Origin of the sequence: Paenibacillus dokdonensis, assembly GCF_004916975.1 — a bacterium.
In the GTDB taxonomy this organism is placed as follows: domain Bacteria; phylum Bacillota; class Bacilli; order Paenibacillales; family Paenibacillaceae; genus Paenibacillus_AQ; species Paenibacillus_AQ dokdonensis.
Genome location: NZ_STGQ01000001.1, coordinates 1,780,749 through 1,838,419, shown reverse-complemented (window position 1 = coordinate 1,838,419; position 57,671 = coordinate 1,780,749). Strand labels below are relative to the sequence as shown.

Here is a 57,671-nt window from a genome sequence, read left to right as displayed (position 1 = left end):
AGGCCGGTGAACCCGTCAAACTTCTGAAACTCGATTCCGTGATTATGATATCCGAAATGAATGCCATGTTCCTTGCACCGCTCCCCAATCCTATCAAACGATTCAGCTGTACGCTTGTAGCTGTCAGCGCTTTCACGCATCTCCTCAGGAAGACCCGGGCAAATAATATAGGGGCTGCCGATCTCAAGCGAGTATTCAATGGTATGATCGAGCTGAAGCAATAGATCGGATATACCGATATGACTCCCCGCGGCCCGCAGTCCAATTGAATCCAATGATTTTTTCAATTCCGCCGCAGATGTCCCGAAATACCCGGCGAATTCAACGCCGTCATATCCGATCTCTGCCACCTTTTTCAGCGTACCCAAGAAATCTGTGCTTGTCAGTTCTTTAATGGAATACAGCTGAAGCGCTATATTTTCCATATGTAAGCCTCCTCCTGTGTAACAAGTAAAGTAAGAATACCAAAATCGCCGAATAAGTAATACAATGAACCTATCCGAAAATATTAAATATTTGTCATGGTGAAAATGAGGTGCTGAAATGATGCTTGAGCCGTATTTTGAATCCAACCGGTCTGCTGCCGGATCCATCCACTTTCCTTACGAAAGCATGATCCACTACTCCAGTAAGGAATCACGCTGCATTGTACGTCCGCACTGGCATATTTATATCGAAATCTTATATTTCCTATCCGGTAAAGCCAAGGTCTTTCTAGGAGGAGAATGCCATGTTGTCGGCAAAGGCGATCTCATTCTGATCCATTCGCATGAGACGCATTCTATCTACTCCATGGGTGAGGAAATCTCCTATATTGTCGTCAAGTTTGATCCTGAGATTCTGTACTCCACTTCACGGACGATTCTTGAATCCAAATACATACTGCCCTTTACGCTCGCTGATTCCAACGGACAGAGGGTCTTTACCGAAGCGGAAATCAATGATACTCCCATACCGGCTCTGATCAGAGAAATATATGATGAATTCAGCTCCAAAGGCTTCGGATTCGAGCTTGCTGTTCGTACGCTGATCTGCCGTGTTTTTTTATGGTTTTTGCGTAAGACCCATAACCAGCATTGGAGCTGGGAGGTGGCCCATTCGCTGAATGACAGCGACTACCAGATGCTGCAGAAAGTATTTGAATACATTGACTACAACTACATGAATGATATCAACGCCCAGACGGCAGCCGGCCTGTGCAATATGAGCTACAGTTATTTTTCCAGAAAATTCAAATCGATCATGGGCAAGACATTCACCAACTATTTAAGTTATATCCGAATCACCGAAGCGGAAAAGCTCCTGCTAACGACAGAAATGAGCATGACAGATATTGCTCTTGAGGTTGGATTTTCAAGCTCCAGCTACTTCATTCAGCAGTTCAGGCAGTATAAGAATATCTCTCCACACCAGTTCCGCAAAAAAGGAAAAGCCTGATACTTGTCGTATCAGGCTTCCCATGTTATTTATTGAGATGAAACGGAAACGTTGAGATGACCACATTCTTCTGATTAAACAAGTATGCCCGCAGGAGCAGACTGGTCTGGTTATGGAGAATATGCTGCCACCAATGCTTCGTAATAAACTGCGGGATCAGAACCGTGATATGGTCTGTCGCAGAGGTTTTCCATTCCACTGTATTGATGAACTTCATGAGTGGACGTATTACGCTGCGATAGCTGGAACGGAGCACGATCAGCCGTACGCCTGGATTCCAATCATCCCACTTCTTCTCCATCCGTTCAATTTCTGCATCATTAAATCCTACATAGACGGCAACGACGTTATCCGTAACTGATTTGGCATATCCTATCGACTGCTTTACCACCTGGGTGATCCCTGCGATCGGAACCACAATGGTGTTTCCTTTAATAACAGGCTTATCTCGAATCACGTCAATACGCAGCTGTTCCGCCGTATTCCGGTAATGCCGCTCGGTCTGATAAAAGATGTAGATAACGATCGGAAGAAATATAAATACCATCCAGATATGCGTGAATTTCGTAAATACAAAGATCAACGCAATCGTCAGTGTAGTCAGCATGCCGATCGTGTTGATGATAAATTTGATTTCCCAGCCGGATGGCCTAAGCTTCGTCCAGCGGATCATCATTCCCAGCTGTGACAATGTAAAAGGAATAAATACACCCAGCGCATACAGGGGTATCAAATTTTCCGTATTACCTTGAAACACAATAACGAGCAGCGCCGACAGGACGCCCAGATTAATGATGCCATTCGAAAAACCGAGACGGTCTCCCCGTACCATAAACATCCGGGGCATAAATTTGTCTTTGGCCAGCATAAAAGCAAGCAGCGGAAAAGCCGAGTATGCCGTATTGGCTGCCAAAAACAAAATGAGTGCCGTAATGCCTTGAATAATGTAGTAAATCACTCCCCTGCCGAAAGTGGCGTTGGCAATCTGGGAAACGACCGTTTCTTTCGGATTCGGAGCAACTCCGTACCAATATGCCAGCAGGCTGATTCCGATAAACATGGCACCGAGAATCGTACCCATCATGATCAGTGTCCTTGCCGCATTTTTCTCTGAGGGCTGCTTGAAGTTCGGAATCGCGTTTGATACAGCCTCCACCCCGGTTAATGCCGAACAGCCGGAACTGAAAGCTTTGAGCAGCAGGAACAGACTAACATTGGATACCGTGGTACCAAGCGCGGGGGCAGCCGCATGAATGCCTCCGAACGCATATTTGATAACCCCTGATATGATCAATACAAAGATGGAGATGACGAACAAGTATACCGGAATGGCCAACACAGAGGCCGATTCCGTGACTCCCCTAAGATTCATGATCGTAAGGAAGAGAATCATGACCAGTGCAATGAGAACCCGGTGATCATGAAGCGACGGAAAGGCCGATGTAATGGCATCCGTACCCGCAGAGGAACTGACCGCAACCGTCAGAATATAGTCAACCAGCAGGGAGCCGCCAGCCAGCAGGCCAACCGGGACGCCTAAATTCGTTTTGGCGACAATATAAGCACCGCCCCCGCTTGGATAGGCAAAGATGGTTTGGCGGTAAGATAAAATTAATATGAATAACAGTCCCAGAACTGCGATGGATATGGGAATCGAATACCAGACCGCGGCAAAGCCGGCTGCCATCAGCACAATCAGAATTTGCTCCGTTCCGTAAGCCACTGAGGAAAGCGCATCTGAGGAGAGCACGGCAAGTGCCTTCAGCTTCGTCAACTTTTCGCCTTCGATTTCTCAGCTTTTCATCGGCCGGCCAATCAGCACCCGCTTAAACTTGTTCACCATCGAAAAGTTCCTCTCTTAGTAAAAATCATCCTATTTGCGTTTAAGCGGTGCATTCTGTTTTAAGTTTCCTTATTTTATTTTTTTTTAACACTGTTTTGTATGAATAAACAGATGATAATATTAAATTTTCGGCAAAAAAATAACCATTCTCTCTCTAAGGAGTATGGTTATTTTCAAACTCGATATATAAAAAAACTGCCGGGAAGTCCCGACAGTTTCTTTCCGTTATTTCACATGAACTCGTTTGATGAACAGTGCACTCACAAAACCGATCAAAGCGACAATCATTCCGAACATAAATGCATCTTGAACACCTGTCGTCAAAGCATCGAGCATATTCGGGTTCGCCGCATGGCTCATATATCGCGTCTGCCCTGCTGTCATAATGCTGACCGCAACCGCGGTACCAATCGCACCGGCAACCTGCTGCAAAGTGTTCATGATGGCCGTTCCATCCGGATAATACTGCTGCGGAAGCTGATTCAAACCATTGGTTTGCGCTGGCATCATAATCATCGAGATTCCGATCATCAGACAGGTATGAAGTACAATGACTAGAAAAATCGCTGAAGTCGGAGTGACACTGGCGAAGAACCAAAGCATCACTGCAGCCACCAGGAAGCCGGGAAATACCAGCCATCTTGGTCCGTACTTATCAAAAAGACGCCCCATAATCGGTGACATGATACCGTTGATAATTCCTCCCGGAAGCATAATCAGACCTGCATAAAATGCTGTTTTGCCGAATCCTCTCTGCAGGAACATCGGCAGTACTAACATGGACGATAGAATAATCATCATACTGATGAATACCATCAGGACACCGAGTGTAAACATCGGATATTTGAATGCCCGCAAATTGATCATCGGCTGTTTCATCCGCAGTTGACGAAGAGCAAACAGCACAAGTGCTACCACACCAACAGCAAGGGCCACGATAACCTTGGTGCTTGACCAGCCTCCGCTTCCTTCACCTGCACTGCTGAAGCCGTACACAATACCGCCAAAACCCAGTGAAGACAATAGGATGGATAAAAAATCAATTTTCGGTTTCGTAATCTTCGAGACATTCTGCATAAAGAAGATACCGCAGACCAGTGACAATACCAGGAATGGCAGCGACAGCCAGAAGATCCAGTGCCAGCTTAAATGCTCGATAAGCAGTCCGGCAATGGTTGGTCCGATCGCCGGTGCAAACATAATTACCAAACCGATAATGCCCATGGCAGCTCCCCTTTTTTCAGGAGGGAAAATCACCAGGATGGTATTGAACATCAAGGGCAGCATAATACCTGTACCGATAGCCTGAACGACGCGTGCGAGCATCAGCATCTCAAAATTCGGTGCAAGCGCCGCAATCAGTGTACCCAAAATGGAAAAGATGATCGCTGTGACGAAAAGCTGTCTCGTCGTAAACCATTGTAAAAGCAGACCTGAGACAGGTACAAGAATACCGAGAGTAAGCAGGTACCCCGTCGTCAGCCACTGCACGGTAGCAGGTTCTATATGCAGCAATGTCATTAAATCACTTAATGCGACATTCAGCGCTGTTTCACTGAACATCCCAATGAATCCGCTGATCAACAGCGCAATCATGATAGGTATAACTTTAAACTTCTTTTGCTCATGTTGTTCATTCTTTTGATGTATGGTTGCTTCCAAAATCTCATCCTCCGTTATGTCTATCTAAGTTTGTGTTCTTCCAAGCATCTCGTTCAACAATAAACCGGCGTACTTGGAAATCAATAAGATATGGCTCGTATCTCTGTTGGTTTGAGCCAATATCAATGAGCCTTCCAGCATAGACAGAAGAACCTCGGCGGTTTCATCCGCCTGCTGCTTCTCCAGTCCCTCCTTCAAAAGCCTGCTGGATATAATAAATTGCCAGTCAGCAAGCACGGATTGACATGCCTCCCGCAATGAATTGCTAATTGCAGAGGTTTCGACCGCCATCCAAAAGCTGAATGGGATAAACCCTTCAAAATTGGATTTCAGCGCTTCATCCGCCATATTCTCAATAAACTGCCGCACGGCCTGAACCGGGTCGGGAACCTTCTCAAATACATCATTCCATTTATCCGCTACGATCAATTTTGTGCGGTGTATGCATTCGAGTGCTAGCTCCTCCTTCCCTTCGGGAAAGTAATAATAGAGAGATCCCTTGGGACAGCAGCTTTCTTTAACAATCTGGTTTAAACCCGTTCCATGATAACCCTGCTTGAAAAACAGCTTGGAAGCTGTATCCACGATGGATTCACGCGAATTGGGCTTGCCTGCCATTATTGTTCACCTCCCAATTATAACGATCGGTCTATATATTATAAAGGATTTTAGAGGTCAGTTGTCAACTATTTTTAATTGACAGTCATGCTGGTAAATGATGAAAAAAAAAGCCCATGCAGCGCATGGACGATATTAATCAAACTATTTAATAAGCGTATGTACCATTGTTATCAAGCCCTTTAGCATGGTTTCATGGGACAGCGAAGGCAGATTCGGCTTACTCGCGGCCATCTCTTCCGATGCCGGGAAATGGACAAATCCGCCTGCGATTGGAAGCTGATGAATTCGGATGTAATCAAGAAGAGCATACATCGTATTGTTGCATATGAATGTCCCCGCCGAATAGGAGATGGAGGCTGGAATACCTTGCTCTCTCATGGTTTCAATCATCTCGCGGACCGGTAAACGGGTAAACAAACCATCCGGGCCTTCCGGGTTTACATATTCGTTATCAGGACGAACACCTTTATTATCTGAAACCGTGGATTCCTTTGGTACTTCTTTGAGATTGATGGCTATTTGCTCCGGAGTAATTGAAGTCCGGCCTGAGGCTAATCCACAGCAAATGACAGCATCCGGTTGTATGGATTCGATCGAATGAATCAGATTCTCCGAACATTCATCGAAAACTACCGGCAGCATCAGGGTATAAATTTCTGCACCCTCAAAAGATTGCTTTTCCATGTCTTCGATCAATCTTTGCGTCGGGTTAATCGTATCGCCGCCAAAGGGTTCGAATGCCGTGATCAGAATTTTCATATAAATCCCCCCTTATTTTGTTTACAAAGCTTGAACCAATACCTGCTCTTGGTTGAGTGCAGCCCGCAGCATTTGGGCAAAAGAAAGAGCCTGTGTTCCATCTCCATGGATGCACACCGTATTCGCCTCGATAGCCACTTTTTTGCCGCTTACTGTGGTGACGCATCCTTCTTTCACCATTTGCAGCACCTGCTTCACCGCCAGTTCCGGATTCTCAATTAATGAACCCGCCATGCTTCTTGGCGTCAGTGTTCCATCATCCTGATAGGTCCGGTCCGCAAATACTTCCTGAGCCGTTTGCAGGCCGGTTGTTCTGCCCGCTTGAATCATCTCGCTTCCCGCGAGACCGAATAAAATGAGGGTGGGATCAATAGCATAGACGGCTTCTGCAATGGCTTCCGCGACCGTTCTATCCACCGCTGCCATATTATACAGCGCCCCATGTGCCTTGACATGCCGCATATTACCGCCTTCCTGCCTTACAAATGCCTGCAGCGCCCCAATTTGGTAGGTTACCATGTCAAAGACATCTTCCGGAGACACGTCCATCCGGCGCCTTCCGAATCCGGCCAAGTCCGGGAGTCCCGGATGAGCCCCCACTGCGATCCCTTTGCTGACAGCCAGACGCACTGTTTTTCTCATAACAGAAGGATCTCCCGCATGGAAGCCGCATGCTATATTGGCCGACGTAATCTCATTCATCATGTCCGCATCCGTCCCCAGGACATATCGTCCAAAGCTTTCGCCCATATCACAATTCAAATCCAGCCGCAGCATGGAACCCCTCCCTTAACCGGTAATCAATCATGCTTTTCATCAGCTTCATCTTACGGGCCTGTTCAAAATAGAGCCCTTCCGATTCGGACTGCGAAATTTCATGAAAGCGGATGCTCCCCCCGGGAGGCAGCTGGGCAACCCTTGACAGATCCACCGAAGCAACCTGCGCTATTTTCGGATAGCCTCCCAGCGTCTGTCTGTCTGCCATAAGAATAATAGGCTGCCCATCAGCAGGAACCTGCACGGTGCCTACAGCTACCCCCTCGGAAACATACTCGCGCGGCGTCACAAGCTGTAACTGCGGCCCTTTTAACCGATATCCCATCCGGTCTGATTCCGGTTTGACGATATACTCATCTTGAAATAATCGCTCTTGCGCCAAGCTGCTGAAATCACCATATTCGCGTCCTCTCGTTACTCTAACGATTTGATGAGGATGGCCGTAAGTGTAACGGGGAGATGCTGACCAATCCACGGATTGGAACGGATACTCCGCATTCCATACGGATGACCACATGCACCGGGTTTCAAACGCAGTGTGTTTCACCTGAAGAACATCCCCAGATTGCAACGCTCTCCCTTTCAAGCCTCCGATTCCGGCGCGCATATACGTGCTGCGACTTCCCATGACTTCAGGCACATCGATTCCGCCTAAGACGGCTACATACGAACGGCAGCCGGAAACCGGGCGTTTAAATGTAAGCTCGCTTCCTTTACGGAAGATCACCGGCCGCCACATCGGCACAGAGATACCACTACTTTCAGGAGCCAAATCCGCTCCAGTTATGGAGGCTAGCGTATCCCGAAGGAATCTTATTGAAAAACCGGACCATGTTATTTCCAGCAGCGCTTCTCCTCCATCATTTCCCGCCAGCCAATTGGCAAGGCTGCACGCATAGCTATCCATAGCTCCTGAGCTGCTGATCCCATATTTTCCGTAGCCCTTCCTCCCCAGATCCTGAACAGTTGCAAGCAAGCCGCGCTTCAATACTTCCAGGCTCATTTTCGTCCACCTGCCAAACGGGTATATTCAGAAAAACTAACGGCTTTGAAACGAATCCACTGACCACTCTTTAGAAGAACCGGCGGGTCCTGATCCGGCCGGAATAAAGCAAGTGGCGTTCGTCCGATGATCTGCCATCCCCCCGGCGTTTCCAGCGGATAAATACCCGTTTGCGTGCCGGCTATTCCGATGGATCCTGCCGGTATACGGAGTCTTGGGGTCGTCTTTCTTGGAGCAGCTATACTTTCCGGTATACCTCCAAGATAAGGAAAACCCGGTGCAAAACCTAGTGCGTAGACCAGAAGATCCTGCCCTGTATGAATCTTGATGACGTCCTCTTCATCCAGTCCATTCGCTTCGGCAACATAGGCAAGGTCCGGCCCGTACTCACCACCATAACAAACCGGAATTTCGATAGTCTCCCGCTCCGTTGCGGGGACCGTTTCCATGTTCTGCAGCAGCCCAGCCACTATTGTACGGACGAATTCAAAAGCTGTCCCGCCGTCAGCAGGTTGGTTTAGATGAAGCGGGTCATAATAGACGGTTAGCGTTGTAAAGGAAGGCACACACTCCTGAAAACCGGGAAACGGATGCTGCTCCAGACGGAAGGCTGCTGCCTGGACCAACGAATTCGTGCTTTCATCTATGTTCTCGCCGAATTGTATCAACAATGCCGAATCCCCCATGGCATCAATGATAAGCTGCTTCATCTCGGACCCTCGCTTTCTGTAACCGCATTTTGAAATATCCTTGCGTACATGTCTATTCTTCTATTTTAGGGTTGTTCTGCGGATTATGGCAATCCTTTGACGCAAATATAGGAGTAACAAGAATTATCCTGAACAAAAAAGACTGCCAGCAGGCAGCCTTTTCAGGGATAGTCCAATCATATATAGGAACAAAAAAGTCTGATGCTTATCAGGCTTTGCGTTCGAGACGTTGTCACTTGTTATTTTGCTAAATCAATAAATCCTTCACCAAAAACATCTCTCACATCATGGATCGTGATGAATGCTTCCTTGTCCACTGATTTCACGATTTTTTTAAGTGTCGGCACTTCCTGTTTGTTAATGACAACGTAAAGTACTTCTTTAGGTGCTTTTGTGTAATATCCATAACCCGGAAAAACGGTCACGCCGCGTTCCATCACGCAGTTAATCTCCTTGGCAATATGGTCGTATTCCTTGGATATAATCGTCACGGCTTTACGCGGATTAAGACCCTCGATAATAAATTCCATCACCTTCGTACCGATAAACAACATGATGATGGTCAGCATAAGGCTTTGAGCTCCGATGATGAAGAACGACGAGAACGCCACGATCAGATCAAAAAAGAGCAGTGCATAGCTGATATTCCAGTCCCAATATTTATGGGCAATCCGCGCCAATATCACGCTTCCCGCAGTGGTTCCGCCTGCCCGTACGATGAGACCAATGCCTACACCGGCAAAAACCCCACCGAATATGGCATTCAGCAGCAGCTCGTTTGATGCGAGTGTCCATCCTTCAGTCAGATGCAGGAACAGAGAATTGAACACAATGGCAATGACCGTGTATAAGGTCGTCTGTTTATCCAGAAACTTATAACCCACAAGCAGCAGGATTGCGTTCAGAATCAGATTCACCAGACCCGGCGACCATTGGAACAGATAGTAGAGAATAATGGTAATCCCTGTGACCCCACCCTCGGACAGATCATGCGGAATCACGAACAGATTGATGTCGAGCGCAAAAATAAATGAACCGGCAATAATTAAAAAGATATCTGCAATAATTTTTCTATTCATAGGATGCCTTCCCAACAGTTGATATTCTTATCTTAAAAGACGCAACCTTCATATTTTATAAGGTTTGTCCGAGTTTCGTCAATATGAAAGATATATAATAGATAAAAAAAATCCGCGGTAGCCGCGGATAACAGGATGAGTCCTCTATATTATTTTGGAGACGTGATTGATACGGTATTCGAAGTACCGTCCCATTGAACGGAATAACCTGAAAGCTCCGAGAAGTTTCTCAACGGGAGCATCAATGAATTTTCACGATTTTTTGAAGCCGTAATTTTCACATTTTTGCCGTTAACTGTTGCCTGTTCGGATAATGCTTTATGGACAATGGTTCGGGTTCCAATCTTTATGGTGGCTGTTTTTGTCTGGTCGTTCCACAGCACCTCCCCGCCCAGTAATTCAATGCATGCTCGTAAAGGAATATAAATCCGGGAATCGTACAGGACTATATCATTTCGCAATGCCGCTTCCCTGTTGTCGATCAACAGCCTCCCCTCAAATTTCTGCTCACCTATACGATAGCCAGATTTTTGAGCGATATCTTCAAATGAAAGCTTAGACGATGTAATAATGGCAGTAGTATGAACCTTTACCTGTGCAAAAAGCCAATGAATATCATCGTTATACATGCGGATACATCCGGCGCTGACATACTTCCCAATGGAATTTTTATTGCTGTTTCCATGGATTGCATATGTCGTTCCATTCGTTCCGTTTACATCCAGCCCGATCCAGCGGTCGCCGAGCGGATTTCTTGGATCTCCTCCCGGAATTTTTTCTTTGTAATACGGACGGTTTTTAATCTTATTGACAATCTCAAAGCTGCCTTCCGGCGTGAGTGACGGGGTTTTGCCGGTGGCTACGGGAAATTCCCTGATTAGGGATCCATTTTGAAAAAAAGCCAGTTTATTCGTTTTTTTGTTGACGATAATGAGATCACTGCCCACACGTTGTGTGTCCGCATGCACAGGCGCGGGGATGATCCAGCCCAATAGCAAAATGAGTAGCATGGCTGCGAATGGGCGAAGACGAGTATGCAGAGTGAGAGAGCCTCCTTTCTTCGTTCGGTTAATAGCCATTATATGGGGGACTAAGGGTGTCCTATCACTCATTCATGTGTAATGATGTGGAATTGTTTAAGACAGGAAAATTCTATGAGGAAAATGTAGTTTTCATGAAATGAAAGTAGTTTTTCTTGTGTTTATTCATATCGAGTACTAAAATATATACTTGTTCATTTATTAAGGAGGAAAAAGAATGTCACCTGTCCATTCAACTACCAGCCGTCCTCCAACTAAAAAAACATTTTGGTTGGCGATGCTGTTCGTTCTTATCGCGATCATCGGCCTGCTCTATGTCAAATGGTGGCCCTATTACCATAAAGCATTTTCGGCAGCTTCCAAGCATTCGATCGGCTCATCCATATTGGGTATGGAACAGGATGGACCATCCTGGCACTCCGCCCTGCAATATGCAAAGGCATACTTCAAATCCGTGTGGAAAGCCGCTGTACTCGGTATCTTGCTCGGGTCTTTAGTGCAGGTCCTTTTGCCAGTGCAATGGCTGTATCAAAAGCTCGGCAAAGCCGGCTTCAAGAGCACTCTGATCGGGGGCGTCTCCTCATTGCCTGGCATGATGTGCACATGCTGCGCAGCTCCTATTGCAAGCGGACTCCGCAAACGCAATGTTTCCATCGGGGCTGCTCTGGCCTTCTGGCTCGGCAATCCCCTGCTCAACCCGGCAACACTAATCTTCATGGCATTTGTATTGTCCTGGAAGTTTACGCTGATGCGGATTGTGTTTGGTCTTGTAGTTACGTTTGGCGTCAGCTATTTTGCCAATCGTTTTGCAGGAAAAACTGAGGTTAACGGATCCATCGCAAATATTCCTGATGAAACAGGAGAACAAGCTCCCTTTTTGACCCGCTGGCTTAAAAGTCTGGGAACGATGATTATTAGTGTCGTACCTGCTTATCTGATTGCGGTATTGCTGCTCGGAGCATTCCAATCTAACATGTTTCCAGTGTGGGTCAGCGGAGGTATTGCAGCCATTATTGTGTTCGCGATTGTCGGCACGTTGTTCGTCATACCGACAGCTGCAGAGATTCCAATTATCCAATCCTTCCTCATGCTTGGCATAGGGACAGGCCCGGCTGCAGCTTTACTCGTAACTCTGCCTGCAATCAGTCTCCCGTCCGTACTCATCGTCGGCAGGGCTTTCCCGAAAAAAGTACTGGCGTTTGTTATTGGCTCCGTCGTCGTTGCGGGGTTCGTTAGTGGTTTGATCGGGGCATGGATCTTATAGAATGTTGCCAGTCAGAAAAAAGGCATCTGCAGCGTCTGCCGCAGATGCCTTTTTAATTTTATAGTGAAATATTTATGGATAGTGTTGAGTTGGTAACCGTTACTTAAGTACTTCCTGCAGCTTTTGAAGTTCTGATAACATATTTGTCAATTCTACAAGTGATAAATTCGCATGATACTTTTCCGAAACTTGTTTATTAAATGCTTCCATTTCTTTTTTATAAAGCAGCCCTTTTTCGCCTAATTCAATTGAAAATATGCGCTTATCTTCTGCATGTTGTTTTCTAATTATATAGCCTTCCTTTTCAAGTTTTGCTAACTGTTGACTTACAGCACTTTTTGTAACATCCATTTTTTCAGCTAACTCTGAAGGAGAGGAGAAAGGATGCCGAATTGCTAATGTTAATAGCACATATTGCTGATTATTTAATTTAAAATTCGTATAGGCTCTTTCTTTCTTTTCAAGCGTCATCCATATATTTTCCAATGTTTGATTAATTTGCTCAGCTATATTTTTATCTTTCATGCTTTTGTCCCTCACCTTATTTTCGCCATTTTTTGGGGTTTAAATAGCTTTTAAATTTGGCTGCCACTTCCTTCCCAACAAGTAAGGCGCCTACCCAAAACATGATTTCCGACATTATTATGCTTCCTGTAATAACACCTGCTTTTATTTGAGTTGAAAGTGAGGTAAATGGTGTGGTCACTGGTATCAACCAAAGCAATAGAGAGATCATAAGAAGCCCTATTCCAAGTTTATAAAATAATGATTTTTTTTGCTTCTTTTCGACTGAAACCATCTCTTTTTCCAATTCTAAGCCCCCGCATTAAAATTACTATAGTTTAGTTAACTAAACTATATATCGATAGTAGTTTGAATGCAAGGGTTCTGAAATTTATCTTCAAACAAATACATTTAGCGGAATATGAAAAAAGCCAAGATCCCGCATGCCCCCGAAGCACGGAATCTTGGCTTCTTCCTATGAAGATTGAACCGGGGAATAATCTCCAGCTTTAGGCCGGGATTCAGAAGGATTGTCCTCCTCAATTGGAGTGGTATATTCCGCCGTTGCATCCAGTTTCGATTTGCCCATGAACAATGACGCCGCGAAAGCCAGCAATACAGGAAGTAATGCCCAAGCGAATGTTTGTGCAATGGAGGAAGACAAGGCTCCAGAAATACTTCTCAGCACATCTTCAGGTATGGATGATCGTGCCTGCTCGGTTAAAAGCACATGCGGATCATCGATCTGAAAAGACTGCGGTAAAGCTGCTCCACTGCTGAAAATTCGCTCCATCTGACCCGAAAATGCATGTTTCTGAATCATGCCGAACATCGTAATGCCGAGGGTCATCCCGAGTGAGCGCAAAAAGTTAAAGGTCGCGCTCGCCGTTCCCCGCTGCCGGTATGACAAACCGTGAATACATGCATTGCCCAGTACCGAAAAGGAAGCACCGATTCCGAGCCCGACCAGAGTCATGTACAGCGTAATGATGAGACGTGAGGAATCAGGGTTCAGTGTCGACAAAAGCAGGATTCCTGCTGTTAAAACCACCAAAGAACCACTCATAATGGATCGGTATGACAAACGATTCATCAGGCTGCCGCCCAGTGTCGCGGTGATGACCGATGCAACCATCATAGGGAGCAATACCATGCCGGAGTTTGTTGCCGAACCGCCCAGGACTCCTTGGATATATATCGGGATGTACACCGACGCCGCAATAAATGCCGCCCCGCTAAAAAAGCCCATGATTACACTGGAGGAGTAAATCCTGTTTTTGAATAGTGCAAACGTAATAATCGGTTCCTTGGCTTTGGTTTCACGGTACAGAAATGCTGCTGCCAGAAGCACAAAGCCTCCAAGCAGGCTTAGTATTTCCGCCGAATTCCAGGCAAGCTGCTTGCCGCCCAATTCCAAGGCAAACATCAAGCAAACGACGGCACCAAGCAGAGTCACAGCCCCCGCCCAATCGATCGGCTGCCTTGAATGCTCATGAGATTCCTTGTAATAAGCTGCAATCATGCAGAGTGCCACGAGTCCGATCGGCAGGTTGATATAGAATATCCACTGCCACGCGATATAGTCTGTAATATATGCACCCAACAGCGGACCGAAGATGCTGGAGATACCGAACACAGCCCCAAACAATCCGCCGAGCTTCCCTCGCTTTTCAAGCGGCACCGTATCGAACATAATCGTAAACGCAATCGGTACAAGCGCCCCACCGCCGATTCCCTGGACCGCACGATACAGTGCCAGCTGGGTTATCGATTGAGCCGTTCCACATAAGGCTGATCCGATCATGAACATAATGATCCCGAATATAAAAAATCTTTTTCTGCCATACATATCCGACAGCTTGCCGAATATCGGCATTCCTGCCATTTCCGCAACCATGTATGCCGAGGTGACCCAGACGAATTTATCCATGCCTCCGATCTCGCCAACAATATTACCCATTGCCGTAGCGACGATCGAATTATCCATAGACGCCATCAGAATCCCCAATAACAATGCTGCGATGACTAACGGTAACCGGCTTTGCTGCTGTTTCATTTACAGACCCACTCCTCTTCTCACATTCACTTTTTCTTGGCCTATAAGTATCTTAAAAAAAGAAGTATGACAACTGAATGTCATACTTCCCGATATTTTTCGATAGTTTTTTGCAGCATGATCTTGATCTCTTTTCTTAATTCCAAAGGCTCCAGAACTACTGCTCCATCTCCGAAACTGAGAATAATCGGCATTAGCCACTTCAATTCTTTTATATTTTGGTTCTGCAAATAAATATTCAAAGAACCATCCTCGTTGAACTGCCTCTCAACTCCAACAAAGAAGTCCAGTGCTCTTGCCATGCAATCCGAAGAAAATTTCAATACAATATTTCTGTCGCCGTCCTCTGAATTCGTTTTTCTAACATAGGTTCTAGCCGGCTTGGGTTCGTGCTGATGATGCTGAAAATGCTCTCCGGTGACCAAAAGCGACATCATTCTCGGAAGCTTGAATTCCCGGTATCCGTTTCTCAATCTGCAGTAAGCATACAAATACCATGTATCGTATTTATACAGCAAATTTACAGGCTCTACATAGCGTTTCACTCGCTCGCCTTTGGCGCTTACATATTCAAACTGCAGCACAAGCTGGTTGGCAATGGCATCCTTGATCAACCGGAGCATCTCATTATAGGGTCGCCAGCTGCCGATATCCAGCGACATAGCATGAGTCCGCGATTCTTTATGTACGGTTTGCAGCTTATGTATGGTTTCTTCGGCTTTTTCGTCCTCGAAAATTGCTGACATGCTCCGCAGCAGAGTCACAATGGAATTCACATCATGCGATCCGAGCAGGCTTTTGTCCATTTTATATTCTTCCATGATTCCGTAGCCGCCATTAACCCCTTGATAAGAGACGACCGGTATCCCGGCAGCACAAATGGCCTCAATATCACGGTAAATCGTCCGCTGCGAAACATTATATTTCTCGGCCAAGACCGATGCTGACAAAACCTCGTGATTTAGCAGCATGTAGATCATGGAAATGATCCGTTCAAGCTTCATGAATACCCGTCCTCACTAAATGAAATTCATAACCTAAAAGATAGAAATAATTACTTTAATAAAGATATCATATATGAAAGAATACAAAAGCTATTGTTGTGTCCAAACATATCATTCCTTCGGATAACTGGTGAAAAAGGAGCCCGCACAGACGATATTTATCGTACTGCTTCGGCTCCTCTTTTTTGGCAATCAATATGTTTACATTATGATCAAGTCGTGTATTCGAGTCCGGTTCTGATCCATTTTTCGATCACGTCCTGATTCAGGAACGGAGCAATCGGCCTTAAGGCCCCGAAACCGTTGGCTTCGAACGCTTTTTTGGCACATTCCTCAATCGCTTCATCGCTCATGAACGGAGCTAACGATTTCAACGATTCTATGCCCTCTGCTTCGAAAGACTTTCTGGCGCATTCGTCAATCGCTTCATCGCTCATGAACGGTGCCAGGGATTTCAACGATTCTATGCCCTCTGCTTCAAAAGTCTTTCTGGCGCACTCGTCAATCGCTTCATCGCTCATGAACGGTGCCAGGGATTTCAGCGATTCTACGCCCTCTGCTTCAAAAGTCTTTCTGGCGCACTCGTCAATCGCTTCATCGCTCATGAACGGAGCTAACGATTTCAGCGATCCTATGCCCTCTGCTTCATAAGACTTTCTGGCATATTCGTCAATGATCTCGGTACTGACAAACGGGGCAATCGAAATTATATCTTGGATTTCAATGTTCATTTTTAATTGCCCAAATACCTCATCAGCCTGCTCTGTTTTCAGGATCGGGGCAATGGTGGAGAAATCTTCGATCGAAACTTCGTTGTTTTTCAAAAACTCTGATGTATTATGGTTGACGAAGGTATGGATGATTTTGGTACTATGGTGGTTGTCGAGAATTTGATCTATGCTTACTTCAAACGTTGCTGCAAGTTCAGGAAGTTTGGAGATGTCAGGCATCGTTTCTCCCCGTTCCCAATTGCTGATCGCCTGATAGCTGACTCCCATTTTATCCGCGACCTCCATCTGCGTCATCCCTTTTTCTTTTCTTAGCTTGGCAATGTTCCTGCCGATTTTGACCATATCAAACATTTCAATCACTCCTTATTGGTTGATGCGTTTAGTGTATCGATGAAAGTAAATTCTGTATATCAAGCGGCGCTTGAGTATGTATAAAAAATGCATTTTATGAAACCTGATTCACAGTATCTATCTTCTCATTTTAAGGGTTATATGGATAACAAAAATTAAAATGAGCCGAATTCGTTAATTACGAATTCGGCTCTTTAAACGGATTGCACTACAGGCGACTCAAGCCCTGCTTGAGCCCCTCTACATCCAGGCCATCCACGGCAAAAGCCTGCCGAACAAGCTCCGGCGCGACAAATTCATCATACTTCCCGAGATAAGGTGCCTCATCCGGTCCAAGCAGCGATGAAGGATCGGTGCAATCTGCAGTTTCCTGCATAATTTGCTCTAGCAGCACTTGGCTGTCGGCTTTACCCGCAACGACAAAATAATAAGGCTCCATCGGTACAATGGAACGTAGCGACAGCCGCTGCGAAAGATTATTCTTGAGCATCCGTTCCAGCGTCCTGAACTGCTTGCTCCCCACCCACGGTAAAATGAACATCGAATCTCCGCCTGCGGGAATAACGACCGATTTTAAAAGCCCGCTTTCTCTGGCCAATCTGCGAGCCCGCTCCAACCGGTTAACGGCTTGAGGAGAGAGGTATGAGTAAATGGTATGCTCAGCGAGAACTTCGCGCATTTTCCGAACCACCAGCGTATGAACATCTCCGCCTGCACCAAGCCACAGCGTATCAACCTTCCCCAGCGCTGCTTTGACATAAACCGCCTTATGCTTGGTATCTACTTCCGTAACCTTCCACAGCTTTCCGGCCAATGAAAAGCAATATCCCGGCGGAGGAACCGTGGTGATCGACCCGATTTCTTCCGAGCCGTTGTATACGGCATGCTCTTCATCATCCTTGAAAACGGCATAAAAGCGGAAGTTGTTCACGATCTTCTCGCCTGTTAAGCCGATAATGAGACTTTGCTGCTCCGTCCACTGAACATGGTCCGTTTGCAGCAGATAATTCAGGAAAACCTTGTACGTGTCCGAAGAGATTTCACTGAAAGAAGGTAATGACAGCACATCGGATGCCAGCTCCGCAGGCGTTGCTTCACCCCTACTCTTCAGAATGCTCATCGTCTGGTGATATAACAGACCGATTGGCATCTGCCTGATATCCAGCGGCTCCACCCAACGGTCCCGCACATACAGCTCGATGACCGCGATCGCCCGCAGCAGCGTCCAGGGCATGCGTGCCGGCAGCATGGCATCTTCGTCCTCTTCTTCCGGACAGACAAACAGCATTTCCGAAGGAGCATCATTCCGTCTGCCCGATCGGCCAAGCCTCTGCACGAAACTGGATGCGCTATAGGGTGCTCCAAGTTGAACGACGCGTTCTAATTCCCCGAGATCGATACCCAGCTCCAGCGTTAACGTTGCAGCGGCAACGGCCGGGCCAGGGCCGTTCTTCAGAGCTGCTTCCGCTTCTTCGCGCAGCATCGCCGAAATACTGCCGTGATGCACATGAAACACATCCGGCTGATGCCGGTGCGCCGCTACTCTACGCAGTTCAAGCGTCGTCAGTTCCGCATCGGAACGGCTGTTGGTGAAGACTAGCGCTTTCTTGAGATGCGTACTGTCGTATACGAAGTCATAATAAGCCTTGCGCGCATTTTGCAAATGTTCTGCCTGCTCTTCATCTCGTGCATCCGGAAATGAAAAATGCTCCACGCGCAGCCGCAGCTTACGTCCACCTGGCACAGATATATCTTCAACCGGCTGCTTGCTTCCTGCACCAAGCCATGCCTTGGCTGCGCCATAGTCACTTAATGTCGCTGATAATCCCACACGCCTTGGAGAGCAGCCTGTCATACGTTCAATCCGGGCGATTTGACTCAGCACTTGGATCCCCCGGTCTGCCCCCATGAAAGCATGAACTTCATCAATAATGATATATCTGAGATCATGAAATAGCGCTGGAATCGCATTGGGGCGGTTCATTAGCAGGCCTTCCAGGGATTCAGGCGTAATTTGGAGCACTCCTGAAGGATTCCGCATCAGCTTGTTTTTTTCGGTTTGCGATACATCCCCATGCCAATGCCACACTGGAATATTTCCATCCTTAAGCAGCTCTTTAATCCGTTCAAACTGATCGTTAATCAGCGCCTTAAGCGGACCGATGTATAGAATTCCCACCGTTGCGGAGGGACGTTCGTGCAGCTCCGTCAAGGCAGGGAAAAATGCGGCTTCCGTTTTACCGGATGCGGTTCCCGCAGCAATGAGCATATGATGGGGAGAATCCATGCAGATTTTGAGAGCTTCCACCTGGGCAGGACGCAGGGCATCCCATCTTTTCCGGTAAATGAATTCTTGAATAAACGGAGCCAGACGGTAAAAAAGCTGATTGTCAGCGCTGCTCATAATTCAAACTCCGCCAGAAAATCATCCACATCATCCTGCTCCTTGCCGGCTGACGCCGGTGAAGCCATACGCTCACCCAGCAGCTGGCTGAAGGATGCTTCCGGATTCTGATGCAGCGTATGCAGCAAATCCATAAAATCCCTTACGATCTCACGAGGGGTAAGCAGTTCATCCGCTCCCATCCGTCCGACAGCCGTTTCCATAAACTGAATCAAATCCTCATCGTTCAATGATGGCGTATAGCCAAAATGGAGCCCGTGAATCTGCAGCAGCTTTTGCAGCAGAATCAGTATCTCTTCATGTGACAGCATCTCCAGCTTTAAAATGGGCCCCGTGTAATTACGATATCCATTCCCAGCATAACGCCCCTCCACGAGCCGTGAGCGCAATGCCTCGTAGCTGAATAATCCGCGCCGTTCATCTTCGACGAATTGGGGCGTACCTCCTAAGAATATTCCTAAATGCTCCGCTTTTCCCTGCATGGTATCATTAAACATTGTAAGCAGCTTCTCGTAATTGCTTGTCCGGGATATACTGTTTGATATTTTATATAAATTGACACCTTCATCAATAAAGAGAAGCAGACCCTTGTATCCGATCTTCGCCACAAATTCCGACCACAGCTTCATGTAGTCGTACCAATTATCATCATCAATGATGACTCCGACATCCAGCTCTTTTCTCGCTTCCGTCTTGTTCGGGAACTCTCCCCGCAGCCAGCGCAAAGCTGCCTGTTTCTTATCGTCTTCCCCAAGCTTGTAACCGTTCCAATACGCTGCCAGCACCCGCGCAAAATCAAAACCGTGCACCAAATTCTGCATCTCGGAAGTGACCGCAAAGATCCGCTGCTCCACTTCCTGACTTAATGCGGGGTCGCCCGCGCGCAAATCACATTCCTTCATAGCTTCCTGCTGAATCGTGGATATCCACTTTTGCAAAATAGCCTCAAGGGCCCCACCATCCGGACGGGTACGTGTAGATAAATGGGTCATGAGCTCACGATAGGTTCCCAATCCCTGCCCCTTGGTCCCGACCAGCCTGCGTTCAGGCGATAAGTCCGCGTCAGCCGTAACAAAATCACGGTCCAGCGCGTAGTTGCGAATCGTTTGCAGCAGGAAGCTCTTACCGCTGCCATACCGTCCTGTAATAAGCTTCATAGCCGCTCCGCCTTCAGCGATATTCTCCATATCACGCAGAATTGCCTCAACTTCCGGCTTCCGGCCGACGGCAATGTGCTCTAATCCGATTCGCGGCACAACGCCTGCCGTCAAAGAATTGACAAGTGCCGTCGTCAGGCGCTTTGGAATTTTCAGATCCGTCAAACCTCTCACCTCTTCAGTGTTTCAAAATAATCGATATATTCTTCCGTTATGCTCTCTCCATCGATCACCAGGTCACCAATCGTTTCCATAGCGGCCTGGTTAATCTCATCCAGCAGCAGCGCTGGCATGGTTCCATATTGTTCAGCGATCAGATCAAGCTCTGTGGATGATAACTGAGTTTTTAATGCAAATAGCGTATCCAAATGAGCTTGTTTCAGCTGCCCGGCGAACTGGATCCAATCTTCATCCATATCTGCCGTATCCCAAACTACAGTCTGACCTGCTGCCTGAATTTCAATTTCATGGGGCACTACAGAATGGGTTGTATCTTGTATATCTGCGAGCGGAGCATCAGATGTTGTGCCTACGATGCCTTCCAGGTCCTGAACAGGTGCCTCGGAACGCAATTCCACATCTTGTTCAGACTCATCCCATTCCTCCAGCGTAAGCATGCTTCGCACATCTTCACTATCCCTTTGCAGCTCAGCCAATCGGTCAGGATTAATAGATATCACGGGCTTGGAAGACTTTTCGGGTGCAAACTCTTTTTCCAAAAACCGTTGAATCAGTGTTTCCGTCTCGCTTTTCAGCGTCACGCCCCGTAAGCGGCCTTTAAAATGCTGAAGCTCTCTCAGCTTGTTTTCTGTGCAGCGCAAAAGCTGCGTGATGTAATAACGAAGCGGCGGACATTTCCGCAGGTGTGAAATTTGCAGGGTATATGTTCTCCCATACAACGAAGCATCATAGATGGCATTGCGGAATAAGTACCGCTGGGTAGCTTTACCATTCCCCTTGTAAAAGGTATTAACCAGCTTTTTACCGGTTGTTTTTTGTAAAAAAGAGTCAACGAGAGCTACAACTTTGGGTACATACTCCTCCAAAAGCGTACTCCCGCCTTCCAAATAAAACTTACTCCGCTGCATATCGTAATCAGAGAGTGTTAGAATCATCTCAAAGCTAAGTGAGGTTGGATGATCCGAGAATAATCTCATCAGCTCCATATCGAACAACTCGCCTGTCTGGGAAGCCGAGGAACGCGAGAGGATATCGATCATCGGGATGTCGAGCTGGTGGACAAGTACAAAATCGCAAATCCAATCCGCCATATATCCGTTCAGCTTTGGATACCTTTTCGCATACCCGTCCCAGATCCGTATCATCAGGTCGTATCCCTGCTTGGGATGCTCCCAGCCGACGCCATGAATCAGCTCATACAGATAAACGAAAATATAGGACAGGTCCGTAAAAAGATACTGCCCGCCTCTGACTTCACTTCTCCAATAAAAATACCAGCTGAGCTGCGATTCATTCATTTGCTCATAGATTGGCCAATAGCTCATGAACGGAACAAAGGATACTTGCTCACCTGTCCGATTCGCCAGAACCTTAGCCTGCTGCATAAACTGCTGTTCTCTCGTCAGGGCATTCACAAATGGAATGGATGCCTCAGCAGGACGCTCTTTCCGCTCCGGAATGCTCATTTCCTGTAAGGAACAGCTGCTATGCTCCGTATCATCACTTATATCAATTTCCGCAAAGTCCAGAGACTTATTATACGAATTCATGGAACTATGCATCACCATTTCATAGAATATTTGTTCTGTTTTTTCATTATAATACAAATCGCCTGCAGGTGTAATTGTTTCAGGCTGATCCTGCTCCACAAGATGAGAAAACCGCGCAGGGTGCGGCATTCTCTCATCATATCTTCGGCTTATCATAATCATCTGTTCCATAAAAAGGTAAAACCACTCCTGTGGAGTGGTTTTACCTCTCTAATCTAATGGCTGCTCTAGACAGCTCTTATAAAAATATACCAGGTTGGCCTTGAGCTCCTGTTCCCTCTCAAACCCGAGTTTCTCCATCAAGCGAATGGACCTTATGTTCTCCGGCTCCACAGTAGCATCGATTTTCGTCAAATCCATCTTTTCAAATCCAAAACGGATGATTGCTTGAATCGCTTCCAGCATATATCCTTTTGCACTGTCCATCTACTTCACCTGCACGGTAAACTCAAGCTCAGGGATGTAATTTTTCTGCCGTGTTTTTGTTACATAAACATAGGGTTTAACCGTAACGAACTTAGGTATGGCAGCAAAAGGCTCATAACTGGTTGTGTATGAATAATGATCTTCCTCTCCAGAACCACTGGCTCCAATACTCTTCTGCAGAACACCTTGATCGTCTGTTAGATCATAGTCAATTTGAATAAAATCCGTTATTTTATACTTTTCCGGAATCGCATTTGCTATGTCTCTAAGGTTCTGACCCTTTTCACCTGTAATCTCCATATCCAGTCTCGTGGTTACCGGTGTTATTTCCAGCTTAGCAACTTTCATGTGGATATAGTCAAATATCTTCATTTCCGCAGGAGTAATGACTACATTCCCGTCCTTTACTTTCTTTACCGGAAGTTTAAACTCGAATGGCTCCGGTACATCATCAAGTTTAACAAGCATCTTCAGTTCAAATTCGTCCGGAATATGCAGATTAGGAGAATTCAGAGCCGTGACAATGATTGCATTCGGTGCTTCCCCACCTCCGGACGCTAAGGACATTCCTGTATTTACCCATGAACCATTAACATAAAATTCGATGTTGTTTAAACCAAGCGTTGAACTCCGAATCCAATCCCTTCCAGAACCGGATGTTTTTTTAACCGGAAGCTTATCACGGTTCAGCACCAGATTTAATCGGCTTCCATCGTACATCACTTCTGACAAACTGATGGTAACTCCATTATGGGTTATATTTTGATTCGCATTTGTCGTAAATCCTTCCTCACTGGCTTTTTGCAATCCGCGGTCCCCGGCCTGCTTAAACACACTTTCAATAAAAGGAATTTGCTTCAGAGCCTGCGCCATAACCGGCGATACAAATCCGGATCCGATTAAAAGTACTCCAGCGGCCGCTGCTCCCAACGTAATCAGAAGTGACCTCCGAACCCAGCGCTTTCTTCTCCGTTCTTCCGCTTTCATCGGTTGAATGTCATCCAGCATCAAAAAAGTCTCGTCCAAACGCATGCGAATGGTGTGCGGCAGCTCTTGAACCGGTTCTTCTGTCAGCAGTAAAAGATCTTCATGATCTATAGCCTTCACAGCCTTACCTCCCTTGCTACAGGTTCCTTAAGCCAATGGGTCAGCCTTATCCTGGCACGATAAAGCCTTGTCTTCACCGTACTCTCGGACAGCTCCAATATGTCGGCAATTTGCCGTATGGGCATATCCTGAAAGTAATGCAAAATCACAATCGTTCGCTGAGCTTCTTCTAACCGATAGACCGCTTCACGGAGATCCATATGTTCATCCGATGCCTTGGGGAAAAAGACCGCTTCAGGCGGTTCGGCCATGGATACGGTTTTTGACTTTTTACGAAGCAGCGTATTGCATTCATTAATGAGAATCCGACATATCCAAGTTTTGAAATAGGCAGGATTTCTCAGGGTTGGAAGTGACTTATAGGCTTTTAAAATCGTTTCCTGCATCGCATCGGCACAGTCCTCATCTTTCTTCACAATCGCTCTGGCGATGTTGTACATTCGAACTTCCATCTTCTTAATCAGTGCTATAAAAGCATCCTTATTCCCTTGTTGTGCACGCTTAACTTCAGCCTCCAGAAAATCTATATTCAAACGGGGCGTCCCCCTTTCAATTATTCATCACATAGATTAGACGATGCACCCCATTCGCAGGTCACAAAAAAAAAAGAGCAGTCTCTGCTCTATTTCATATACCTCTTTATATCATTCGTTACGATGTAAGACAAAATGGTGTTTGCGGTGGGTATTAGAGCTTGCGATATTTTTTCAGAGCCAAAATATTGAGTACGATAAACAGTGCAGCAAACAGCACCAGCACGCCAAGATCCAGTGCAATATCACCAAACCCCAGTCCTTTATACATCACATCTTTGAGAGCATCTGCACCATAGTATAACGGCATAATTCTGGCAATGACTTGCACCCAGGCGGCCATATGGTCAAGCGGGAATATTCCGGCAAAAAAGATTTGCGGGATAATGACAATCGGGATGAACTGTACCATCTGAAACTCGGAGGAAGCAAACGTCGATAACAGGATTCCCAGGGAAAGTGCCACGAAAGCGAGCAGCAGATTGGTTAGCAGAACATACCAGATGGATCCGGCCATATTCATTCCGAGTACCATCGTAGCGTATATAACGATAATAACCGTTTGGATAAATGCAAAGATACCATACCCGACCAAATAGCCAATGATCACTTCGCCTCTGCGCACGGGTGTTGACATCAGTCGTTCCATCGTTCCGGTGGTGCGCTCCCTGAGGAGACCGATGCCTGAGATCAGGAAGACGAAGAAAAAGACAAAGAAGCCGATTAAGATAGGACTTAATGTATCGAAATAAGTTGTGTCGGCGCTGCCATATACATAATCCGTCGTGAATGTAAGATTTGGTGCAGCATTGCCCTGATTCTGACTGAAATTGCTGATGGCTGCCGCCGCTTGGCTGATTTTCATTTGAAGAGCTTTCGATTGGGACGGGTCGCTGTTTTTTAGAATAAGATGTATCTTGGAATCTTGCATTTCAAGCAACGCATCGAGATGCTCGTTTACCAAAATATCTTTATCTGCTTTTTCATATGAAATAACTTCCATTCCCTGCTGCTGCATCATTTCTACGATTTTGGGATTCAGGTTTACAGCGCCAATTTTTGCATCTGCCGCATTGCCGGTGTGATTGAACAAGTAGTACATTAATGAGAGCACTAGCAAAGGTGCAAGGAATAACAAAGCCAGTGTTCTTTTGTCCCGCAGCAGCTGCTCACAGATTCTGCGGATGAGCGCTCGTATTCTCATGATTGTTGGCCTCCCGCCTGCAGGAATACGTCTTCCAGGCTTTCAACCTGGTACTGCCTTTTTAACTGTTCCGGCGAACCGCTGGTTAATATCCTGCCTTCACGCACCATGGCCAGCATATCGCATTTATCCGCTTCATCCATGACATGCGTCGTAACAATAATCGTCTTGTGTTCGGAATTCTTCAGCCTCGTTAATTCATTCCAAATCGACTGTCTGAGCTCCGGGTCAATTCCGACGGTTGGCTCATCGAGAATCAGTACAGACGGGTCATGAATCAGGGCAATCGCCAGTGATAATCTGCGCTTCATACCACCCGAATAAGCCGATACCTTTTTGCCAAGCTCATGGGTGAGATTGACCAGGCCTGCCGCGTAGCTGATTCGCTGCTTCTGCTCCTCCCTGCCCATTTTAAACATAGATGCAAAAAACCTCAGATTCTCCCCACCCGTGAGTTCATTGTATAGTGCATCCGATTGAGCCATATAACCGATTTGCTGAAGCATGGACAGATTGGGCATTTTTGTATTCAACACTTCAATCAAGCCTTCATTGGGTGTATCCATGCCGACAATCATTTTCACAAGCGTCGTTTTCCCGGCTCCTGAAGGACCGATCATTCCGTAAATTTGCCCCTTCTCTATACTCAAATTCACCTCGGAGAGCACGGTTTTCTTTCCAAAACTTTTGCTGACCTGCTGAAGCTTTACGGTAGTTTCCATTTGGTTAACCTCCATAAGATAATAAACACAGCGTTGATTATCTTTCTCGCCTTTATTATAATCAATGCAGATTTCAACGACAATAAACAGAATCGTCGAATGTGATCATTAATCGGCGGCTTCAGAGAAAATATGGATGTAAAGGAGAGATCAGACATGGATCAGCCAACCGACCGGCGGGTTGTACGCACCAAAGCTGTCATTCGTCATGCGCTGACGGAATTGATCGAGGAAAAAGGATTTGAAGCCCTGACTGTAAAAGATATTACAACCAGAGCCGTTATTAACCGTGGAACTTTTTATCTCCATTACCGCGACAAATATGATCTTCTGCAGCAAAGCGAACAGGAGCTGATTGAAGGATTAATTGCGATCATCAGCACCATACGTCCATTTGATCTTGATTGGCATCTGTCCTTGGACAAACCCGTTCCGCAAATCGTAAACGTATTTGAATACATGAATGAGCATGCAGATTTTTTGAAGACCATACTTGGACCCAAAGGAGATCCGGCCTTCCATCCTTTGCTTAAATCCATGATGTGGAAGTATCTGTTCGAAAAAAATATCACGCCATTGATTAAAAAGGAGAATGCTCTCGTGCCCACGGAGTACCTTGTAGCCTATATCACCTCAGCGCATTTTGGCATCATTCAGGAATGGTTGATGCAAGGACGTAGGGAATCCCCGCACGACATTGCTCTGATCATGACTAAGCTCACCTTAAAAGGACCCTTATATGCCGCTGGCATTTTTAATGTAATGAAAGGTCCCGATTTGGGCAAAGAGGATTAACGCATTATAAAGAAAGAAGATGCAGGAGGTTGAACGTTGAATAAACAAAAATTGATTGAAAAGTTCGACAAGCAATCCGCAATATATGAAGAAAACACACGCAAACGTATGATGGGATCATGGCGAAAACGTCTCCTCGAAGGTGTACAGGGTGACGTACTTGAAATCGCTGTCGGTGCGGGAGCCAACTTCCCTTATTACGATATGGACCGGGTACGCCTAAGCGCCGCAGATTTCAGCCCGATGATGCTGCAGCGCGCACGGCGGATTGCGGATGAGCTGAACTTGCAGGTGACTCTGATCGAGAGTGACATTGAAACTCTCGATTTTCCGGCCCATTCCTTCGACAGCGTTGTCTCTACCCTGTCTTTATGCGGATATGATGATCCGAAGCAGGTTCTTCGTAATATTGGCCGCTGGTGTAAGCCGGGCGGACAAGTTTATCTTCTAGAGCATGGTCTTGGGAGAAACCCTTTTTTTAAGTCAGCCCAGCGGCTATTGAATCCGGCCGCACGAAAAATATCCGGCTGCAATTGGAATCGGGATATCGAGCAGATCGTACGAAATTCCGGACTCCAGATTGAACACATGGAACGGTACTGGAATGGCATGATTCATTTGATTTGGGCGCGATCCGTTTGAGAATAGAAAGACCTCCAACGATATTATCGTCAGAGGTCTATTCATGATTTTCACGCCAATAGAAATGTGACCAAACCTAATTTTATTCCTTCGTTACCAGCTTCAATGGAGCTGGAATAGATTTTTCTACCGTTTTGCCATGAAGTACATCATATGCGGCTTGAACTGCCATTTGTCCTATCAATTCAGGCTGCTGCGCCACGGTTGCAGTCAGCTTACCTGACTGGATCGACTTCAGGGCATCTTCGTTGCCGTCAAATCCGATAACCGGAATATCTTTACCGGAGCTTTTAATAGCTTCAATGGCACCGAGAGCCATTTCATCATTGTGCGCGAACACCGCTTGTACATCCGGATTCGCCTGCAGCAGATTTTCCATGACATTCAAACCTTTTGTACGGTCAAAATCCGCGGTTTGCTTGGCAATGACTTTCAAATCCTTGTCGGCGACTTCGTGGAAGCCTTTACCGCGTTCACGGGTAGCCGATGCCCCTGCAACGCCTTCAAGCTCAATCACTTTTCCGCCCTTGCCGATCATTTTTTCGATATATTCCGCTGCCATTTTACCGCCCTTCACGTTATCCGAAGCGACCAGTGCTTTGACATCTCCTTTATCCGAGGAACGGTCCAAGGTAATGACTGGAATACCCAAATTATTGGCCGATTGGACGACCGTCGAGATGGCTGCCGAATCGGTTGGATTGATAAGCAGTGCGTTTACGCCTTTTTGCATCAAATCATCCACGTCATTGCTTTGTTTGGCTGAATCATTTTGCGCATCGACTACAATCGTTTCAATGCCATGCTTTTTAGCTTCAGCGACAACGCCATCTTTCAGGGAAACGAAGAATGGATTGTTCAGTGTTGAAATGGACAGCCCGATTTTCATATTTTTAATATCCCCGCCTGTTTTCGGCTTGGCCCAGCTTGGCGGTTCCAGAGAACATCCCGTGGTTAAGATGAGCAGAAGCGCTGCCAATAAGAATGTTAGCTTTTTCATATGAGTCTCTCCCTTATGCAGATTTCTTCCGGTCAATAAGTACGGCGATGAGAATTACGATCCCCTTAACCACCATTTGATAGAAGGAGGATACACCGAGCAAATTCAGTCCGTTATTCAGAGTACCGATAATCAGCGCACCGATCAGAGTACCTACAATACGGCCGCGGCCGCCGGACAGGCTTGTACCGCCCAAGACAACAGCTGCGATCGCATCCAGTTCGTAAGAAGTACCGGCCGTTGGCTGCGCCGAGTTCAGACGCGATGTCAGGATGGCACCTGCCAATGCGGACAGCATGCCTGCCAGAGAATAAATCATAATTTTAGTCCGGGATACTTTAATACCGGAAACGATCGCTGCTTTTTCGTTGCCGCCGATCGCATATGTTTTACGTCCAAAGGATGTTTTGTGCAGAATCACCCACAGAATCGCAAATGTAATGATCATCGTAATCGCAGGTACCGGAATGCCGAGCTCATAGCCACGGCCAAACAGCTGGAATGTCATGCTGTCACCAAGACCCGTAATTGGATTACCGTCGGTGTATACGAGCGTCAAGCCTCTGAAAATGGTCATGGTTGCAAGCGTTGCGATAAAGGGTGCCATTTTACCTTTGGTGATCAGCAGACCATTAATCATACCCATTACGCCGCCAAGCAAGCAGCCGATGATGATGGACAGGATTGGATCAAAGCCTGCTACCATCATGTTCGCGACAAATGAACTCGACAGCGCCAGTATGGAACCGACGGATAAGTCGATGCCACCGGTCAAAATAACAAAGGTCATGCCAAACGCAATCAATGCGTTAATCGAAACCTGTCGCAGCAAATTGAGAATATTAAGCGGTTCCAAAAAGCTTGGATTCAGAACCGATACAATGATAATCAAAATAATCAGGCCGAGCAGCGGTCCTAACTTTTGTGTGATTTGCGAGACCTGAAAGCCTTTGGATGTTTTTGCTTCATTCATTGTTGTCATGTTACTGTCCCCCTGTAGCCAACGTCATTATTTTTTCCTGCGTCGCTTCATCTTTACTCAGTTGTCCCGTGATATGGCCTTCGTGAACAACAACGATGCGGTCACTCATGCCAAGCACTTCCGGTAATTCAGAGGATACCATGATGATGGCGACGCCGTGGCCTGTCAGCTCATTCATCAGCTGGTAAATCTCACGTTTGGCACCGACATCTACGCCCCGGGTTGGTTCATCCAGAATCAGAAGTCTTGGACCAATACCTACCCACTTGGCAATAACAACCTTCTGTTGATTACCACCCGATAAATTTCCGGCTGCGGTATCAGATGTATGGGTTTTAATTTGCAGCCGTTTGATCAGCGCATCCACGAACACTTTTTCTTTTTGCGATGAAATAATGCCTTTGGAAGTAAAGCCGCTGAGACTTGGGAGCACCATATTGTCCCGAACGGAAAAATCCAGAATCAAACCTTCATCCTTGCGGTCTTCCGTTATGAAACCAATTCCAAGCTTAACTGCATCAACCGGCTTTCTAATCACAGCTTTTTTCCCAAACATGCGAATCTCGCCGCTGTCCAGATGATCCAGACCAAATAGAGCTCTCATAATCTCCGTGCGTCCCGAGCCCATCAGACCTGAGAAGCCGACAATTTCACCGGAACGGACCTGAAAGCTTACATCTTCAAATAATCCTCTGCGCGAAGCATGCTCTACTTCAAGTACGACCTCTCCCGGATTCGGATTTCTTACCGGATAGCGCTCGGTCAGCTCTCTGCCGACCATTTTCTTAACGACCTCATCGAAATTGGTATGCGGAATTTCCTTCGTATCCACAGTCCGGCCATCCCGCATGACGGTGATCCGGTCACAGATCTCGAAAATCTCTTCCATCCGGTGAGAAATATAGACGATCGATACGCCTTCCTTTTTTAGGGACGTGATGACTTCGAACAGCTTCTGGATTTCCCTCTCCGTCAGTGCTGAAGTCGGTTCATCCATGATGATCACTTTGGTATCCGTAAGGAGTGCCTTGGCGATCTCAATCATCTGCTGCTGGCCTACCGAGCATTCGCCGGCTTCGCTGTTCAGCGGAATGTCGACGGAAAGCTTTTTGAACTGTTCTTTTGCGAGCGCCTTCATTTCCTTGGATTTCAGAATACCCCACGGTGAAGACATTTCCCTGCCGATAAACAGATTCTCAAGCACCGTCATATCCGGCCATACATTAAGCTCCTGATGGATAAAAGCGATGCCTTGAAGCTCTGCTTCCTTCGGACTTCCAAAATACGTTTCCTTGCCGTCGATGAGGATTGTTCCTTCATCCCTGGCATGCAGGCCTGTAAGTATATTCATTAAAGTGGACTTGCCGGCACCGTTCTCTCCCATCAGGGCATGTACTTCGCCTTCGCGCAGGTCAAAGTCAACGCCGGACAATACTTGGTTCGTACCGAAGGCTTTGTGTATTCCTTTCATTTGAATCTGCATAACGGTTCCTCCTAACAGTTTTGCGGAGCAATGCTCCTCTGATCGTTCTCCACAGCAAAATCTGACTTCGTAAGCAGATACTCAGTTTTGCGGAGCAATGCCCCTTGATCGTTCCCCACAGCAAAATCTGACTTCGTAAGCAGATACTCAGTTTTGCGGAGCAATGCTCCTCTGATCGTTCACCACAGCAAAATCTGACCTCGTAAGCAGATACTCAGTTTTGCGGAGCAGTGCTCCTTGATCGTTCTCCACAGCAAAATCTGACTTCGTAAGCAGATACTCAGTTTTGCGGAGCAATGCTCCTTGATCGTTCTCCACAGCAAAATCTGACCTCGTAAGCAGAAGCCTATTAACCAAAATAGACGCCAGCCTGTAAAATGATATTCGCAAAAGGTTTGGCTTCGCCTGTGCGAATCACGACTTTAGCCTTTTGGGTCCGCTGCTTGAACTCTTCATGAGGACAATGCTCAATAGCACACCCGTCGAATTTTTTCTCTATATAATGAAGTGCTTCCTGATTGTCTGTGCTCATCTCATTGGCAATGACGACCTTCTCAATCTCCATATCAGAGGCAATCGCATTGACCGTTTCTTCAAAACTTGGCGAACCCAGCGTGAGAGCCAAATCGATTTTGGCAACTCCCTCCGGTATAGGGAGTCCGACATCAGCAACTACGATCGTATCCGTATGGCCCAGATCGGCCAATACTTTGGAAATATGACTGTTTATAATCCCCTGTTTTTTCATCTCACATTTGCGCCTCCACTTCTTGACGTGTTGGCATGCCGCCCTGTGCCCCAAACTTCGTGACGGATAAGGATGCAGCGCGATTCGCAAAACGCACACTCTCAACAATCGGTTTGCCTTCAGCCAAGGCCACTGCAAATGCAGCATTGAATGTATCTCCGGCACCTGTCGTATCAACAGCTTCAACTTGATAAGAAGGGACGAGGACTTCACTTTCACCATCATAATAACGGACACCTTTACTTCCTTCCGTTACAAACAGCTTGTTCGGATACTTGCGAAGCGCTTCGGAAACACTCAGGTGTGAAAACAAGATTTCTGCTTCGTGCTCGTTCGGCGTGATATATGCAGCATTCTCAATAACCTCATCTTCTAATGAGCGAGCCGGCGCGGGATTAAGCAATAAAGGAATCCCAAGCTTTTGGCAAACTCTGCTAACATGAGTAACAGTGTCTTCCGGTATCTCCTGCTGGATCATAACCATATCCGCGCCACTATAAGCATCCATGGATTGTTCGATATAACCTGGTGTTACCTCATTATTGGCTGCTTTGATCACTACGATACTGTTATCACCCTCAGCTAATACAATATGAGCTGTTCCGCTCTCCATATGTGTAACCGGTTCCACATAGTCTGTAGAAACTTGATTGAATTTGAAATTGTTCAAAATAGCTTCACCAAAATGATCGTCTCCTACGCGTCCAACCATTGTTACGTCCGCTCCGAGTCGTGCTGCTGCAACCGCCTGGTTGGCTCCTTTGCCTCCAGGGACGGTTTTGAAGCTTTCTCCGAGAACCGTTTCACCGGCTCCCGGACGTTTCGATGATGTTACGACAAGATCTATTGAAGAGCTTCCTACCACAATAATTTTAGCCATGCTGCTGCTCCACCTTTCTGGTCGTTTCCCGTTCCGTAAACGTAACGGGCATTTGAATGGTATTATGTTCTATATTTTTATTGTCAATTAATTGAATAAGTAATCCAGCTGCCGCCCTGCCCATGTCGTAAGCAGGCTGTCTGATCGTCGTCAGAGACGGTGTCAACAAGCTGCTGAGCGGAATATCATCAAAGCCGATGATTTGCACATCTTCCGGCACCTTTTTTCCAAGCCTCAGTGCTTCATGCAGAACCGCTGTCGCCACGATATCATTGCTGGCAATCACGCCATCGGTATCAGGATGCTGCTCGAATAGTTCCTTTGCCCAGGTCCCCGCCTCTGTAAAGGAAAAAGAAGAGGTCACTATGATGTTATAAGTTATTCCTTGATCACTCAGTACATCCACCGCGCCTTGATAACGATCCTGTGCAGGCCGGATATGCTTGGGGCCTTGCATGACCGTAATCTGACGGCTCCCGCGGGCAATCATCTCATGTGCGGCAATTCTCCCGCCCTCACGCCCGTCTGCATATACCGATGGGCGATTATCCGCCGTCCGGTCGAGAAATACAACCGGAATGTTCAGCTTCCGGTATGTATCGGTATCCGGATGGTTCGTGGAGGCAATGACGCCAACCACGTTATTTTGCACAAACGTCTGGATGTATTCTTTTTCTTTCTTTATATTCTCATCACTATTGCCGAAGATAATCCGCAAATCGTTCTCCTGCATCTCATCCTCCACCCCGCGAGCAAGCTCGGGAAAGAAGGGGTTCGTGATATCCGGAAGCAGCAGGCCAATCAGCCTCGATTTGCGTTTATACAGAGATCTTGCGACCTCATTTGGCGTATAGTGCAGCTCACTGATAGCGGTTTCAACCTTCCTGCGGGTATCTTCATGTACATATCCTGTCTCATTCAGTACCCGTGAAACGGTCGCTACCGAAACCCCGGCATGCTTTGCTACATCTCTAATGGTTGCCATATCATGTTCTCTCCTCAATGTGGAACCGGTTACACATATAAAATACCACATGGAACTCATTTTGACAACAACGCTTTCAAAGTTATTTTATGGAAAGATCAAGAAACATGAAGCCGCACTTGGCCGGGGCTAGCATGGCTTCACGTCTTGTTTTATCGGTCGTCGCAAGTATTTCTTCGCAATTCTGTATGCTTACTTCACAGGAAATGACATCTCAAGTTCTGGTATAAAGGTTTTTTCTCCGGTTTGGTAATTATCAATAAAAGGCTTTATTGTGATTGAACTCGGAATCTTGGGTAAAGGGTCCAAATCCGTTGTCACGGCCATAAAATCGGTCCCCTTAATTCCGGTTCCAAAAGAAGATCCGGTGGTCACCACTTGATTGCCATCCTGATCCATCAACAGGTAACCAAAATGAGGCCCTCTCTCACTGAAATCTCTGACTCCATTATCCTCATGCATCGTCAATCGCGTCATGACGGGTGTAAATTCGATGCTTCCCAAGGCAATTTTGCATTTTTTCCATTCCTTGGCCGGATCATTGGATGTCACCACCCTGCTTGCGGTTTCATTCTTCTTTACGGGAATATCGAACAGAAACATTTCTTTCGACATATCGACCAGTCCAATTTTGAGATTCAGCGTAAACTGGTCCGGGAAGTTGTATTTTTTCCCGTCCTTGGAGCTGTATTCGGCATGGCTAATTGTAACGACCGTTGCAGAGGGCGCATTGGCACGGCCATAATTTTTCAAAGGACCACGGGACATCGTCATATCCACGGTCTCTCCGTTCACCTTACCGCTTATGCTGAAATCCCGGTTATTGAATTTATGGTCCGCAGTATCCTCTTCCAACACGAAATAAATACTCGATCCCGTATAGATCAGCTTCGTAATACGAATGGTAACACCATTTTTCGTGACACTTTGATTGATATCTTCGAGCATGCCTTTTTCTTCGGCAGTCTGAAGACCGATATGCTGAGTCAGCTTAAATAGATCGTGAATAAAAGGCAGCTCTTTCAAAGACTTGGCCATCGTGGGTGACACAAAAGCAGACGCCAGCAGAACAAGACATAGGATAAACACTGCTGCTGCAGTACCCCAGGCATATTTAAGCCCGCTTCTGCGTTTCACCCGCATAGACGGTAATTCTTTAAATGCCTCGTTCATCTTTCTTTCAACGATTTCTGGCAGTTCATCGGATGGAATCCATGCAATTTGCTTCAGCTCGGTTTCAAAATCATTCGGATTCATGAGCCACCCTCCTTTCCGGTGATTCACCAAGAATGTGCAAAAGCTGCTGGCGTGCCCTATAAAGGCGTCCCTTCACAGCTCCCTCCTTAATTCCCAGCACTTCACCGATGGAACGCATAGACATATCCTGAAAATAAAATAAATGGACAACCATTCGAAGCGATTCGTCAAGCTCTTCTACGGCTTCTCTAATCGCAATGGCTTCATATTCCGTTTCCAGCTTATGCTTTGCAATATGATCAAAGTTCTCAACAGGAACCAGCCTCGACTTGTTTCTGAGTAGCTGATTGCATTCGTTAATTAATATCCGGAATATCCAGCTCTGAAAATACTCAGGCTTCTTAAGTGTATGCAGTGATTTATAAGCCTTGAGAATCGTCTCCTGCATGGCGTCGGCACAATCATCATTACTGCGGAGTATAGAAAAAGCCAATCCGTACATCTTCATTTTCATGCTAAGCACAATCCGTGTAAATGCCTCGTGATCCCCTTTCCTGGCTTTTTTCACTTCCTGTTTGATATCCACACGTCACGGTCTCCTTCTGTTATTATTCATTACGAGTTATGAAAGCTTATACTTTAGATGTCGGCCCGATGTAAAAGGTTATATAAAAATGAATAATATTTGAAGATATTTGTAATCTCCCAAAAGAAAAATGATCCGGAGTCTATTGAATATGACAATGAAGTCATAACTTCTTTGTTCGATCGGACGTTTATTAGAGTATATAGATTGGCCAACAAAAAGAGAAAACCTATAAAATGATGCACTTTTAAAATCGAGGTGATTAGTATTTACAGACATGCAGGATGGATAGGGTTATTAATAGCTCTTGCCGTGCTTGCGGGCTGCAGCTCCAAGCAAGAAACAAAAATAGACTATGGGAAACCAACCAATAGCACGAGTATGGGGATCACTGACGAAGGGCTCAAATGGGATATCGACAAATCTGCCCCCTCCTATGATGACACCATCGGGAGAGTTTCCTTTAAAGTAAAAGAAATTAAGTCCCCTTTTCCTCCATCACATAAAGCAGCAAGTATCATCAAAGCCCCGTTTGACATGATCCAACTCACATATGCCAGTCTGGAGCAAGGCCGGCAGCTGATTTTGGTTGAAAGTAATTCACAGGATACATCCGAGCCCGAAGGTAAATCCGGTCCCAAGCTCAGCAACGGAGCTCCAACATGGATTCAAAGTGACTCACAGATGAGCGCGCTTTACTGGAAGCAGGACGGTTTGACTTTTCTGCTGATGTCCAACCAAGTGAAGAACAAAAAATTCATCCCCCTGTATGATGAGGATGAGCTGGCGATCATCGCTAATAGCATATATTAAACCCATGGGATCAATCGAAAGACATGTCCATTAAATATCAATCCGCACAAAAAAGCCCGTTACCCGGGATGAATCGGATAACGGACTTTTTCTTATTCCCATTCTAATTTGAAACAGTTGCCTTGCGGGCCACCTGGATACTTCAGAAAAACTGTCCTTGTATCCTCATCATATTCAAAGTCTATGGATGCTTGATCAACATATACATGAAGCGGCGGATGCGGAACCCATAGCCGGGTGCTGATTGTAATTCCTTCCGGAGATTCAGAAATCCAGGCATAGCTTTTTTCAGAATGTTCCTCATTCCTGATTCTTGATGAAGTGGCAAGAATACGCGGCTCATTCGAATTTCCGCTGAGAAAGCTCAAATCATAGAGAAGCGCATTGTCATTCGGCTTAAGCTCCACTCTCTTCCGCACCGGTAAGCTTGCGTCAAACAGCTGGATGAATGAGCCTTCAAGAACAACACTGCTGTCCGAATGTATAGAAGGCGTTTCGTCCAGAACATGAACAATGCGATAGGGACCACGCTGAATTTCAAGGATTCGATTCCCCTTGAAATCATCCGCTTCATCCCGGACCATTAGCGCCTGCCTAACACTGTCTATAACCAATTGGGCTCCTTCAGATGTTTCTGCTAAAGATGCCGGATCCTTCCTGTGCAGAATAATAGCTCCTGCCTCTACAGAATGAACCCCTTCCTCAGGAGTACGTCCAAGTCCAAGAGACTCGAAAAGATGCTCCTCCGGACGATTGTATGCGCCGCGCTTCGATTCCCGGTTCCACCATTCCCTGACTTGATGATAAGGGTCGCCCCCATCGCCAATATAGATAAGGACGCCGCCTTCTCTGACCCATTGTCCAATAACCTGATGAATGCCGGGATGCTCCGGCTTCATGAACTCATAGCTCAGCAATAGGACCCTATAATCATCGAGGTAACCAGGGAAATTCAATATATTATCATATTGAAGTGGCCGCAGCGGGATTCCATTTTTGAGCAGTGGCATTGCCATTCCATAGAATGGCGACCAGTCCAGCAGCTTCCGTTCTTCCGTCCCCATCTTCTCATCCGATTCCGTTCCATCATACCTGGCGCTGGAATCAGGCTCTACTCCGGGAATTTCCACGGTCCCCCGCTGGTACATCGCTGAATTGGCAAGACATAGTCCAATTCCCGATGTGGAAGGGAGATCTAGCTGATTAGCATCATACTGATGCATCTCCCCAAGCATATGCATGATGGTTAACAGCTGGGTGGCATACTGTGACGGAATCTTTTCTTTTCCATCCCCGTCTTCTTTCGGATATCTTCCTTCAAAGACACGATGCGGCCAAGGGCAGACCTCATATTGGCTTACACCCGGATGAAGTAATGAAGCCGTCACCGTCGCCAAATAGTTCTGTTCATAATCGGCCCAGGTGTGGGCAGGATTATCTTCAATCGGATCATGAAGGAACCACATTTCCCGCCCCGTTCCCCGGGTTAGCTCTTGCATCATTCCATATTCCAGATATGCTGTTTCAAACGTCCGTTCCCGGCGAACACCTTGGTACACATTTGGTGTTCGGCTCGTTCCCGTCCAAATCTGGGCGATGAAGCCATCACAAGCCGGCATGGAAGCAAATAACGCCTCTGGACTAATGATTCTCCACTGGGTGTAATTGATCAGACTATGCGTTGGAATATAAAAGCGAACCGTTCTGCCATATGTGGTAAGTGAATACTCCTTCATTTCGCTGCATATCCGATCCATTGCCCGGTAATACATTGCTGCTTTCAGCTTGGAAGCCCGATACTGTGCATCATGTGTAGCATGGGGTGGGCACCATTCTTCTCCATAGTAGTTGAGCCACTCCCGCTTAAAAGCATCCGAATATCCGGACACTGCCCAGAATTCGGGCTCTTCCATGTGAATGGCTTCTACACCGGCATCTATTGCCCTTTTGATGTGGGAAGACAGATACCCTGCAAAAGACAAAGTCGGAACCATATATGGCACATCCTCATTATGAAGCAAATGTCCTCCGTTTCGGTCCATTTGAGCTTCATCCCAATGATTCCGTCCATCATACCTGCCATAGAGATAATCCTGGTATTCTCCCCATGACACCCCTGTCATCAAATGGACCGTATAACCGGCCTTTTTCCATCCTTCAATGCGCTCAGGCAGATCATCAGTAATTCCGTATACCATGACAAAATCCGTACGCAGATCATAAGTCGGTCCATAGGGCTTCGCTTCCTGAAACCCCGTCCATTCCGGAGCAGCTTTCTTCTTACGGCTCACTTGAATATTCCTCCTTAGTTCGGCATGGAGAGCTTAACAACTTCTTTTCCCTTCAATTGTTCATTGACATACTGCATCGCTTCATCGTATCCGGTTTTCTTGATTTGATCACGCAGATCATTCAGCACTTTCAGAGCTGCATCGTCCGACTTCGTGAAGATCGCCTGCTTCCACACATCCGTCATTTGATCTATGGATGGCTTCAACGTTTCCCATACCGGTGCTTTGGTAATCACGTCGCTAGGATTAAAAGCGGAAATCACGCTGATACCGTTCGGACGTAAAATCTTGCGTGCATTGTCCATGGCCGCCAATCGGCCTTGGTCTGCCCAAATATCTCCTCCCCCTACAGAGTTTATGCGGTCCAGACCTGTCATATTTTCAAGCCCAATCGCGATCCCTTGATCCCGTTTCACTTTACCGGTGGTATCTTCGTAGAATTTATCAAACCATTCCTTTTTGGCGACAGGCTTGCCATCTGTCTTTTCCCAATGCACGCCTTCAACACCATAATGTACAAGCATGAATCCTTCATCTGACGCCAGGTAATCCAGAAGCTTGAGTGCCGCATCGACGTCTTTACATTTTTTCGTAATGACAGTTACATTGTTGCCCTGAATAGCTAAATCGACAGGACGATCCGGTTCTGCTCCTGCTCGCTCCAAAGGTCCGACAGGAACATAATCCGTGCCCGGATGGGATTTCACATAGTCCTTCGATGCATCAAGAATGGCAGGGTAATGTGCTGCCAATACCGCTATACGCCCCTGCTTGATTTTTTCGTTTGCGATCGGGTCGGTCTGCGTGAATACTTCCGGATCGAGCAATCCTTCGGAAATCAGCTTACGGTAGTAGAGCGTGTAATTCTCATAGGCTTTGGTAAAAAACACATTCTCCAGGCTGCCATCACCTTTGTCGACATAACTTGTTCCATAGAAAAGTGTGTTCCCGATGCCCACGGCCCAGCCATCATGGAAGCCGCCGAGCGGCATGACAGGCATGCCATTTTCAGTCAAATTCGCATCTTTGATTTTTTTCAGGAATTGGTACAATTCCTCTTTTGTTTTTACCGACTGCGGATCAACGCCCACTTTGTCTGCGATATCCTTGCGCACATAGAAGCCGTACAGCCAGTCATTCACATCATCCCCGGTTGCTGGCTGATTCTGATACATCATGTACTTCTTGCCGTCAATGCCTCCAATAGCTTTCTCATACAAGGCCGGCGGTACATTTTCTTTGGCAACCGCCTTGGCAAGATTCGGGTACTTGTCGAGTTTATCGCTCAAATCGACAAGCTGCCCTTCTTTGGCTGCTTTGATAATTCCGTCCAGCTCGCCGCCCCAAGCAGGGCCAGTGTAAATATCAGGCAGATCCTGTGTCGCAAAGATCGTGTTGACCTTTTCTACCTCGCTGCCTTTGGTATAGTCAATTTTCATTTTGATACCTGTCTTGTCTTCAATCGCCTTTGTAACAGGTGTTGTATCGCTGTCAGGTCCAGTAGAGCCATTCCAGTTATTCAGAATCGTTAATGTGGTTCCTTTACCGTCCGCTGAATCGCCACCACCACCTCCACATCCGTACAACAGCCCTGTCAGCATCATGACCCCCAACAGAGTGCAGGCCGCTCTTACACGTAATCTAGCCATATGATCCCTCCCCATCCAATAAAATAATATGATCAAGTTCCTTTTTGGAACCTGTATCCTAGCCTTTGACCGAACCGATCATGACACCTTTAACAAAGTACCTTTGCAGGAATGGATACACGCATAAAATCGGGAAAACGGTTATGACGAGCAGCGCCATACGAAGAGATTCCGGTGTTGCTCCCGCCATATTGACGTTTACAGTCTGTCCCCCCTGCTGCGCTGCTCGCTGCATGGATGAGGATAGTGCCTCAGCTTCCGTAAGCATTTGCTGCAAAAGCGTTTGAACCGGAATGAGATTTTTGTTAGAGACATAATAAGTCCCTGTAAACCAGTCATTCCAATGCGCTACTCCGATGAAAAGCGAGATGGTCGCAATCACAGGTCCGGATAAAGGCAATATAATCCGCATGAAAATTTGAAAATCATTTAATCCGTCGATTCGAGCCGACTCCTCAATCTCTTCGGGGATCCCCTGCAAAAACGTGCGGACGATGACAATGTGCATGAAGTTGAACAGCATAGGGATGACATATACCCAAAAAGAGTTGATCAGATGCAGCTTTTGAAGCGTAATGAAATAAGGGATAAATCCTGCGCTGAATATCGTTGGCAGGAAGATATAGAAGGTAAAAAAAGTGCGTCCCGGCAGGGTTTTCTTCGACAGCGCATATGCCATAAGTGTGCATAGCAGCACATGCAGCACGGTTCCGATGACCGTTCTCAAGATGGTAATTTTATAGGCCTGCCAGATTTGTTTGTTGTCGAACACTTGGATGTAGTTGTCCAATGTAAGCTTGCGGGGGAAAAAGTACAATGCGCCGAGCATCGAATCCTTCCCGTCATTTAGCGAGTAAATGAGAATGTAGATAAATGGATATATCATCAAGAACGCAAACAGAGTTAACAGGATGTAATTCAAGAGATTGAATACGGAAAAAGTATTTGTCTTCATACCAGCCCTCCCCTAGAACAGTGATACATCGCTGACTTTCCGGGCAATCCAGTTCACGGTGACGATCAGTACTAAAGCAATCACGCTTTGGAACAGCCCAACGGCTGCTGCATAACTGAGTCGTCCCTGCTGAATACCCGAGGTAATGACATGCACGTCCAGAACACTACCGATACTTGCGGTAGCCGGTCCATTTAACAGGAGCAGCTGTTCAAAGCCTGCACTCATCAAACTACCCGTGGCGAGAATAAACAAAATAACCGCAATATTACGGATTCCCGGAAGAGTCACATGCCAGATTTGGCGGAAGCGGCTTGCCCCATCAATTTTCGCGGCTTCATACAGCTGCTGATCGATGCCGGCAATCGCTGCCATATAAATGATCGAGTTCCAGCCGATATTTTTCCAGACATCGGATCCCAGAACCAAGGGATAAAACCAAGTTGTATTATTCATGAATTGGACAGGTTCTGCGCCGAAAGAGGACAATAGATCGTTTAGCGGTCCCCCATACATGGAGAGAAGGCGCTGCATCAGCGTTACGACGACGATCCATGAGACGAAGTAAGGAAGGTAAGATAGCGTTTGGATCGTTTTCTTGAATTTAACGTTGCGGATTTCATTGAGCAGAATGGCCAGGATGATCGGCATGGGAAAACCGATAAGGAGCTTCAACAAGCTGATAATGATGGTATTTCTAATAATGGCTGAGGACTGATAGTAATCAAAAAATTGATGGAAATACTTGAGTCCTGCCCACGGGCTGCCTGTAAAGCCGCCTACAAACGTAAAATCCCGAAATGCGACCTGAAGTCCATAAAGAGGAACATAGGAAAAGATAAAAAACCATACAATTCCGGGCATTAAGAATAGATAGAACAGCTTGTGACGCCAAACCCTTCTCCACAGTAAAGATGACTTCATAAACCTCACCTCTCTTCTTGATGATCAATAAAACCAGCCATTGTTTGTAAGCGTTTGCAAACTGCTCACTCGGTTGGTTCTTTTTATATTGCTTCCCCCCTTGTTGCTTCAGTTTCATCTAAGCTGAACATTTTGTATTTGCAAGAATAACTACATCGCGAATGTATATCGAAGAGGTTATTCTTACAGACTTAGGAATTATCATATATTATATATTCAATATATTCAATATGGTATTAACAAAAAAATTTGATGATTAATCATCCTCATGTCGACGTTTTCACAAAAAATAGAAGCTCTATATTATCTGAAGTTGCAACAAAACAGCAAAAAAAATCTTTTCCGTGAAGGAAAAGATTTCATTTTTTTTAGCAAAATATTAAGTTGTTTAGTGATAGGCAGGTGGGATACCCGTTGTCTGTCCGGGTACGAGTTCAGGCTGGAGCAAAATTTTACTGTAGGTTCTCCCCGGTTTGTCATCTCCGCTGCGAATCACTTCCAGCATCCTTGCTGCCGCCTTACACCCAATCTCATATTCAAACTGCTTAATGTGAGTGAAAATACTGAAATCATCCACGACAGAAGTCGGCTCATCAAAGCTTATTATGGACAAGTCTCCAGGTACCTTGAGACCGGCCCGACCGGCCAGCTGATACATTTGGACGCCAAGCCTGCCGTTTAAGGTAATATAAGCCGTTGCCATCCGGTTCCGCATATAGCGGAAAAGCGGGTGATTCTCGGCATCTTTCAGACTTTGAATGTGAAAGTCCGTAATGATATGAGCCGGATTGATCATCGCCCCCTTATTTTTCAGAGCTGTGATATAGCCTTCAATCCGTTCCTGAACCGTAACTGTCTGAATTGGAGAGTCCGAGCAGATCGCGATTTCCCGGTGTCCGAGCTCCCACAAATAATCCACCGCGAGCTGGGCGCCGAGCTTGCCGTCTGCAGCAATATAGTCGGTCTCTACCCCGGGCAAAAAGCGGTCCATCAGCACAAACGGATATCCAGTGAATTTCATGTTGAGGATTTCATCATTGTAATGCTCCTCATCGACCGGAAAAATTAATATACCCTCCGCTCCGAATGCGTGGAGTGTCTTCAGCGCTTCCTTTTCCTTCTCAATATCACCCTCAGATAAGAGAATCATCATCCGATATCCATGCTCATCAAGCGTTGTCTTAACGCCGTTAATAAGCCGGATGGCGAAATAATCCAGAATAGATGGAATGACCAGACCTATCAGTTTCGTGGACTGACTCGACTTAAGGACTGATATTGACTCAGAAGAAGAGTCCACTGTCGTGCTCCCTTTTTTGGGGTTCCCGCTCCCGACAAAGCTGCCCTTGCCAGGCACCCGGTCAATAATCTGCTCGTCAGCGAGGCCGGAGAGTGCTTTGACCACCGTGATTTTACTGACATTGAACTGCTTCATCAGTTCTTTCTCGGTAGGAATCCGGTCCCCGGACTGAAGTCCGCTGGTACGGATTAGTTCCAGTATGTAATGCTGGATTTTCTGATACAGGGGTACCCGAGAATTCATATTCATCAAGATTCACCATTCTTTTTATATATATTTGCTATATACATATTAAACTATTATGAACTACATCGGAATAAAAGTTGACTTTTTAAAGAATGATTTTCATTTAGATTCAAAAAAAAATAAAAAGCGCAGGCTATTTACCTGCGCAGCTTCACTCGAATCCATACGAATCTACATGACTTCAGGCGTAGGCGTTGGAGCCGCATATTCACCTGTAGAGTAAGTTTTATCAATGATATTGCGAATGTCCTTAACCGATTTCCCCTGCTTGCTTAGCTTTGATACGGTCATCGTGGTTTCCACGCAGACCCCGCAGCGGGTTCCATGATCATCCCACACTACGCTCCCGTCCGCATTCACTTCTTTAATAAAGCAGTTCAGGTTGCTCTGATGCCCGGCACTTTCTCCACAGCCGCAGTAGCACGGGATCGAGGTCAAAATGTCCTTCACGCTGGCTGCCGTAGAATATGCGGTCTTAAGAGCAGGATCAAGCGAATCCAGAAAAGTCGGGAGCTTGTCCGTTCCCAGCGTCATCTCCTGCAAATCCCCATTCGCAGCAACCACCTGGTGAGAATCCTGATGACCTTTCTCCGGTTCAGCCTCCTTAACTCCGCAGCCTGCCAACAGCATACTTGAAAGGATTACTCCGAGTACCGTAATACGTGTCTTTTTACCCAACATCATCTCTCCTTCTAAAGGATTCCTCTTTAAAATGAAGTATACCATGGAACCCTATATTTTTAATAATTTTACGTCTTTTCTGGCTACACTCCTACAATGATGCATACGTAAAACGGATTTCCTCTTTTTTCTTAACTGTAATCATTCCGTTTAAAGTGTTCTTTTGCTATAATTGGGATAATCAGCTTTAACACGGAACCGAGAGAAAGGTGATTAATCCATGGAACAGTCCGTCAATCCAATTGAAGAATGCGATGCAACCTGCATGGGTTCAGAGTCTGAACTAAGCAAAATAAAAGAAGGACTGATCGATGATCAAGCCGCCTCACAGGTAGCCGACTGGTTTAAGGCATTCAGCGATCCCACACGGGTAAAACTAATCAACGCACTCCTGCAAAGAGAGCTGTGTGTACATGATTTGACAATTCTGCTCGGTATGGGACAATCGGCTGTATCCCACCAGCTCCGTTATCTGCGGAATTTAAGAATTGTTAAACGCCGCAAAGATGGCAAAACGGTTTATTACTCGCTTGATGATACACATATCGAACAAATTTTTGTTCAAACACTTCAGCATACCCAGCACGGATGACATGAAGAAAGACTGTTCCAAAAGTCTGATTTTAGACTTGATGGGACAGTTTTTTTGTTTTCGCTCTCATTGTAATCGCTAACTGTAAAGAAACGATATGAATGATTTGAACATGTCACGTTGTTTTTCACCGTTTCAGCGGCTTTTTCACATTTCCTTCACAGTCTCACTTGCCAAGAGCAAGTTTTTTCAACATTATGCCATCTTTTGCTTTTATTGATTGAAACACTTAACCACACACTAAAAAGCCCGCGCCCTAAGCGCGGGTTTACAGAACTCTATTGTCAATTGGGCTTATTACTTCCCTGCAACAGAACCTTCTTCGTCAATCCATACGGTCAGTTCCTCGAAAGACTTACGTTTACCCTGAAGCTGCTGTCCCTCAACAGGTGCACCCAGATATATAAAACCAAGTACCTTATCCTTGCTGCCAAGCCCGAAATGTTCATTCATCTTCGAATGATATGTTGGCGCACCCGTTCTCCAGATGGCACCCAGACCAAGTCCATGGGCTTCCAGCAGCATGTTTTGAATCGCTGCGAAGACGGCTCCATACTCCTCCAGTTCAATGACCTTCTCATGCTCTTTGGGTGTCACGGCAACTGTAATCACAACTGGCGCTCGCATCGGCTTCGTTCTTGCCGATTCCGCTGCAGCCGCTGCTTCCGGTGATGCCGGATCTGCAGCCGAAGCCAGCGCTACATCCGCCAAAGCTTCTCCAAGTACCTTTCGTCCCTCGCCTCTAAGTACAAAGAAGCGCCAAGGCTCTGTCATCCGGTGATTCGGTGCCCAAGTCCCAGCCTCCAATATTTGCTCGATTTGAGAAACAGGAATATCCTCCTGTGTGACTTTTCCGATACTGCGACGTGTACGTATAGCTTCTGATATATTCATTCGTTATTCCCTCTCTCCAATTAAGAATCTTTCTCATTTACAAACATTGTATCAAAAAATACAGCTCATTTCCTGCTTATTCACATAAATCGCAACATTTTACCTTCCCCTGATTTTTCATTGACACCTCGTTAACACTCGGTTTATACAATAATCCATGATACATATACATATTTGGTCATCATTCGAAAGGGGTCATACATAACATGTCAAAAAAATGGTTTATCTCAGCAATCGCTGCTCTAACGGTTGGTTCCGCTCTTCTTCCTTCCGTTCATGCCGCATCACCGGAGGTCCAATATTCTGCTAATGGACAAGCATTCACACCATCAACGGCTGCTATTGAGGAACAAGGGCGTCTCTTTTTACCTGTACGTGACTTGGCAAATTTGCTGGGCAAATATGTAGACTGGGATGATGTCAGCAAAACGGCTTTATTCTCGGACAAACCAAAGCTGACGGGAACGTATACACTTCATCAGAAGGATCTGGCGGAAAACATCAAATTTGGCATCGGCTCTTCCCTTACCCATATTCCCGGAGACCCGGACAATGTGTTCTACACAACTGCTGACCGTGGACCAAACGGTGAAGTGGATGTCAATGGAACCACCCGCCGCACTTTTCCTCTTCCGAATTACACTCCAACGATATATAAAATCCAGCTGGAAAAAGGACAAATCAACATCCTTGACACGATTCCGCTGAAAATCAATGGCAAGGATCCAGTCACTGGAACGAATCTGATTACCGGACTGCCAAACCTGAAAACCCGTGATGAAGTGCCGTATGACACAGCTGCTGAAAAAGTTATCTCCTACGATCCGTATGGACTCGATGTCGAAGGACTAACGTATAATCCGCAGGATGACACGTTCTGGATTTCCGATGAGTATGGTCCTTACCTCGTTCAGGTAAAACGTGATGGCACGATGCTTCAGCGTATTGCACCAAAAGGTATCAGCGCCGAGCTTAATACCGCCGCCTTGCCGCTGAAGGATAATCTACCGGCCGTATATCTGACCCGCCGCCAGAATCGCGGAGCCGAAGCCGTTGGCATTACACCGGACGGAAAATGGATGTTCATGGCGATGCAGAGCCCTCTTCGTAACCCGGATAAAAACGTGGACAACTCCCGTACCTTACGCATTTTGAAAATTGATCTGTCCACATTGAAACCGGTAGCCGAATATGCCTATATTACAGAGGACGCCGATCAGTATAAGGATCTGAAGCAATCCGACATTGTTATTTCTGATATGTTCGTGGTAAATGAGAATACACTCCTCATCGATGAGCGCGACAAAAATGCCGGAGACGCCGCCCAGCTTAAGAAGATCTTTTCAATTGATCTGAAGAATGCCACGAATATCCTTGGGCAGTACGATGACACAGCCAAAGCTGGTAAAACTCTGGAACAGCTCAGCCTGAGCGAAGTCCGCCAGGCAGGTATTCAAACTCCTGTAAAACGGACTGTATTGGATGCGGTTGAATTCAAGTATCCCAATGAAAAAATCGAAGGAATTTCCCTCGTAAACGGACATACACTGGTGATTGTCAATGATAATGACTTTGGTGTAACCGATCCGGATTCCAAAGAAAACGGAACCGATTTGTGGACCTTCGAGCTGCCGTACAATATCAAATAAGCAACTTGTTAAATGCGAAAGGGACTGTTCCGAATCATCGGACAGTCCCTTATTTGATATAAGCTCTTACTTCATGCAGCTACCTTACCTTCAGTACCCGCATCGCATTCAGAACCGCAATGATCGTCACGCCTACATCCGAGAATACGGCTTCCCACATTGTTGCGATACCAAATGCTCCAAGAAGGAGGAAGATCCCTTTGACACCAAGCGCGAATATAATATTCTGCCATACGATACGGCGTGTTCGCTTAGCGATATGAATGGCTGATGCAATCTTGGATGGTTCATCCGTCATGATAACAACGTCTGCTGCCTCAATAGCCGCATCTGAACCCAGCCCCCCCATCGCGATACCAACATCCGCTCGGGCTAACACTGGCGTGTCGTTAATTCCGTCACCCACAAACACAATCTTCTCTTTTGGTGATTTTCTACGGTCCAGTTTCTCGATCTCTTCAACCTTATTTTGCGGTAAAAGTTCAGCATGAACCTCATCCAGCCCCAGCGAGCGTCCAACCTCTTCACCGACGCTTCTCGCGTCACCCGTCAGCATAATGGTCGTCTTGCCCATTTGCTTGAGTGTCCGGATCGCTTCAGCCGCATCTTCTTTCACTTCATCTGAAATGGTAATATATCCGGCATATTGATGGTCCACACTGATATGAACCGTTGTTCCCGCTTGCGCCGGCAGTTCAAAGTGAATGGATTCCTTATTCATAAGTTTCGTATTCCCTGCCAATACTTCCTTACCGTCCACCTTAACCTGAATGCCATGTCCAGGAATCTCGTTGTAGCCTTCAATCCTTGCTTCGTCCAATTCTCTGCCGAAGGCCGTGCGGATCGATTCTGCAATCGGATGAGTGGAATGATATTCGGCATAGGCCGCAATCTCTAGCAGCTGATCTTTTCCAAAACCCTCCAGGGATGTGTGGATATCAGACACTTTAAAAGCGCCTTTGGTCAGGGTACCTGTTTTATCAAACACAACATATTTAACGTCATTCAGCGCTTCCAGATAGTTGCTTCCCTTGATCAGAATACCCGATTTGGAAGCAGCCCCGATGCCCCCGAAGAAGCCGAGCGGGATCGATACCACAAGTGCGCATGGGCAAGAAATCACGAGGAAAATAAGTGCTCTGTATATCCAATCCGAAAAGGCGGCTCCGCTTACAATCAGCGGTGGTACAAGTGCCAGCAGCAGCGCCACGATAACGACAACCGGCGTATAGTATCTGGCAAATTTGGTTATGAAATTCTCAGTAGGAGCCTTTTTGCTGCTCGCATTCTGAACTAGATCCAGTATTTTCGATACCGTCGATTCGCCAAAAGTCTTGGAAACTTCAATGGTAAGCACGCCGTTCTTATTGATAAATCCGCTTAATACTTCTTGGCCTTTTTCAATTTCACGGGGTACGGATTCACCAGTTAATGCCGATGTATCCACCATGGAATTTCCTTCGATAACCATACCATCAAGCGGCACCTTTTCACCGGGCTTTACGACAATATGATTGCCAACCTGCACTTCTTCCGGGTCTACACGTTTGGTGTCATTGCCCACTTTCAGGTTAGCGTAATCCGGACGCAAGTCCATCATCGCGCTGATCGACTTACGGGAACGGTTCACTGCAATTCCCTGGAACATCTCACCCACCTGATAGAACAGCATGACCGCAACGCCTTCCGGATACTGTCCAACTCCAAAAGCGCCTATCGTCGCTACCGACATCAGAAAATACTCGTCAAATACTTGGCCACGTATAATATTCTTAACGGCCTGAAGGACGATATCGCCTCCGACAACCAAATAAGCTGCCAGGAAAATAACAAGCTCAACAATTGAATTCGCATGAACGAGCATTCCCACTGCGGTCAAAACAGCACCAACGGCCAGTCGTATCGCCATGACTTTGGTTCCACCGCTTCCATGATCATGGGAGTGGGAATGTCCCTCTTCTCCGTGTGCATCCTCGTGGCCATGTTCATGAGGATGGTTGTGATCATGACCATGTTCATGATTATGTCCGGCATGGTGATCATGAAGCTCGTGATGTTGTGTTCCCCGCGGCTTTTTATTGGGTTCCAGCACCTTTACATGTGGTTCAAGCTTCTTAATTTTATCCTTTACACGGGTCAGCAGCTGTTCGTTTTCTTCATCGGTCTCATAGGTTAACGTTTGCTTAACGAAATTGACGGAGCAGGAAGTGACGCCCTCCATCTTCTTCACACCGTCTTCGATTTTCATTGCGCAGCTTGCGCAATCCAATCCATCCAGAACGAGCTCCCGTTTCATTTTACCGGTTGCTTCAGCCATCGTAATGCCTCCGATCCAAACTGTAAATATAATATGAGCATATGTTCATATATAAACTTGTTAAGCATATTATATTCACTCTACCGGAAAGATGTCAATGAATTCTCGCCTAAAATTAGTATCATCGCCAAAAAAAACCGCGTTTATACGCGGTTCTTGCAGAAAAGTATTTTTTCGATAGGTCATCTTCTAATCTAAAGTCAAAGCTTCGGCCACTCTATCCGGCAGCATGAGTAATGATATGAATTCGTTAAAGTTGGTTTCTTTTCTCCATAATAACCTTAATAATGAGAGACAGAATGGAAATGAAGAGCAAAATAAGCTGCTTGCTGCTGAAACCTAACCATAATATATCATTCTCGCCAAAAAGCGAGACTGCGAACATCCCGATGGCTGACCACATTACTGAGACATCTAGATGGTGGAGGCTGTTCAACTGTTCTTTATGCCTGAATTGATACAGAATCACTGCTGCGGTGACAATTGCGGTGGCAATCGAGCTTATTCCCCCATCCGATAAGAAAACTTGAAGCAGGCTCATAACACCATAACTCGCAATCAGCCAGGTCAGTGCAGCATTGGCATGAAGCACCCACGGCTTGCGATGCCGGATACATTTATAAGTGAGAATCAGGATACCAATAATAACAGCCAGTATGATTCCCTGTGTGCCTCCCGTGTAATAAAGCAGCGACAGCGGTGAACGGATGACCGACTTGAAATCAAATACAAGAGTGCTGAATTTCCATACGAGGATACCGATCAAAAGCGCTGTCATCAGATCATCCAGTATGGGCTTTCGAATATCCGTTCCCAAGTATCTCGTACGAAAAAGCGTAACAAGGTATCCTGCCGCCACGGAAATGATCGTTATAAGCAGCGAATATTTCAGCATTAAAGGTCCAAGCATAATCACTTGCAATTGAAATGCTCCTTTCTTTCTATGCATGTAAATTCTTTTTCAGGGAGGCTTGCCTGTTGAATACGAAACTAACGCTTCTCCAGCAAAATGATACCCATGGATGTCTTGAAGCTCATCCTGAGTTTTTTTGGCACTCGGATCGGCCCGTTTACCGCAATGCCGGCGGCTTTGACCGGATTGCCTCCTATGTAAAACAGCTGCGGAAGCAAAGCAGCAATGTACTCTTTGTGGATGGTGGAGATGTTTTTCATGGCACGGCTCCGCTAGTACTGTCTGAAGGAAATATGATGACCGAGCTGCTGAATGCCATGGGGCTTGATGCCATGGTCCCAGGCAACTGGGATTATGCTTATGGACCCGAACAGCTGCACCGATTGTCCACACAGTTGAAGTTCCCGGTTCTGGCAGCCAATTTGCATAGCAATGATCCGAATTTAATGTATGAACCTTATGTCATCAAGGAATTTCAAGGCTGCAGAGTAGGCATCGTCGGATTGACCTATCCTCATGTTCATGAGACCATGCCTCCATCCTTTTCGGAACATGTAAAATTCACGCTAGGAACGACCGAGCTAACGACACTTATTCCGCGCCTCCGCACTGAAGAACATGTCGACTTGATCGTTGTACTCAGCCATATGGGTCTACCGCTTGATATCAAGCTTGCTTCGCTGGTTCCCGGTATTGATATATTGCTCAGCGGCCACAGCCATGACCGGATTGAAAGACCGATTGTCACGAATGGTACTTTTATCGTGCAGTCCGGAGCCAATGGTTCTTTTATCGGACGAATTGATCTGGAATATGACGGTACCCGCATTACCGATATCCGTCACGAGCTGGTTACGCTGTTTGAGGATGAATATGAATCTGATCCGGAGACAGCGGACATCATCCAGCGGATCATAAGTCCCTATGCAGATATTCTATCACCTGCAGCCGGCAAGCTGATGACCCCACTGCACCGGATGACGCTGAATGAGGCGCCAATGGACCGTCTGATTACAGATGCTTACAAGCATACCACTGGCGCAGATGTAACCTTCTCCCATGGCTGGAGATACGGAGCTCCGGTGCTTCCTGGAACGCTGACCACCAAGGATTTGTACAATATCATCCCTACCAATCCCCGAATATTCATGATGGAGCTGGAAGGTAAAGATATTTTGAACGCTCTTGAGACCAACCTCGAGCAAGTGATGGCTCCGGATCCCTTTCAGCAAAAGGGCGGTTATCTCCTTCGGTCCTCGAACCTTGCCATGGCGTTTAAGCCTTATAATCCGAGAGGTCACCGGATCCAGCATATTGAAATCGGCGGCCGGCCGCTGGACCTACACAAGACCTACCGCGTGGCTGGAGGCGGTGAGCAAGTGCTGAAGAAATACAAGGAGGGACGCAAGCTTCTGGAGATCGATGCACATGAAGCCATTCGCGCCTATCTGGACCATTTTCCACAGGGTTTGGCTGTTGATGACAAAATCTACATTCACAATATCTAAATTTCAAACCGAAATATAGCTTCAATAAAAAAACCTGGCGCAGTTTGCCAGGTTCTTTTATTGATTAACTAAACAGATCTACGGCTGCTCTCAATGCAATGGATCAACCGGTAATTGATATCAGCGGCACTCTTGCCAATTTGGATCACATTAGCGACTATTCATCAGATGCTCTGCGGCCTGCTTTTTAACAGCAAACACCGCAGCCATAGGCTCCTTTTCCACTTTGGGGTGCATATAACCGCAGAAAACCGTAACGCTTCAGCATACGTGCCGCTTTTTTGGTCTGGCGGCTGTTCTCAGCCAAAATGAGTATGGGTTCTTCAGACGCCAACTGTGTTTTGTGCACATATGGCAATCGCCCCATCGAGATATTGATCGCCCCGGGGACATGATGCTGAATATAATCCACAGCATCTCTAACATCGAGCATTTGCATCTCATGTCCTTCTGTATCGGGTCCGCGCAGTTCTTCCGGACTCACGAAGGTCAGCCCATTGACCGGCGAGATTTCCCGCACAGCCCACCAGGCCACCACTGCTGCGAGGACAGCTAACAACAACCACAGCATGAGTGTAGGTACCTCCTCGAATATATGTCTTGTTTAACTATATTTTATTAAAGAGCTTCATGGTCGATGCTTTCGACTTGGAATTTTCCCACATACCCTGCGGGGTATGAATAGATTATAGAGGTTGTTTACTTAAAAGTCAATATTGATCAGACTCCCGCTTGTGTGGAAGAATCTGCAATACGAAGCTGCTGATTGGCAAACTCCCGGTACATATGATGGCTGTCAACCAGCTCGTGATGCGTTCCCACACCGGTGATATGCCCCTTTTCAATAAATAGGATCTGATCTGCATCAACAACCGTAGACAAGCGGTGGGCTATGACAAGTGTGGTACGGCCTTTCATCAAGTTCTGCAGAGCCTTCTGTACGAAAACCTCTGATTGGCTGTCCAGACTCGAAGTCGCTTCGTCCAGCATCAAAATTTGCGGATTTCGCAAGAGCGCCCGGGCAATCGAGATCCGCTGGCGCTGTCCTCCAGACAGCTTGATCCCGCGCTCACCTACCTCGGTTTGGTACCCTTCCGGTAGATCCTCAATAAAAATATCGGCATATGCCATATGTGCTGCCCGTTGAACTTCCTCGTCGGCAACCTCCCGCTCCATGCCATAGCATATATTATCTCGGATTGTCCCTGCAATAATCGGGCTCTCCTGTGGAACATAGCCGATTTGTCTGCGCCAGGATTCCAATGAATATCCGCTGACATCCAGCCCGCCAACACGGATGATTCCGCTGTCAGGAAGATAGAAACGTTCAATAATGGAAAAGAGTGTTGTTTTACCGCCACCGCTCGGACCTACAACAGCCGTTACTTTACCGGGTTCCAGCTTGAAGCTGATATCATGCAGGACGGTATCGCCTTTTTCATAAGAAAAATGAACGTTTTCCAGCTGAATCGTCTGAATCGGTCCGGAGAGTGTTTTGCCTTCCGATACATTTTCTTGCCGGTCTTCCAATATGCTCACGATGCGTTCTGTAGCACCGACAGATTTTTGCAGCTGGGTGAAGAACACGGTAATCTGGTTCATCGGCATGATAATCTGCACCAAATAAAGAATAAATGCTACTAGATCACCCGCAGAAAGCGCTCCGGTGGAAACTCTCATGCCGCCATAGCCAATAATAAGCACCATAAGCCCCATCATGACAAAAGAAATGATCGGACCGATAAAAGCCTGAATTTTGCCTTCGCGTATTCCCAGCTTGAGCAGACCTGCAATGGCTTTTTGGCCAATTCCCGTCTCCCGTTCTTCCGCGTTCGAAGCTTTGACAAGCCGGATTTCAGAGAGAACCTGGTTGAGTATCGTTGTAAAATCAGCCGTCTCATCCTGCAAACGGCGTGAAATCTGGAGCATCATCCGGCCCAGAGGAACCAGCACTGCCGCCGTGACAGGAATCGCCGCAAGAATGATCAGCGTCATTTTCCAGTCCAGGAGCAGCAAGATGACAATAGCCCCGACCATGGAAATAACACCGTTAAAAAACCCCGTTACATGCTCGGATACAAGACCTTTAAGCACGGCTGTGTCATTGGTCATCCGGCTGATCGTATCCCCAGTACGGTGGTTGTCATAGTAGGGAATCGTCAGCTTAAGCAGCTTTTTCCATAAACGGTCGCGGAGCTTGGCCACAACCTCCTGTCCGAGCCGGTTCAGCAGATAAATCGATATACCGCCGGAAATAGCGGAAATAATGAAGCTCACAACCAGCATAACAATCTGGGAAGGCTTGATGCTGTCTACCGTAAAGCTGTCCACCAGCCCTTTCGTAAACAGCGGTACCACTAGACTGACCAAGGTGGAGATAATACTCAGCGTAACAGCAACGGAAAGCATCCAGATAGAAGGCTTGGTTTGCCGGACCAAGAGAATAAACGCTTTCCAGTTCCCTTTTTGATGACCTTCTTTCATTTATTAAAATCTCCTATCCATATATTCTTGTTATCTAAACATCTTATCTTACCCGATTATACATAGATTGCAGTATGAAGTCATTTCAAGGGAATTCTAGCCCATGTCACCTGCTTTTTTTCTGAGGCGCAGCATGGATTGGCACGACAAAAAGGTGGTGTCCTATAAGCCATGAAATGGCGAACACCCCTGTTTTTTGAGTAGGATGTACGTAAGCACTTGGAGTGGACGCTGCGTGAACGGACCGTTGTTCCAATCGCTGTGCTCTCCAGATTTTTTTCATTCTCCTCTACGGAGAAAATCCGGAGACCAAGGCGACCGCTGCCGCTTTTCCACAATCAGTTCGTCCTCTCCGCTGTTTAAGCGGAAAAGGATCTACAATCTTCAAAGAAACACAAAAAAAGAAAACTTCAGCTCCTATGACGATTGCTTCCTAAAGGAACGTTGTACAAAAGCGGCAGAAAGGACAATCGTAGAACAACCGGGGCTTCCGGCGATTTCTGCTTCGCGGCATGGAAAAAGTGGCGCATGAGGTCGGCTGGCTTTCGCTTGCCCATAATATGCTGAAGCAAGCCACAGTAGAGCAAAAGCGTAAAGGAGCGATTCTCCAATAACGGGAGAATCGCTCCTTTGCTGAGATTTTTCGGTTCCTATAATAAAAATTGAGCTGTCTCTGTCGTGAGAAATCCACTTATAAGACAGCGTCTTTTGATTTTAGGAGACAAACAGACTGTCGACCTTCAGATCGATGGAATCCCAGAAGGATTGAATATCTGCTTTCAGTGGACCTTGAATGCTGTCCGTTCCTTTTTCGTAAATAACATCCTTGTTTTTTTCGATGACTTCGAGATACTTTTTGACCAGTATCGTTGTCTTAGATTCCGGATGCTCGCTGACAAATTTTTGATAACTCTTTTTAACCGCGGGCAAGAGCTTCAGGGTCTTGTCATCGATTGCTTCATAACGGTAGTCTGTCAGGTAAGCGTTCAAATAATCTTTGTATATCTTCAGCACGTCTTTATTTTTAAGACCGTCCGGGTTTTCAACCAGATAATACTCCGCTTTTAATATCCGGTCTCCCAGTTCTTCTCTTGTGATGGCGATCGCTCCATCGCTGATATAGCTTTGTTCCGTCTCCTGGGTCTTTAGCGTTATATAGCTCTTGATGTCGTTTGATAAGTATTTACTGTATTTCTGCAGCGCCTTATAATCAACTTTCCAAAAGAACTCGCCTTCCGTATTCCCCAGCGCAAGCCCCCCTGCCTGCTGATCCAGCAGCCACTGTTTTAGCGTATCGTCATCTTTAATGTTGTTAATATCCATCGGATAACCTATTTCTTCATTCATTTTCTGCATCGTTTCCGGCTTGGACAGCATCGCGCTGAAATTATCATTGAGGCTTGGCAAATAACGGTCATAAAACGTCTCAAGCTCCAGAAATAATCGATCTGCCTGCTCCGGTGTCGCTTTTGGCAGATTGGAATCTAAATATTGAATAACCTCTCCCGCATCCTTCGCCTGTGAGGTCAACAGCTTGAACTTCTCCAATGTGTCTTTAGTAGTGTTTTCAGGCTGCGGAGATCCATTTTCCTTTTGCCCATCCTGTTTAACCGGATTCTGTACCGTAACATCTTTTTGCTTGCCGCAGCCCGTAACAGCAATTGCAGTCGCGAGTGCCAGCAGCAACATAATTGATTTCTTCATCCGAATCATTGCCCCTCTCTATATCTCAATTACTTGAACCGGTAGATTTCGGTCATCAGCTTGGTATGGGTTGTGGTCAGATTCATCTCCGGATTTTCCTGGCTCATCATCAGCTGATTTCCATCCGGACTCCATACGAGAAGACTTTGCAGGTTCGGATATAAGGACACCAATGTCATATGGCCTGTCAACGTATCCATAACATACAATCCGGAGCCACCCCGTTCAAGGTTAAACAATGAATAGGCAAGCTTGGATCCGTCCGGCGACCATGACATTTGTCTGGCAAGGCGGCCCTCAGCCAGCTTGGTCTCTTTTCCAGGTTTGCCGGCCGGAATCAAATAGACTGTATTCTTGTTATTCCCGGTTTCTTCAACAAGAGCCAGGTCGGCTCCATCCGGTGAGATCGAGAAATCCGCTATATTTTTCCGAACCAGCTCCGGGTCAGCTTCAGCCGCCGGACGATTAAATTGTCCATTGGCGACCTTAAGCTTGTAGAGTGCATCTGACGAATCCAAGAAGTATACCGTAAACCGATTGGGATCGGATGGATCTGAGAAAGCTTCGACTTTCATGACGCTCTGCTGATCCTTCATCTTGAGGATGGGTGTCACCTTTCCATTGGTTCCAGCCACACTGAGTCCGTATGCTGCCGCGAACACGTACGCCTTTTCCTCGACCCATGCGCCTCGCACATCACCATTTAAGATGGAATATGTTCCGTCGCTAACATCCAGAGGCGTTTCCTTCCCATCCGCCAGATTTAAGATCGATGCCTCCATCCGGTTACTGATGAACAAATACGACTGCTGCGGAGATGAATTGACCGTCAAGGCATGCTGAACTCCAAGCTTCCTGTCCGGATCTTTTTCCTTGACGAGAGAATGAACGTACAGATCTCCCTCCATCCATTTTGGCGCTTTGGTACTGATGATTTCGGAATCCGACAACCATGCAAGACCATAGGAATCACTCTGCCGGTCAATCCGTTCCAGCTCTACTTTGCCACCTGTTTCACGAACCGGAGGATTCTTGACTGTCACTTTCTCGCTCCCGGTACCGCTGCATCCAGTCACCACAGCAATCATGACAGCCATCGCCGCAAAGCCTAGTTTATTTCGCCATCTGTGTGTCATCAATGCGGCTCCCTCCTTCTCGCTAACTGCGGATTTACGCAAATCTGAACCTCTTTCTGTATTTGAGTATAGGGAACAATGATTTCTAAAAGTTATCGAAATGTTTCCAACTTATAAACTTTTTGCGGAAATCAACGGAAATGTAACGATAAATTCCGCACCTGTGCCTTCCGATGGGCTTTCCACTTTTATA

At 46.4% G+C, this 57,671-nt stretch carries 54 protein-coding genes (2 of these 54 cut by a window edge); 8 read left to right on the top strand and 46 right to left on the bottom strand.

The window, feature by feature from the left end:
* Positions 1 to 425, bottom strand: partial view of a sugar phosphate isomerase/epimerase family protein gene (locus E6W40_RS08585; protein WP_168928859.1) — the 5' portion only. It extends 322 nt beyond the left edge of the window; only the first 425 of its 747 coding nucleotides appear in the window; the start codon lies at positions 423 to 425; its stop codon lies beyond the left edge, outside the window.
* A 118-nt stretch (positions 426 to 543) separates the two neighbouring features.
* Here E6W40_RS08585 and E6W40_RS08580 point away from each other — a divergent pair, with 118 nt between their 5' ends.
* Complete coding sequence (locus E6W40_RS08580) at positions 544 to 1,437, top strand: AraC family transcriptional regulator (protein ID WP_136605101.1); 894 nt, start codon at positions 544 to 546, stop codon at positions 1,435 to 1,437.
* A gap of 25 nt (positions 1,438 to 1,462) precedes the next feature.
* On the opposite strand, the gene E6W40_RS08575 is transcribed toward E6W40_RS08580, so the two are convergent.
* The 9 genes from E6W40_RS08575 to E6W40_RS08535 form a co-directional block, all read right to left on the bottom strand.
* A complete protein-coding gene (locus E6W40_RS08575; protein ID WP_246073061.1) occupies positions 1,463 to 3,226 on the bottom strand; it encodes an APC family permease in 1,764 nt (587 codons plus the stop codon).
* 279 nt (positions 3,227 to 3,505) lie between these two features.
* Positions 3,506 to 4,876 (bottom strand): DHA2 family efflux MFS transporter permease subunit, encoded by a 1,371-nt coding sequence (locus tag E6W40_RS08570; RefSeq protein ID WP_136606904.1) that lies wholly within the window; start codon positions 4,874 to 4,876, stop codon positions 3,506 to 3,508.
* Between the two features lie 90 nt (positions 4,877 to 4,966).
* Complete coding sequence (locus E6W40_RS08565) at positions 4,967 to 5,560, bottom strand: TetR/AcrR family transcriptional regulator (RefSeq protein WP_136605100.1); 594 nt, start codon at positions 5,558 to 5,560, stop codon at positions 4,967 to 4,969.
* 144 nt (positions 5,561 to 5,704) lie between these two features.
* Complete coding sequence (locus E6W40_RS08560; protein ID WP_136605099.1) at positions 5,705 to 6,322, bottom strand: pyroglutamyl-peptidase I; 618 nt, start codon at positions 6,320 to 6,322, stop codon at positions 5,705 to 5,707.
* A 21-nt stretch (positions 6,323 to 6,343) separates the two neighbouring features.
* Positions 6,344 to 7,099 carry a 5-oxoprolinase subunit PxpA gene (locus tag E6W40_RS08555; RefSeq protein WP_136605098.1) on the bottom strand — a complete coding sequence of 252 codons (756 nt, stop codon included), beginning with the start codon at positions 7,097 to 7,099 and terminating at the stop codon, positions 6,344 to 6,346.
* Positions 7,074 to 8,102, bottom strand: a complete 1,029-nt coding sequence (locus E6W40_RS08550; RefSeq protein ID WP_136605097.1) for a 5-oxoprolinase subunit C family protein — start codon at positions 8,100 to 8,102, stop codon at positions 7,074 to 7,076. The genes E6W40_RS08555 and E6W40_RS08550 overlap by 26 nt, the downstream gene beginning before the upstream one ends.
* Positions 8,099 to 8,812 (bottom strand): 5-oxoprolinase subunit PxpB, encoded by a 714-nt coding sequence (gene pxpB, locus E6W40_RS08545; RefSeq protein ID WP_136605096.1) that lies wholly within the window; start codon positions 8,810 to 8,812, stop codon positions 8,099 to 8,101. The genes E6W40_RS08550 and pxpB overlap by 4 nt, the downstream gene beginning before the upstream one ends.
* 239 nt (positions 8,813 to 9,051) lie before the next feature.
* Complete coding sequence (locus E6W40_RS08540; protein ID WP_136605095.1) at positions 9,052 to 9,891, bottom strand: YitT family protein; 840 nt, start codon at positions 9,889 to 9,891, stop codon at positions 9,052 to 9,054.
* A gap of 149 nt (positions 9,892 to 10,040) precedes the next feature.
* Positions 10,041 to 10,970 (bottom strand): L,D-transpeptidase family protein, encoded by a 930-nt coding sequence (locus E6W40_RS08535; RefSeq protein WP_244864464.1) that lies wholly within the window; start codon positions 10,968 to 10,970, stop codon positions 10,041 to 10,043.
* Between the two features lie 178 nt (positions 10,971 to 11,148).
* Here E6W40_RS08535 and E6W40_RS08530 point away from each other — a divergent pair, with 178 nt between their 5' ends.
* On the top strand, positions 11,149 to 12,195 hold the full coding sequence (locus E6W40_RS08530; protein WP_136605094.1) for a permease: 1,047 nt from the start codon (positions 11,149 to 11,151) through the stop codon (positions 12,193 to 12,195).
* A gap of 99 nt (positions 12,196 to 12,294) precedes the next feature.
* Here E6W40_RS08530 and E6W40_RS08525 read toward each other — a convergent pair whose 3' ends face one another.
* From E6W40_RS08525 to E6W40_RS08465, 13 genes are all read right to left on the bottom strand, one after another.
* Positions 12,295 to 12,720, bottom strand: a complete 426-nt coding sequence (locus E6W40_RS08525; protein WP_136605093.1) for a MarR family winged helix-turn-helix transcriptional regulator — start codon at positions 12,718 to 12,720, stop codon at positions 12,295 to 12,297.
* A gap of 16 nt (positions 12,721 to 12,736) precedes the next feature.
* Positions 12,737 to 13,006, bottom strand: a complete 270-nt coding sequence (locus tag E6W40_RS08520) for a transporter suffix domain-containing protein (RefSeq protein WP_211146984.1) — start codon at positions 13,004 to 13,006, stop codon at positions 12,737 to 12,739.
* Between the two features lie 168 nt (positions 13,007 to 13,174).
* Entirely contained in the window at positions 13,175 to 14,755 is a 1,581-nt protein-coding gene (locus E6W40_RS08515) for an MDR family MFS transporter (protein WP_136605092.1), read from the bottom strand.
* Between the two features lie 80 nt (positions 14,756 to 14,835).
* Entirely contained in the window at positions 14,836 to 15,759 is a 924-nt protein-coding gene (locus E6W40_RS08510) for a helix-turn-helix transcriptional regulator (protein ID WP_136605091.1), read from the bottom strand.
* Positions 15,760 to 15,971: 212 nt separating this feature from the next.
* Complete coding sequence (locus tag E6W40_RS08505; RefSeq protein ID WP_246072922.1) at positions 15,972 to 16,841, bottom strand: helix-turn-helix domain-containing protein; 870 nt, start codon at positions 16,839 to 16,841, stop codon at positions 15,972 to 15,974.
* A 208-nt stretch (positions 16,842 to 17,049) separates the two neighbouring features.
* Positions 17,050 to 19,245, bottom strand: coding sequence for a DEAD/DEAH box helicase (locus E6W40_RS08500; protein ID WP_136605090.1), 2,196 nt, complete (start codon positions 19,243 to 19,245; stop codon positions 17,050 to 17,052).
* The gene (locus E6W40_RS08495; protein ID WP_136605089.1) at positions 19,242 to 20,567 is read right to left on the bottom strand and encodes an ATP-binding protein; all 1,326 of its coding nucleotides are present in this window, start codon (positions 20,565 to 20,567) and stop codon (positions 19,242 to 19,244) included. The genes E6W40_RS08500 and E6W40_RS08495 overlap by 4 nt, the downstream gene beginning before the upstream one ends.
* 5 nt (positions 20,568 to 20,572) lie before the next feature.
* Complete coding sequence (locus E6W40_RS08490; RefSeq protein WP_136605088.1) at positions 20,573 to 22,303, bottom strand: TerB N-terminal domain-containing protein; 1,731 nt, start codon at positions 22,301 to 22,303, stop codon at positions 20,573 to 20,575.
* A gap of 39 nt (positions 22,304 to 22,342) precedes the next feature.
* Positions 22,343 to 22,558 carry a GNAT family N-acetyltransferase gene (locus E6W40_RS08485; RefSeq protein ID WP_136605087.1) on the bottom strand — a complete coding sequence of 72 codons (216 nt, stop codon included), beginning with the start codon at positions 22,556 to 22,558 and terminating at the stop codon, positions 22,343 to 22,345.
* Positions 22,559 to 23,665, bottom strand: coding sequence for a DUF4179 domain-containing protein (locus tag E6W40_RS08480; RefSeq protein WP_136605086.1), 1,107 nt, complete (start codon positions 23,663 to 23,665; stop codon positions 22,559 to 22,561).
* Complete coding sequence (locus E6W40_RS08475; RefSeq protein ID WP_425464940.1) at positions 23,662 to 24,192, bottom strand: sigma-70 family RNA polymerase sigma factor; 531 nt, start codon at positions 24,190 to 24,192, stop codon at positions 23,662 to 23,664. Before E6W40_RS08475 ends, E6W40_RS08480 begins: the two co-directional genes overlap by 4 nt.
* Before the next feature lie 160 nt (positions 24,193 to 24,352).
* A complete protein-coding gene (locus E6W40_RS08470; protein WP_136605084.1) occupies positions 24,353 to 25,402 on the bottom strand; it encodes an ABC transporter permease in 1,050 nt (349 codons plus the stop codon).
* Positions 25,399 to 26,124: an ABC transporter ATP-binding protein gene (locus E6W40_RS08465; RefSeq protein ID WP_136605083.1), complete on the bottom strand. Its 726-nt coding sequence runs from the start codon at positions 26,122 to 26,124 to the stop codon at positions 25,399 to 25,401. The genes E6W40_RS08470 and E6W40_RS08465 overlap by 4 nt, the downstream gene beginning before the upstream one ends.
* A gap of 156 nt (positions 26,125 to 26,280) precedes the next feature.
* Between E6W40_RS08465 and E6W40_RS08460 the strand changes: the two genes are divergently transcribed.
* Together E6W40_RS08460 and E6W40_RS08455 are read left to right on the top strand one after the other, a co-directional pair.
* Positions 26,281 to 26,919, top strand: a complete 639-nt coding sequence (locus E6W40_RS08460) for a TetR/AcrR family transcriptional regulator (protein ID WP_136605082.1) — start codon at positions 26,281 to 26,283, stop codon at positions 26,917 to 26,919.
* A gap of 36 nt (positions 26,920 to 26,955) precedes the next feature.
* A complete protein-coding gene (locus tag E6W40_RS08455; RefSeq protein WP_136605081.1) occupies positions 26,956 to 27,561 on the top strand; it encodes a class I SAM-dependent methyltransferase in 606 nt (201 codons plus the stop codon).
* An 82-nt stretch (positions 27,562 to 27,643) separates the two neighbouring features.
* Here the strand turns inward: E6W40_RS08455 and rbsB are convergent, their stop codons facing one another.
* The 9 genes from rbsB to E6W40_RS08415 all read right to left on the bottom strand — a co-directional run bounded on the left by rbsB (position 27,644) and on the right by E6W40_RS08415 (position 35,422).
* The gene (gene rbsB, locus E6W40_RS08450) at positions 27,644 to 28,561 is read right to left on the bottom strand and encodes a ribose ABC transporter substrate-binding protein RbsB (protein ID WP_136605080.1); all 918 of its coding nucleotides are present in this window, start codon (positions 28,559 to 28,561) and stop codon (positions 27,644 to 27,646) included.
* Positions 28,562 to 28,574: 13 nt separating this feature from the next.
* A complete protein-coding gene (gene rbsC / locus E6W40_RS08445) occupies positions 28,575 to 29,543 on the bottom strand; it encodes a ribose ABC transporter permease RbsC (RefSeq protein WP_136605079.1) in 969 nt (322 codons plus the stop codon).
* A 1-nt stretch (position 29,544) separates the two neighbouring features.
* Positions 29,545 to 31,026 (bottom strand): sugar ABC transporter ATP-binding protein, encoded by a 1,482-nt coding sequence (locus tag E6W40_RS08440; RefSeq protein ID WP_136605078.1) that lies wholly within the window; start codon positions 31,024 to 31,026, stop codon positions 29,545 to 29,547.
* Between the two features lie 147 nt (positions 31,027 to 31,173).
* Complete coding sequence (locus tag E6W40_RS29410; RefSeq protein WP_168928858.1) at positions 31,174 to 31,344, bottom strand: hypothetical protein; 171 nt, start codon at positions 31,342 to 31,344, stop codon at positions 31,174 to 31,176.
* A 31-nt stretch (positions 31,345 to 31,375) separates the two neighbouring features.
* The gene (gene rbsD / locus E6W40_RS08435; protein ID WP_136605077.1) at positions 31,376 to 31,774 is read right to left on the bottom strand and encodes a D-ribose pyranase; all 399 of its coding nucleotides are present in this window, start codon (positions 31,772 to 31,774) and stop codon (positions 31,376 to 31,378) included.
* A gap of 1 nt (position 31,775) precedes the next feature.
* Positions 31,776 to 32,654, bottom strand: a complete 879-nt coding sequence (rbsK, locus tag E6W40_RS08430) for a ribokinase (RefSeq protein ID WP_136605076.1) — start codon at positions 32,652 to 32,654, stop codon at positions 31,776 to 31,778.
* Positions 32,647 to 33,639, bottom strand: coding sequence for a LacI family DNA-binding transcriptional regulator (locus tag E6W40_RS08425; RefSeq protein WP_136605075.1), 993 nt, complete (start codon positions 33,637 to 33,639; stop codon positions 32,647 to 32,649). The genes rbsK and E6W40_RS08425 overlap by 8 nt, the downstream gene beginning before the upstream one ends.
* A gap of 192 nt (positions 33,640 to 33,831) precedes the next feature.
* The gene (locus tag E6W40_RS08420) at positions 33,832 to 34,896 is read right to left on the bottom strand and encodes a DUF4179 domain-containing protein (RefSeq protein ID WP_136605074.1); all 1,065 of its coding nucleotides are present in this window, start codon (positions 34,894 to 34,896) and stop codon (positions 33,832 to 33,834) included.
* Complete coding sequence (locus tag E6W40_RS08415; RefSeq protein WP_246072921.1) at positions 34,883 to 35,422, bottom strand: sigma-70 family RNA polymerase sigma factor; 540 nt, start codon at positions 35,420 to 35,422, stop codon at positions 34,883 to 34,885. The genes E6W40_RS08420 and E6W40_RS08415 overlap by 14 nt, the downstream gene beginning before the upstream one ends.
* 381 nt (positions 35,423 to 35,803) lie before the next feature.
* On the opposite strand from E6W40_RS08415, the gene E6W40_RS08410 reads away from it, so the two are divergent.
* On the top strand, positions 35,804 to 36,235 hold the full coding sequence (locus E6W40_RS08410) for a hypothetical protein (protein WP_168928857.1): 432 nt from the start codon (positions 35,804 to 35,806) through the stop codon (positions 36,233 to 36,235).
* Between the two features lie 92 nt (positions 36,236 to 36,327).
* On the opposite strand, the gene E6W40_RS08405 is transcribed toward E6W40_RS08410, so the two are convergent.
* The 6 genes from E6W40_RS08405 to E6W40_RS08380 all read right to left on the bottom strand — a co-directional run bounded on the left by E6W40_RS08405 (position 36,328) and on the right by E6W40_RS08380 (position 44,284).
* Positions 36,328 to 38,526, bottom strand: coding sequence for a hypothetical protein (locus E6W40_RS08405; protein WP_246072920.1), 2,199 nt, complete (start codon positions 38,524 to 38,526; stop codon positions 36,328 to 36,330).
* A gap of 14 nt (positions 38,527 to 38,540) precedes the next feature.
* Positions 38,541 to 40,175: an extracellular solute-binding protein gene (locus E6W40_RS08400; RefSeq protein ID WP_136605071.1), complete on the bottom strand. Its 1,635-nt coding sequence runs from the start codon at positions 40,173 to 40,175 to the stop codon at positions 38,541 to 38,543.
* A gap of 58 nt (positions 40,176 to 40,233) precedes the next feature.
* Complete coding sequence (locus E6W40_RS08395) at positions 40,234 to 41,130, bottom strand: carbohydrate ABC transporter permease (protein ID WP_136605070.1); 897 nt, start codon at positions 41,128 to 41,130, stop codon at positions 40,234 to 40,236.
* Between the two features lie 12 nt (positions 41,131 to 41,142).
* On the bottom strand, positions 41,143 to 42,054 hold the full coding sequence (locus E6W40_RS08390) for an ABC transporter permease (protein ID WP_136605069.1): 912 nt from the start codon (positions 42,052 to 42,054) through the stop codon (positions 41,143 to 41,145).
* A gap of 388 nt (positions 42,055 to 42,442) precedes the next feature.
* Positions 42,443 to 43,603: a GntR family transcriptional regulator gene (locus E6W40_RS08385; RefSeq protein ID WP_136605068.1), complete on the bottom strand. Its 1,161-nt coding sequence runs from the start codon at positions 43,601 to 43,603 to the stop codon at positions 42,443 to 42,445.
* Positions 43,604 to 43,771: 168 nt separating this feature from the next.
* A complete protein-coding gene (locus E6W40_RS08380; RefSeq protein ID WP_136605067.1) occupies positions 43,772 to 44,284 on the bottom strand; it encodes a PCYCGC motif-containing (lipo)protein in 513 nt (170 codons plus the stop codon).
* Positions 44,285 to 44,501: 217 nt separating this feature from the next.
* Between E6W40_RS08380 and E6W40_RS08375 the strand changes: the two genes are divergently transcribed.
* Entirely contained in the window at positions 44,502 to 44,873 is a 372-nt protein-coding gene (locus tag E6W40_RS08375) for an ArsR/SmtB family transcription factor (protein WP_136605066.1), read from the top strand.
* A 297-nt stretch (positions 44,874 to 45,170) separates the two neighbouring features.
* Here the strand turns inward: E6W40_RS08375 and E6W40_RS08370 are convergent, their stop codons facing one another.
* Positions 45,171 to 45,767, bottom strand: coding sequence for a nitroreductase family protein (locus tag E6W40_RS08370; RefSeq protein ID WP_136605065.1), 597 nt, complete (start codon positions 45,765 to 45,767; stop codon positions 45,171 to 45,173).
* Positions 45,768 to 45,973: 206 nt separating this feature from the next.
* Here E6W40_RS08370 and E6W40_RS08365 point away from each other — a divergent pair, with 206 nt between their 5' ends.
* Positions 45,974 to 47,416 (top strand): esterase-like activity of phytase family protein, encoded by a 1,443-nt coding sequence (locus tag E6W40_RS08365; RefSeq protein WP_136605064.1) that lies wholly within the window; start codon positions 45,974 to 45,976, stop codon positions 47,414 to 47,416.
* 79 nt (positions 47,417 to 47,495) lie between these two features.
* Here E6W40_RS08365 and E6W40_RS08360 read toward each other — a convergent pair whose 3' ends face one another.
* Positions 47,496 to 49,733: a heavy metal translocating P-type ATPase gene (locus tag E6W40_RS08360; protein ID WP_136605063.1), complete on the bottom strand. Its 2,238-nt coding sequence runs from the start codon at positions 49,731 to 49,733 to the stop codon at positions 47,496 to 47,498.
* A 250-nt stretch (positions 49,734 to 49,983) separates the two neighbouring features.
* Entirely contained in the window at positions 49,984 to 50,655 is a 672-nt protein-coding gene (locus E6W40_RS08355) for a hypothetical protein (RefSeq protein ID WP_136605062.1), read from the bottom strand.
* 56 nt (positions 50,656 to 50,711) lie between these two features.
* On the opposite strand from E6W40_RS08355, the gene E6W40_RS08350 reads away from it, so the two are divergent.
* Complete coding sequence (locus E6W40_RS08350) at positions 50,712 to 52,154, top strand: bifunctional metallophosphatase/5'-nucleotidase (RefSeq protein ID WP_246072919.1); 1,443 nt, start codon at positions 50,712 to 50,714, stop codon at positions 52,152 to 52,154.
* 187 nt (positions 52,155 to 52,341) lie between these two features.
* Here E6W40_RS08350 and E6W40_RS08345 read toward each other — a convergent pair whose 3' ends face one another.
* The 5 genes from E6W40_RS08345 to E6W40_RS08320 form a co-directional block, all read right to left on the bottom strand.
* The gene (locus tag E6W40_RS08345; RefSeq protein WP_136605060.1) at positions 52,342 to 52,725 is read right to left on the bottom strand and encodes a rhodanese-like domain-containing protein; all 384 of its coding nucleotides are present in this window, start codon (positions 52,723 to 52,725) and stop codon (positions 52,342 to 52,344) included.
* A 149-nt stretch (positions 52,726 to 52,874) separates the two neighbouring features.
* On the bottom strand, positions 52,875 to 54,638 hold the full coding sequence (locus E6W40_RS08340) for an ABC transporter ATP-binding protein (RefSeq protein ID WP_136605059.1): 1,764 nt from the start codon (positions 54,636 to 54,638) through the stop codon (positions 52,875 to 52,877).
* Positions 54,639 to 55,352: 714 nt separating this feature from the next.
* The gene (locus tag E6W40_RS08330) at positions 55,353 to 56,342 is read right to left on the bottom strand and encodes a hypothetical protein (RefSeq protein ID WP_136605058.1); all 990 of its coding nucleotides are present in this window, start codon (positions 56,340 to 56,342) and stop codon (positions 55,353 to 55,355) included.
* Positions 56,343 to 56,371: 29 nt separating this feature from the next.
* Positions 56,372 to 57,478 (bottom strand): TolB family protein, encoded by a 1,107-nt coding sequence (locus E6W40_RS08325; RefSeq protein ID WP_136605057.1) that lies wholly within the window; start codon positions 57,476 to 57,478, stop codon positions 56,372 to 56,374.
* Positions 57,479 to 57,589: 111 nt separating this feature from the next.
* On the bottom strand, positions 57,590 to 57,671 hold the 3' end of the coding sequence (locus E6W40_RS08320) for a sensor histidine kinase (protein ID WP_136605056.1). Its footprint extends 1,391 nt past the window's final position; 82 of the gene's 1,473 nt are visible here — the last part of the coding sequence; its start codon lies beyond the right edge, outside the window — the gene reads right to left on this strand; the stop codon is at positions 57,590 to 57,592.

Coding starts and splice junctions, on each gene's coding strand:
- E6W40_RS08555 (WP_136605098.1), bottom strand. CDS start 7,099: ATGCTGCGGCTGGATTTGAATTGTGATATGGGCGAAAGCTTTGGACGA.
- E6W40_RS08515 (WP_136605092.1), bottom strand. CDS start 14,755: ATGAAACAGCAGCAAAGCCGGTTACCGTTAGTCATCGCAGCATTGTTA.
- E6W40_RS08460 (WP_136605082.1), top strand. CDS start 26,281: ATGGATCAGCCAACCGACCGGCGGGTTGTACGCACCAAAGCTGTCATT.
- E6W40_RS08380 (WP_136605067.1), bottom strand. CDS start 44,284: ATGATGTTGGGTAAAAAGACACGTATTACGGTACTCGGAGTAATCCTT.
- E6W40_RS08530 (WP_136605094.1), top strand. CDS start 11,149: ATGTCACCTGTCCATTCAACTACCAGCCGTCCTCCAACTAAAAAAACA.
- E6W40_RS08500 (WP_136605090.1), bottom strand. CDS start 19,245: ATGAGCAGCGCTGACAATCAGCTTTTTTACCGTCTGGCTCCGTTTATT.
- E6W40_RS08535 (WP_244864464.1), bottom strand. CDS start 10,970: ATGGCTATTAACCGAACGAAGAAAGGAGGCTCTCTCACTCTGCATACT.
- rbsD (WP_136605077.1), bottom strand. CDS start 31,774: ATGAAAAAACAGGGGATTATAAACAGTCATATTTCCAAAGTATTGGCC.
- E6W40_RS08385 (WP_136605068.1), bottom strand. CDS start 43,603: ATGAATATGAATTCTCGGGTACCCCTGTATCAGAAAATCCAGCATTAC.
- E6W40_RS08570 (WP_136606904.1), bottom strand. CDS start 4,876: ATGATTGCGCTGTTGATCAGCGGATTCATTGGGATGTTCAGTGAAACA.
- E6W40_RS08525 (WP_136605093.1), bottom strand. CDS start 12,720: ATGAAAGATAAAAATATAGCTGAGCAAATTAATCAAACATTGGAAAAT.
- E6W40_RS08360 (WP_136605063.1), bottom strand. CDS start 49,733: ATGGCTGAAGCAACCGGTAAAATGAAACGGGAGCTCGTTCTGGATGGA.
- E6W40_RS08420 (WP_136605074.1), bottom strand. CDS start 34,896: ATGAATCCGAATGATTTTGAAACCGAGCTGAAGCAAATTGCATGGATT.
- E6W40_RS08325 (WP_136605057.1), bottom strand. CDS start 57,478: ATGACACACAGATGGCGAAATAAACTAGGCTTTGCGGCGATGGCTGTC.
- E6W40_RS08470 (WP_136605084.1), bottom strand. CDS start 25,402: ATGAGAATACGAGCGCTCATCCGCAGAATCTGTGAGCAGCTGCTGCGG.
- E6W40_RS08345 (WP_136605060.1), bottom strand. CDS start 52,725: ATGCTGTGGTTGTTGTTAGCTGTCCTCGCAGCAGTGGTGGCCTGGTGG.
- E6W40_RS08375 (WP_136605066.1), top strand. CDS start 44,502: ATGGAACAGTCCGTCAATCCAATTGAAGAATGCGATGCAACCTGCATG.
- E6W40_RS08340 (WP_136605059.1), bottom strand. CDS start 54,638: ATGAAAGAAGGTCATCAAAAAGGGAACTGGAAAGCGTTTATTCTCTTG.
- E6W40_RS08505 (WP_246072922.1), bottom strand. CDS start 16,841: ATGTTTGATATGGTCAAAATCGGCAGGAACATTGCCAAGCTAAGAAAA.
- E6W40_RS08550 (WP_136605097.1), bottom strand. CDS start 8,102: ATGAGCCTGGAAGTATTGAAGCGCGGCTTGCTTGCAACTGTTCAGGAT.
- E6W40_RS08395 (WP_136605070.1), bottom strand. CDS start 41,130: ATGAAGACAAATACTTTTTCCGTATTCAATCTCTTGAATTACATCCTG.
- rbsC (WP_136605079.1), bottom strand. CDS start 29,543: ATGACAACAATGAATGAAGCAAAAACATCCAAAGGCTTTCAGGTCTCG.
- E6W40_RS08465 (WP_136605083.1), bottom strand. CDS start 26,124: ATGGAAACTACCGTAAAGCTTCAGCAGGTCAGCAAAAGTTTTGGAAAG.
- E6W40_RS08565 (WP_136605100.1), bottom strand. CDS start 5,560: ATGGCAGGCAAGCCCAATTCGCGTGAATCCATCGTGGATACAGCTTCC.
- rbsB (WP_136605080.1), bottom strand. CDS start 28,561: ATGAAAAAGCTAACATTCTTATTGGCAGCGCTTCTGCTCATCTTAACC.
- E6W40_RS08390 (WP_136605069.1), bottom strand. CDS start 42,054: ATGAAGTCATCTTTACTGTGGAGAAGGGTTTGGCGTCACAAGCTGTTC.
- E6W40_RS08490 (WP_136605088.1), bottom strand. CDS start 22,303: ATGGAACAGATGATTATGATAAGCCGAAGATATGATGAGAGAATGCCG.
- E6W40_RS08370 (WP_136605065.1), bottom strand. CDS start 45,767: ATGAATATATCAGAAGCTATACGTACACGTCGCAGTATCGGAAAAGTC.
- E6W40_RS08580 (WP_136605101.1), top strand. CDS start 544: ATGATGCTTGAGCCGTATTTTGAATCCAACCGGTCTGCTGCCGGATCC.
- E6W40_RS08540 (WP_136605095.1), bottom strand. CDS start 9,891: ATGAATAGAAAAATTATTGCAGATATCTTTTTAATTATTGCCGGTTCA.
- E6W40_RS08510 (WP_136605091.1), bottom strand. CDS start 15,759: ATGAAGCTTGAACGGATCATTTCCATGATCTACATGCTGCTAAATCAC.
- E6W40_RS08330 (WP_136605058.1), bottom strand. CDS start 56,342: ATGAAGAAATCAATTATGTTGCTGCTGGCACTCGCGACTGCAATTGCT.
- E6W40_RS08560 (WP_136605099.1), bottom strand. CDS start 6,322: ATGAAAATTCTGATCACGGCATTCGAACCCTTTGGCGGCGATACGATT.
- E6W40_RS08425 (WP_136605075.1), bottom strand. CDS start 33,639: ATGGCAACCATTAGAGATGTAGCAAAGCATGCCGGGGTTTCGGTAGCG.
- E6W40_RS08365 (WP_136605064.1), top strand. CDS start 45,974: ATGTCAAAAAAATGGTTTATCTCAGCAATCGCTGCTCTAACGGTTGGT.
- E6W40_RS08400 (WP_136605071.1), bottom strand. CDS start 40,175: ATGGCTAGATTACGTGTAAGAGCGGCCTGCACTCTGTTGGGGGTCATG.
- E6W40_RS08410 (WP_168928857.1), top strand. CDS start 35,804: ATGGGGATCACTGACGAAGGGCTCAAATGGGATATCGACAAATCTGCC.
- rbsK (WP_136605076.1), bottom strand. CDS start 32,654: ATGGCTAAAATTATTGTGGTAGGAAGCTCTTCAATAGATCTTGTCGTA.
- E6W40_RS08485 (WP_136605087.1), bottom strand. CDS start 22,558: ATGGACAGTGCAAAAGGATATATGCTGGAAGCGATTCAAGCAATCATC.
- E6W40_RS08440 (WP_136605078.1), bottom strand. CDS start 31,026: ATGCAGATTCAAATGAAAGGAATACACAAAGCCTTCGGTACGAACCAA.
- pxpB (WP_136605096.1), bottom strand. CDS start 8,812: ATGAAGCAGCTTATCATTGATGCCATGGGGGATTCGGCATTGTTGATA.